This window comes from Maricaulis sp., assembly GCF_030149425.1.
Taxonomy (GTDB): domain Bacteria; phylum Pseudomonadota; class Alphaproteobacteria; order Caulobacterales; family Maricaulaceae; genus Maricaulis.
This window is the reverse complement of sequence record NZ_JASBRQ010000044.1, coordinates 1-57,671: the sequence shown is the minus strand read 5'-3', so window position 1 is coordinate 57,671 and position 57,671 is coordinate 1. Positions and strand designations below refer to the sequence as shown.

Sequence of the window (57,671 nt, the reverse complement as noted above, 5' to 3'; positions counted from 1 at the left end):
GCGCCCAGGCGCAGGCGCCGACCTTTATCTCCGTGTCAGCGCAGGAGTTTCCGAGCCCAAACCCCTTTGTGCTCGATATCCGGCCGGGTGAATCTGTTCGCCTCTCCTATCAGTTCTTCTCTACCGACCCGATGGATTTCGACAACGGTGAGTTCACGGTCTTCCTCGACTCTGCAATCCCCCTTGCAGCTGCGCAGGCCGGTACGTTCAGCGTGGGTTGTGATGATGACGGTGTCGCGGCTGCCAATGGCGGCGGGACGGTCGGATTTACCGGGCTTGCCGAGAGCTTGCCGGCCTTCCAGTCCTGCGTCATCAACTTCAATTTCCAGGTTCCCCTGTCGACGTCTGCCGGCACCTACACGATTACCCACTCTGACCTGACCGGTATTGCCGACCCGGACGGCGCGGCGACCCCGTTTTCGCTGGCCATTCCTGATGTGGATGTCATCGTGTCCGCTGACACCGGTGCGCCGACCCCGGAGATCACGGGTCCGGGCGGCCCGGTCAGTGCGCCCTTCAATGTCAGCATCGGCTTCACGGATGCTGTGTCGCTGACCCCCGAGCAGGTGAATGGCTTTGACGTCAGCGACCTGGATGTGACCAATGCTACAGTGGCCCTGGCCAGTGGCGGTGGCGGCGATGGCGGCGGCGCGATTTTCAGCGCCCAGGTCGAGGTGACCCCGACCGGCGGTACGCCGATCACGGTACAGCTCCCGGCGACGACCGTCACCGACAATGCCAGCAATGATAACGTCATCTCGAACCTGTATACGGTCGCCTATGACGCCTCGCCGCCCGTTGATCCGGCCGATCAGGTTCTGTTCACGTCAGATTTCATCGGTGACCCGGTCGCGCCCGGCGGCACGGCGACCCATCGTTTCACGATCAACAACACCTCGGCTGAAGATCTGACGATCACCTTCTTCACCGAGAACATCCAGGCCAGTCTGACAGGTCTGGCGGCCAGCGGTCCGGTGTCTTCGGACACCTGTGGCGGCACCCTCTCGGGGACGACTTTCCTGATCTATACTGGCGGCAGCGTTCTGGCCGGCCAAAGCTGTGTCATCGAGGTGCCGGTAACGGCCCCGATTGGCGCTGCCGGTGGCATTTATCCAGTTGCGACCAGTTCGCTGAGCGTCTCGCTGGCTACGACGGGCCCCGTTGTCATTGACCCGGCTGTTTCCAATTTCGAAGTGGCCGGTGCTGAAGGCACGGGCACGATCGATTTCTCCAAGGAGTTCACCAATGATCCGGCTGGCCCGGGCGATCAGGTGACGCTGGAGTTCACCATTACGGCGGCCGGTAGCTTCACCACCACGGGGCTGAGCTTCACCGATGATCTCGATGCGACCCTGAGCGGCCTGGTCTCGTCGAGCGGCACTCAGACGGATGTTTGCGGTACGGGCTCCAGCTTGAGCGGAACCAGCCTGCTGACCCTGACCGGCGGCAATCTGGGACAGGATGAGAGCTGTACCTTCACCGTGACCGTAGACGTGCCCGGTGGCGCGACCGCAGGCGATTACGTCAACACGACCTCGACCCTCGCCGCGACGCGCTCTGATGTGGGTGCTGTCACGATTGCAGCCGCCACCGACACGCTCGACATTGACGTGCCTGCTCCGACCTCGCGGATCGAAGGTCCGAACGGCCCGCTCTCTGTGGCGTCCAACTTCACCGTTGACCTGATCTTCAATGAAGACGTCACCGGTGTTGATGCCAGCGATTTCACCCTGACCGGCGTGACCCTTATTGGCATCACGCCTGTGGATGCGGCCAACTATACCGTTGAATTCACGCCGACCGGCGTTGGTACGGCCGAGATCCAGTACAATGCGGCGGGCGCCCAGAATGGCGGTGGTGCGGATAACACCGCGTCCAATAATTTCACCGTCGCGATTGCCACGGCTGCGCCGGAAGCGACAACGCTCGGTGTGGGTGTTGAGATCGTCAATGGCGATACCACGCCCGGCGCCGGCGACGGCACCTTCATCGGCACGGCTGATGTGGCCGGCGGTACGGCGACCCGGACCTTTACGATCCGCAATGACGGTACGACCGATCTGACGGTCGGTACGGTCTCTCTGGTGACGGGTACGGATTTCTCCATCACCAGCCAGCCGTCCAGCCCGGTTGCGGCCGGTAACTCGACCACGTTTGAGGTGACTTTCGACCCGGCGGCGCTGGGCAGCTCCTCCGACACGCTGTCCTTCGCGACCAATGATGCGGACGAGAACCCCTACACGTTTGCAGTATCCGGCTCTGGTGTGAGCAGCCCGGAGATCAACGTCGCCGACAGCGGCGCGACGATCAACATTCTCAACGGAGATGTCACGCCGGCCGTTGCTGACGGTACCGATTTCGGCACGGTCAATATCGACAGCGCCACGCCGACGGCGACCTTCACCATCCAGAATCTCGGCTCCGCCGATCTGACCCTGGGCTCCAATCCGGTCAGCATTACCGGTAGCAGCGATTTCACGGTAACGACCCAACCCGCCTCGACCATTGCGGCGGCCGGTTCGTCCACCTTTGTCGTCACGTTCGACCCGAGCGAGGTGGGCGAGATCAATGCCTCGGTCTCGATCGCCAATAATGATGGCGACGAGAATCCCTACACCTTCGGCTTGACCGGCTCTGGTTTCGATAATGCCGCGCCGTCCGGCTACACGGTGGCCTTCGACCAGACCGGTTATGGCCCGTCGAACAATACCAGCGCCTCCTTCACGGTCTCCGATCCGGAACTGCTGGCGGATTACAGCTATTCTGTCTCGTCTTCCGGTGGCGGCACGCCGCTCACAGGTTCCGGTACGGTTCCGACCCCGGGCGCGGGGTCTCCGAACGAGTTCCAGATCACCGGTCTCAATCTCTCCGGCCTCTCGGAAGGAACGGTCACCGTGTCTGTGACCCTGACCGACCCGTCCGGGAATGCCGGCACTGCGGCCACCGATACCGCGCCGCTGGATCTGACCCAGCCGACCGTGACCATTACCAATGGCAGTGTCGATCCGGTCTCCGGTGCCTTCACCGCGACCTTCACCTTCTCGGAAAGCGTCACGGGTTTCGTCGTCGGTGATATCACCCCTGGCAACGCGGCCCTGTCCGGTTTCTCCGGTTCCGGTGACACCTATACGGCCACTGTGACGCCGTCCTCGGACGGTGCTGTGACGCTCGATGTCGCAGCCGGTGTCGCCGCCGACCAAGTTGGTAATACCAATACCGCAGCGACCCAGTTCTCCGTCACCAATGACCAAACCCCGCCGACTGTGACCGTGTCCTCGACCACAACCGGCCCGACCAATGCGGCTTTCACCGTCGATATCGTCTTCTCGGAATCCGTGGCGGATTTCGTGGTTGGTGACATCAATGCCAGTGCCGAGCTGAGCCTGTCCGGCTTCAGCGGCTCCGGCACGACCTACTCGGTGACGGCGACGCCAATTGCAGACGGCTCGGCCACGGTCGACGTCAACGCCGGTGTCGCATCCGATGCGGCTGGTAATGGCAATACCGCGGCCACCCAGTTCGGCATTGATGTCGATATCACGGCTCCGACCGGCTTCACCGTCGGATTTGCGGGCTTTGATACCGGCTCCTTCAACGCCACCTCGGCGCCGAACGGTTTCTTCGATTTCACCGGTGCTGAAGTAGGGACCACCTATGACTACAGCTTCACCTCTGATGCGGGCGGCAGCCCGGTCACGGGGTCGGGAAGCATCACTTCGGCCGGCCAGAACATCTCGCCGATCGACCTGTCCGGCCTGCCGGACGGTACGCTGACCCTGTCGGTGACCCTGACCGACGCGGCCGGCAATGTCTCCACGCCGGATACGGCGACGGCGACGCTGGATCAGGACGGTCCGTCCGTGACCATTACCGGTCCGACCGCAACCCAGACCGGGGCCTTCACGATCGATGTCGTCTTCTCTGAAGCCGTCACCGGTTTTGATGTCTCCGATTTGAACGTGGGCAATGGTGCGGCGTCCGGCTTCACCGGTTCCGGCACGACCTACCAGGCGACCATCACCCCGGCGGCCGATGGCGCCGTGACAGTCGATATCGCTCTGGGCGCTGGCCAGGATGCGGTGTCCAACCCGAGCGAGGCGGCGACCCAGTTCTCCGTCGATGCGGACATCACCCCGCCGACCGTGGCCTTCACCGGCCCGACGGCGATCCAGTCCGGTCCGTTCAACCTCACCATTGACTTCTCTGAAGATGTGACCGGCTTTGCCGCTATCGATGTCGACGTCGTCAATGGTGTGCTCTCCGCTTTCTCCGGTTCCGGTGACAGCTGGACGGCTGAAGTGACGCCGACTGCGGAAGGCACGCTGACTGTCGACATTCCGGCCGGTCGCCTGACCGATATTGCCGGTAATGGCAATACGGCCGCTCCGCAGTTCAGCGTCGACACCGACCTGACCCCGCCGGACGTGATCATCGCGTCTGTGGCAACGGGGGTGCAGACCGGTCCGTTTGATGTGAGCTTCACCTTCTCGGAAGCCGTCACCGGCTTCGAGCTCTCTGACATCACTGTCGGGAATGGTGCGGCTTCGGCCTTCACCGGTTCGGGCACGACCTATGGTGCTACGATCACGCCGGCCGCTGACGGCGCTGTGACGGTGGATGTTGCCGCCGATGTGGCGACCGATGGCCCGGGTAATGGCAATACCGCCGCGACCCAGTTCTCGCTCGACGCCGATGTCTCAGCGCCGACGGTTGAAAGCGTCGTCGCGTCTGACGCCCTGCTGGGTGTCGCCGATGTCGGCACGCCCTTCACCCTGGCGGTGACCTTCTCCGAAGCGATGGACCCGACCACCGTTCCGGCGATTGATTTCGGTTCGGATGATCTGTCCGGCACGCTGACCTTCACTACTGGGGCCTTCTCCAGCGGCGACACGGTCTACACGGCGACCTATGCGGTGGCGGATAATGGCGACAATATCAGCGATATCGACGTCACCGTGACCGGTGGTGCGGATGCCAATGGCAATGCCCAGACGGATGGTACCGAGACCGATATCTTCTCCGTCGACATGCGTCGCGGCACGGTCACCATCGCCACCTCCATCACCGGTGCAGCGGACGGTACGTTCGATTACACCGGCGATCTTGGTGACTTCTCAATGACCACCGTGGCCCAGGCCGGCTCCTCGATCTTCAACGATCTGGCCGAGGGCAGCTATGCCGTCGTGCTCGATGATTTCGGTGACTTCACGCTTGATGCCATCATGTGTACCGGCGGTTCCACGACCGTTGATACCGGCACGGGAACGGCGAATATCACCCTGTCCCCGGCGGACAATGTCAGCTGTGACTTCGAGTTCACCGCGGATCCGAAAATCGATGAAGCCGCGATCCCGGATGTCGAGATCACCTTCGCGTCCCTGACCGATGATCCGACGACTGAGAGCACGACCTTCAGCCTGGACAATACCGGTGGTGCGGCCTTCTTCTTCACCGCTGCCACGGACCAGCCCTGGCTGACGATCGACCCGACCTCCGGTTCCATTCCGGCGGCAGGTTCGCTCGAGTTCACCGTCAGCTTCACGGCTGCGGTTCTGGATCTGGCTCCGGGGACCTATTCGGCGAATATCACCATCACCGAGGTCGTTCCGTCCGGTCAGGACGGCGGCTTGGCCAAGGCCAATACGCTCGACACCATCGTCATCCCGGTCACCATCACGCTGGAACCGCGTGAGGGTAGTCTGACCATCGTGGCAACGACGGCTCCGTCGATTGCCGGTGAGGGCAGCTTCTCCTATGCCTCCGATATCACGGCGGTGAATGGGCTGACGCTGAACACCTCCAACGGTACGGCCAGCTCGGCCGGCTTCACCGTCCTGCGCGGCACCTATGCCATCAGCCAGGCGGCGAATGCGGAATGGGACCTGTCGGCCATCACCTGTACCGGTGATACCGATGGTGGCAATGTCGTGGACCTGGCCAATGGCACCATCACGATCGACCTCGATCCTGAAGAGACGATGGTCTGTACCTTCGCCAATGTCCGTAACGAGGCCTACATCCAGGAAGTCACCCTGTCGGCGATCCGTTCCTTCATGGCGGCCCGTGCTGACCAGATCCTGACCAACTCGCCGCGCCTGGCGCAGCGCATGCGGTCCGGTGATGAAGCGACGACGCCGAACCATTTCTCGGCTGACTTCCGCGATGGTCGCTTCCAGGCCAACTTCTCGACCAGCCTGAATGCCATCCGTGCGGCAAACCAGAAGTCCTCGCCGACCAGCGACAGCTTCGCCGCGGCTAATCAGGGTGGTGTCGGCTCGACCGATATCTGGTTCCAGGCGACCTATAGCTCGGTTGACGACAACCGCGCCGGCCTCGATGCGGAAAGCGATTTCGGCATCTATTATCTCGGCGCCGACATGATGGTGTCCGAGAACGTCCTGGTCGGTGCCCTGGTCCAGTGGGATACGGCGGAAACCGTCACCGGTGCCCTGCGCTCGCGGGTCGAGGGTGACGGCTGGATGGCAGGCCCCTATGTCGTCGCACGCCTGTCGGAAAACATGTATTTCGACGCGCGTGGCGCTTACGGCCAGTCCGACAACCAGGTCAATCCGATCGGTACGTATTGGGATGATTTCGAGACGGACCGCTGGTTGCTCGAAGCCAATCTGACCGGTGATTACTTCGCTGGCGGCTGGCGTATCTCGCCGGAGATCGGCCTGGCCTACTTCACCGAGGAGCAGAGCGCCTATACCGACAGCCTCGGCTTCACCATCCCGTCGCAAGACATCACCATTGGCCGGTTGAACTTCGGTCCGGAATTCGCCTACCGGATGGACAATCCGAACGGCGGGTATTTCGAGCCCTTCATCCGTTTCAACGGTGTCTGGGACTATGACGATGCCGACGTCTACAACGCCAATGGCGTGCTCACGAGCCTCGGCGATTTCCGCGCCGATGCCCGCTTCGGCTTCAATGCGGAGCTGAGCAATGGCGGTATCCTGTCCGGCGAGGTGTCGGTGCAGGGTGTCGGTGAGAGCGATCTCGACGCCAATAGCGCCATGATCCGCGTCCGCCTGCCGCTGAGCATGCAGTAGGACGACCGGCCATACCGGTTGCAAAGCCGCGGCGTTTCCTCGCCGCGGCTTTCGCATTCCGGGCCGCAGCCGGCCGACAGGGTCCGGTGCTGGCCCCGGCGCCTTGCCTGCCGTAGACTTTGACCATGAGCACGATCCGCGACCGCCTCGATCAATTGCAGAGCCAGGGACGTCTTTCGACGGCCGATGCGGCCCATGCGCTCGAGCTGGCCGAGCGGACCGGGGAGCCGGTCGACCAGATCATCTCCCAGCTTGGTCTGATGTCGGAAGCGATGCTGGCGGAAAGCTTTGCGGCCGCTGCCGGATTGACCCTCGCTACCGATGCCGATCTGCAGGCCCAGACGGGCGACGCCGACTGGCAAGCTCAGCTCAATGCCGAATTCCTGCGCCGAGAGCGCATTTTGCCGCTTGGCGAGACTAACGGTCGCGTGACCGCAGCCATTGTCGACCCGGCCCACCAGACCGCTATCGACGGGCTGGGCTTTGCCCTGGGCAAGGAAATCCGGCCAATGGTCGTGACGATTTCCCAGTTCAATACCGCCTTTGAGGACCGCTTCGGCCAGGTCACCAACGAGGACGGGATGGATGCGGTCGATGTCAGCGCCGATGCCGAACGCCTGCGCGATCTTGCCGGAGCTGCGCCGACGGTCCGCCTGGTCAATGTACTGATCACGGCGGCAGTAAAAGCGCGGGCCAGTGATATCCATATCGAGCCGGGCGCGCGCGATGCCGGCGTGCGTTTCCGTGTCGATGGTGTGCTGCGCGATGAGCGTTCCTTGCCGGCCGCACAGGCCCTGGCTCTGATCTCCCGTATCAAGGTCTTGGCCGATCTTGACATCGCCGAACGCCGCCGAGCCCAGGATGGCCGTCTGTCTCTTCCGGTGGAGGGGCGTTCGATTGATCTGCGTGTGTCCGTGGTCCCGGGCCAGTTCGGCGAGGGCGTGGTTATTCGCCTGCTCGACCCCGATGCCAGCCTGCATGAGCTGGCCGAGCTCGGCTTTTCCGATCAGGTCACCAGCGTGGCTCGACGCGCCCTGTCCAAGCCGCATGGCCTGATCCTGGTCACCGGCCCGACCGGGAGCGGCAAGACGACCTCGCTCTACGCCTTTTTGCGCCGCCTGGCCGATGGTGAGCGCAAGATTCTCACGATTGAAGATCCGATCGAGTATCGCCTCGCCGGGATTGCCCAGTCGCAGACCAATCCGGCTATCGGTGTCACCTTTGCCAGCGCTTTGCGCTCCTTCCTGCGCCATGACCCGGACGTGGTCATGGTCGGCGAGATCCGCGATAGAGAAACCGCGCAGACCGCTGTGCAAGCGGCGATGACCGGGCACCTCGTTCTCTCCACCCTGCACACCAATGATGCACCCTCGGCGATCCTGCGTCTGATCGACATGGGGGTGGAGGACTACCTCCTGGCCTCGACCTTGGTCGGCGTGATCGGACAGCGCCTGGTGCGGCGGACCTGCCAGACCTGTCAGGGCACGGGCTGCGAAGCCTGTGAAGGCAGTGGCTATAAAGGCCGGCTCGCCCTGGCCGAGGCGTTCGAGGTCGATGATGAATTGCGCGCGGCCATTCGTGGCGCTCGCTTTGAGCATGAGTTCAAACCGGCGCTCGAGGCCCAGGGTTTTGTCTCCATGGCCGAGGACGCCGAGACCAAGTTGAAAGCCAGCCTGACCTCCTCGGAAGAGGTGCGCCGTGCCATTGGCCTGGGTGGCGCCTGATGAGTGAGCCGGCTCGCATCTGGCGCTATCTTGGCGAAACCCGTGACGGCGAGACCGTGCGCGGCGAGCTGGCCGGTCGCGATGAGGCTGATGCCCTGAACCAGGTGCGCCAGCTCGGCGTCACGCCGATCGATGTTTCTCCGGCGCGGGTCAGCCTGGCCGCGTTCAGTGGTGCCCGGGCCCGGCTCAGCTTTGCCGAGACCGAGGCCTTTGTCCGCGGTCTCGCCGATCTTCTGGAAGCCGGGATCGGCCTTGCCGAGGCGGTCAATAATCTGGCCCAGGGTGAGAAGCGCCGGGTGTTGCGCCGTTTCCTGGAAAGGATTTCGGCGCGTATCATGGCCGGTGAAAGCCTGACCGCTGCGCTGTCGAGCGATCCGGCCCAACCGCCCAACCTGCTCATCGGCCTGGCGCGCGCGGGCGAGGAGACTGGCGATCTCGGCGCCGTCCTGCGCCGTTATGCCGAGCAGATCGAGGCGGAAAACGAGATGCGCCAGAATCTGATCGGGCAATTGGTCTATCCAGGTGCACTGGTCGGGTTCATCTTCGCGACGCTGTTATTCCTCGCCTATTTCGTCCTGCCGCAATTCGAGACGGTGTTCACCAACGCCAATGCAATTCCGCCGGCCCAGACCGCTTTCGTCTTTGCCGCGGGCGGTTTCCTGCGCGATTTCGGTATCTGGCTTCCCGCCGTTCTGATCGCCATCGCGATCGCCGTGCAGGCACTGGCGCAGACCTATCCGCAAGTGCTCGACCGGGTCCGGCTCAACCTGCCGGTCCTCGGTTCGCTCACCCGCAATGGACTGTCGGCGCGCTATTGTGGTGCGCTTGGCTTCCTGCTCGCCTCCGGTGCGCCCATGGCGCGGGCGGAAAGTGTTGCCCGGGCAACGCTGGACAGTGCCCTTGCTCGCACACGCCTGGATGCGGCCGCGGCCCGATTGCGGGCCGGAACGGCTCTGTCGGTCGCCTTGGACGGGACGCAGTTGTTCGAGCCGGAAACCGTGCGCCTGATCGTCTTGGGCGAAAAGAGCGGTGAACTCGCCGCCATGCTCAGCCGGGCCGCTCAACTCAGCCAGTCGGCGCAGGAGCGTTTCGCCAGCCGTGCTCTCGATCTCATCGGTCCGGCGCTGACAGCGCTTCTCGGCCTGGCGGTCGGTGCCGTGATCCTGTCGGTTATGTCCGGTGTTCTCAGCCTCAATGAAGTGGTGTTCTGATGACCGAAAATTCTTCGATAACCCCGGCTGTCCGAGGTGATAAGGAAGCCGGGATCACCCTGCTGGAAATTCTCGTCGTTCTCCTGATCGTGGCCCTTCTGGCGGCTCTCGTCGCACCCAATGTGATCCGCTATCTCGGCCAATCACGCAGCCAGGTCGCCGAGGCACAAATGGCCTCTATCGCCACCGCGCTGGAGCTCTACTACATCGATATGGGCCGCTATCCGGGCGAAGAGGATGGTCTGATCGTCCTGGTCGAGGCGCCGGAAAATGACCCGGTGTGGCAGGGGCCGTACTTCCGCGAGGCCTCTGGTCTGACCGATCCGTGGGGCCGGCCCTATCTCTATGAACTGGGCGAGACCGGCGACCAGTTCACTATCCGTACGCTGGGCAGTGATGGCGAAGAAGGTGGCGAGGGCGATAATGCGGATCTCTCACGCAGCTAACGCTCCAACCGGGCTGGATGATCGCCGGGCAGGTTTCACCCTGTTCGAGTTGCTGATTGCGTTGACCATCATGGCAACAGCCCTGTCCCTGGTCGGCGTGTCATTGTCCGGCCGCTCCCAGGAGTGGGCTCTGCAGCGTCAATCCGATGTGCTGGCCGATGATCTTCGGCGTGTGCGCCTGGCGGTTCGAGGCCGAGGCGAAGCGGCGGTCATCGTCATCCATGACCGCGGTTACCGGATCGAGATACTTGAGGTGGAGCGCAGCTGGCCAAGCGGGCTGAGTGCACACTGGCAGCGCGATGATGGCGATGGTTTCAAGCCGGCCGAGGAGATATTCCTGCCGCCGGAGCGCCTGGCCTGGCCAGCGCTGGAGATTGAACTGCGCAATGCCGCCGGCAGCAGGCGCCTCGAAGTTGATGCCATTACAGGGCGGGTGCGGGATGGCTAGGCCGGGCGAGAGCGGATATGTGCTGACCGAGGTGCTGGTCGCCAGCGCCATCGCGGCTGCGGTGATTGCGACGGCGATGAGCGGCATGACCGGATCTCTGCGGGCCGGTCAGCGTGCGGCGGAGGTGCAAAGCGCGACCATTGAAGCCCAGAATATCGCGGCGCGCCTGCGCGCCGGACTGGCGCCTGATACGACGGCAGAACTTTACCCGGAATGGCAAATTGCCATTTCCCCTGTCGACCGTCCGGTCGACCCTCGTACGGGCGCGGTTCTGAGCCGGGCCAGTCTTACGCATACCGGCGTGTCCGGCCTCACCTTCGAGATCATTTATCTCGAGGCGGGACAGCTTGTTCCGGAGGGCGGGTGATGACCGCGCGTCAGGCCGGATTTACTCTGATTGAAGCGCTTGTGGGTCTGGCTCTGATGGCCTCGATCTCGGTCGGCCTGGTCCTGGTATTGCGCGGTATCGCTGACGCCCAGGCCGGGGTGGTGCGTCTTGCCGGCGGGCAGGAGAGCCGATTGCTGCTGAATGAGACGCTGCGCGATGCCCTGACTTATACTTATCGTGGGCCCGACCTGGCTGGCGACCAGTTCGAGGGAACGCCGGACGGGCTGCGCACCCTGGCGCAATTGCCGGGACGTATGACGCCGGCCCGGATTCAACTGCGTGCGGAGGGCGGTGTCGTGACAATGACGCTCACTCCTCTGGGGGCGATCAATGCCAATAGCGATGACGTCGTGCTGATTGACGGCCTATCGCGGGCCCGGCTGGCCTATTACGGTAAATTGGAGAACACGGATCGTGCGGCCTGGTATCCGAGCTGGACCGGCCCCGGCCTGCCGCGCCTGGTCAGGCTTGAGATGGAGGAGCCGGGGCGTGGCGTCTGGCGTATTGAAGCCTTGGTCGGCGGCGGCGCCAGTTTTGAGTGCGATTTCGACAGTGATGCGGGGGCTTGCCTGAATGGCTGAGCTGAGAATGTCCCAGACCGCCTTCCAGGAAGGGCTGACCGCGCTGGCCGGGTTTGTATCGGCCCGCCTCGCGGATCTGCGTGCTGTGCTGCCGGCCGGGCTGACCCGTTGGGGGCGCCGTGACCGAAGCGAGGTCGTCGAGATCAGCGGTGACTGCGTTGAACGTGCCCGCGGTTTGCTCGAACATTCCTGGCTCGGGGCGCCGGTTTATCGAGACGGCCTGCCTGCTGCCGATGCCCCTGCACGCCTCGTCCTGATCGCTCCCGGGCGGCAATTTCGGCGCCGGGACCGGATTTCTGCGGCAGCGTTACGTCGCGGTCGCCGAGCTGTGGCCTTGCGGCTGGCAGAGCTTTCCCCCCTGCCGCCGGCCGAAGTCGCATTTGCCTATGAGGTGGTGAGTGAGGCCGACGGCATGGCCGAGATCGAGTTGGCCCTGGTGCGGCGTGCCGATTACGACGCCGCGCTGGAGGCGCTGGATGGGTTTTCCAGCGGCCGGATTGCTGGGGAAACCGGCGCGGATGGCGCGCCGCGTTTCGTTTTCGGCGCCCACCGGCCCTGGGATGGTGCGCTCAAATTCCTGCGTCGGGCCGGACTTGTTTATGCCGCCTTGCTGGTTTGCCTGGTCAGCTGGAGCAGTCAGGTCGAAATCGCCAATAGCGAAGCGGACAGCGCCCGAGCCGCTGCCATCGCTGATATCCGCCAATTGCGCGCGCGCGCTGAAGCGCTTGAGGCCATCGCCAGCGCGCCGGCGCCGGTTCTGGCCCATGTATTGGACGTGGCTGCAATAGCAGCCCTCGACCCGGAGCGGCCCGATAGTGTGCACCGTCTGCGCTATGACGGTGGCGATCAGATCGTGCTCGACGGTCAGTTCCATGATGGTCCGGTGGATTTCCGCCAGACCCGGCTGGTGGTGCCGCTTTACCCGGAGGTCGATGATGCCGACTAGTCCGCAGCCGGGCATGATGCGTTTTGCCGGTGCGCTGCTTCTGCCAGTGTTCATGATACTGCTGGCCTTGCCGCTGGCGCTGGCGGCACGCGAGCTGGGTGAAGGCCTGGAAGCCCGGGCCAGCCTCAAAACGGAAATCGAGCGGCTTGGAGCGGCCGAGACACGCCTTGCCGAAGCGCTTGAAGCGACCCTCGCCGCGGCGCGGCTTGAACATAGCGCGCTGGATATGCGCCTGTCCCGGTCTGTCGCCGAGCGAGAGCTGGCATCCGGGTTGACCGTGTTCGCCGAGGCGCTCGCCGGCGCCCCGGCCAATGCCCTGGGGCAGAGCGAGATCTACGAGCTGCCATTGACCACCGAGGCGGCGAGCCTGGCGGCTGATATCGTCTTTATCGCCGATGCCGATACGGCTCTGGGCTTGCTGTCCGGGCCGGCGCTGATTGATCTTGATGTCATGGAGCTGGAATTGCTGGCCCTGGCCGATGGCCGGATCCGGGTCAGCCTGACCATTGCCTGCCGATATCAGCTGGAGGCCGGCAATGCTGCGTGAACGGGCTGATCTTGCCGCTATCGGCATCACACTCGTGCTCATGATCGGGGCGGTCGGAGCGTATTGGCCCGGCCTGTCCGGTCCAGGCCTGAGCACGGCCGACGATCATGGTGAGCATGGGCGGCATGCGTCCGAAACCGCATCACTGGAGCCCTTGGCGCAATGGCTACGGCCGGGGCGCACCCAGGCCCGGTCTCAAGCCATCATTCAGGCCTCGCCGCTGGCCGATTACCGGCTGATCGGATTGGTGGAGACAGACGATCAAACCGTGGTGTTGGTCTCGGGGTTTGACGGTGTGGTGTCCTTGCGTCTGGGTGAGCAGTTGGACGGCTTTGATCTGGTTGAGATAACCGCACGCGGAGCCCGTTTCGCGCGTGGTCCTGAAACGGTCTTGCTGCAGCTGGATCAGTAAGGTTAATTCGCTGGAGACGCTTACAGATTGCGTCTAAGCTGCACGCTGTGCAGGGGGAGCGTATGAAAATTTACCGCTATTACAGGGGGCTTGCCGCAGCCTTGTCGGCGCTCGCTCTTTCGGGCTGTGCGACGGGCCTGAGCCTGCCGGGAACCCAGCAGGCGGTTACCCCGATGCCAACGCGACCGGCGGCGTCGGCGCCTGCGCCCGAGCCTGCCAGCCCGGTGCCGGCAGCGGCCCAGCCGGAGGCGGAGCCTGTTGTCGATCCTGAGCGTCTGGTCTTCTACCAGGAGCGTAATGCGCGAAACGCACTGTCGCGCCGCGGCGGATCGGCCCTGGATGAGCGCACGATGCGCCTGGAATTCGTCGATGCCCCGGTCGTTGATGCCGTGCGCGCGATTATCGAAGAGGCCCTGGGGCAGCCGGTTATGGTGGCGACGGGCGTTGAAGGCCGTATCACGCTGACCGCCGCCGAGCCGACCTCTGTCCGCACGGCGCTGACAGCACTGGAAACGGTTTTGTCAGAGAGCGGTTATGCCCTGGTCGAGCGTGAATCCGGATTTCTCCTGACGCAATCGGGTGAGGTGCGGGCCAATCTGAGCGGTAGCGGTCAGATCGGCTATGGCGGTTTGGTTCTACCGATTGAGCATACAGATCCGAGCGCCATCCTGACCCTGATCGACCCTTTCCTGTCGACGCGCATCCAGGCGGTGCCGCGTGATGAAGAAGGCGTGCTGGTGCTTGCCGGGCCGGCGTCCGAAGTCCGCGCCGCGCAGGATGCCGTGCGCACTTTCGATCGGCCTTTCCTGACCGATCGCGTCTTCGGCATGTATGAGCTGCGTTTCGTCAACGCGTCGGCGGCCAAGACCGAGGTCGATGCCGTGCTGACCGGCATGGGCATGGCATCGGGCGCTGTGCGTACAATTGCACTGCCGCGCCCCAACCTCCTCTTTGTGGCCGCCCGTGACCGCAGCGCCTTTGAACAGGTGCGCGAGCTGGTTGAACGTTTTGACACACCGTCCGGCGGCGATGAACGCCGGCTGCGCTATTACACGGCCCGCAATGCGCCGGCTGCCACCCTGGCGTCTCAGATCACGGCGGCTTTTGCCGGCGGAGCGGCGGGCGATGGTGCGGTATTCCAGAGCACTCTGGCCTCCGAACGCAGCGCCAGTGCCGGCGAGGTCGAGGATGAGGGGCCGGAAGGCCGGCTCGCGATCATTCCCGATCAGCTCAACAATGCGCTGATCATCCGCGCGACGGATCAGGAGTACCGGGAAATCCTCGAACTGCTCGACCGCATGGACGTGATGCCGCCACAGGTTCTGATCGAGGCGACGATTGCCGAGGTCCGCCTGGTTGACGGCTTGAATTTCGGAGTGCGCTGGTTCTTCGAGAGCCAGAGCGGTGACGGCACGTCCAACATCTCCTTCACTGATAGCGCGACCGGTTCGACCAGTCCGACCTTCCCGGGTTTCAACTATGCCTTCACCGGCGCCGATCTCACGGCGACGCTGTCGGCGCTGAATTCACTGACCGATGTGACCGTTCTCTCTGCCCCCTCGATCATGGTGCAGAACAACCAGACCGCTAATCTTCGCGTTGGCGATGAAGTGCCGATCGTGACGCAGACGGCTTCGGCGGTGACCGACCCCAATGCGCCTTTGATCTCGACCATTGAGATGCGGGATACCGGCGTGATCCTCGAAGTAACCCCGCGGATCAATGCGTCCGGTGTTGTCGTGCTGGAAGTGGACCAGGAAGTCTCCAGCGTGCGCCCGACCACCACGTCCGGGATCGACAGTCCGACCATTCAGACCCTTGAGTTCACCTCGACGGTCGCGGTGCGCTCCGAGCGCACGATCGCTCTGGGCGGGCTGATCCGCGAAAGCCATTCCGACAATGAAAGCGGTATCCCGCTTCTGAGCCGGATCCCCGGCGTCGGTAATGCGTTCAAGGACCGCGCCTTGAGCAGTGAACGCAGCGAACTTGTGATCTTCCTCACGCCGAGGATTATCGAAAACGATCAAGATGCCGAAGACGCGCTGTCGCATATGCGGCGCGAACTTGAAGCCCTGGAAGCCCGCCAGCCCGACCTGTTCGATTAAGAGCCATGACCCGCGACCGGACCCGCAAAGACACAGGCAGCGCCTTACTCTTCGTGCTGTGGACCTCGCTGCTTGTCGCGGTGCTGCTGGCCGGCGCAACGGCGATGGTGCAGCAACAGGCCCGGTCGACCGCCGCCCAGCGCCTCGACAGCCGGCTGGACGCTCAATTGAGCTCGGCGCTCGACCTGGTGGCGTTCGATCTGGCCCTGGCCGGACGCGCAGCGGTACGCGATCTGCCGCGCAGCTTCCCGGTCGATGACGCGGTGGTCACCGTGGACCTGGCTCGGCAGCAGGGGCTGATGGATATCAATATGGCGGATGAGGCGCGCTGGACCGCACTCTTGCTGCGGGCCGGATTGGAGCCTGACAGGGCGCGCCAGCTGGCCCAACGCATTCTCGACTGGCGCGATAATGACACCCGGCCTCGTAGCGCAGGCGGAGAAGCGGAGATCTATCCGGAAACTTGGCCGCGCAAGCCGGCCAACCGTCCCTTTGTTTCGGTCGAGGAATTGCTGGCGGTGCGCGGTATGGGGCCCGGTCTGTGGTCCTGTCTGGCCCCGGCCCTGACCGTGTTTGGCGGCACGCCATTGCCACAGGACCAGACCGGCCTGAGTGGAGATCTCAACGATCTCACCGGTGTGCGGGTTGCCCTTACGGCACGCGTGGACAGCGAGGGTGGCCGGAGCCGTGAGCGCTTCGCCTTGGCGCATTTCGGTGCCAGCGAGACGCGGCCGTTCGAGTGGGTGGTTGCTGCACCGGAGACGTTTGCCGGTCTGGCCTGTAACTCGGAGGGGGCAGCATGACGACGCTGACACTGCGATCCGATCAGGGCCGGTATGTCCGCCTGGCATTGGCCGGCCTACTGGTCATCGTCTTGGCGGTCATGTTCTGGACTGGTTCGCGCTATCCGTCGCTGGATGAAAAGGCGATGATGTCCGGTGCGATCACGCTGGAGGACCCGCTCAGCTTCGAGGCGGTTATTCCGGTGACCCCGGACCAGCCCTTCCTGCAACGTTGGTCCTATTCCTCGGTCAACTGGATCGATACCAATAAGAAGGGCATGACGTTCGGCCTGCTCATGGGGGCCGCTTTCCTAACCTTGCTCGGCTATTTGCGGCGGCGGAGTTTCTCCGGTCCCTTTGCCAATTCGCTCTACGGCATGGTTTTAGGGGCCCCGCTCGGTGTCTGCGTCAACTGCGCCGCGCCGATCGCCAAGGGGCTGTACCAGGGCGGGTCCCGGGCCGAAACGACCCTGTCGGCCATGGTTGCATCACCGACCTTGAATTTCGTCGTCCTGACGATGGCCTTCTCGATCCTGCCCTTCTACATCGCGGCGACCAAGGTGGCGCTCAGCCTGCTGGTGATCCTGATCGGTGTACCTATCCTCTGCCGCTTCATCCCGCCGGAAAAACTCCTCAGGACAGTTGATGACGGGCGGGAGGCGCCGGCCGCACCGGCAGCGCAAGAAGACAACGAGGACGCACTCCTTCTTGAGGAAGATCTGACCTCGGCCCTGTCGGCTTTCGCCCGGGATTATGCGCGAAATCTCTGGTTCATCATCCGCACGGCCGTACCGCTGATGATCCTGGCCGGTGTGCTTGGTGCGCTGGTGGCCAATCTGTTACCGCCCGATGCTCTGGCCGGACGCGAGTCGAGCCCGCTACTGCTGATCATAGCCGCGCTGGCCGGGACTTTCTTCCCGGTGCCGATCGGTTTTGACGTGGTGGTCTCCGGAGCGCTGATGAATTCCGGCGTCGGCCATGGCTATGTCATGACCCTGGTCTTCACCCTGGGCACGTTCTCTGTCTACTCCTTCCTCATTGTCGGCGGCGTGATTGGCTGGCGTGCGGCCTGGTTGCTGGCCGCCATGGTGGCGGCGCTCGGCCTGATCGCGGGGTTCGGCGCGGATGCCTGGCACCGTTACCAGACGGCCCAGGCTCTCGATCTGTTGAGTGCGCCCATTGAGCAGGTCGAGACCGAAGCGTTGCAGCGCGTAACCATCAGCGAGCCAGTTGCGGCCTTGCCCGCGGCGGGTGCGCCGGCGGCCAGCCGGATCGAGCTGTCCAGCACACCCTTTAATCCGGCGTCGCCCGCAGCCGACACCGTATTCACCCGCCAGGAGGCCTGGCATATCGGCATTGATCACGGCGTCGAGTTTTCCTTTGGCGATATGTGGCCGCCCTATTGGGAGGGGCGTAGCGTCTCCTCGGGCGATATAGATGGCGACGGCGATGTCGATCTGGTCTTCGCTTCGACGCGTGGCGGGCTGTATCTCTACGCCAATGACGGTAGCGGCCAGTTTTCCCGCATGCCGCTCGAACTGGGCCAGGTTGCGGATATGCCGGTTTTCAACGCCGTGCTGGTCGATATCGACAATTCCGGCTTCCCCGACCTGTTCCTGACCACTTATCGAGAAGGCCTCTATATTCTGCCCAATGCAGGCGGCCGGTTTGACGCCTCGCAAATGCGCCGCGTGGCCAATCGCGAGAATGCGCCGCTGGTTCTGGCTGCAAGCTTCGGCGATGTTGATCGCGACGGCTATATCGATGCGGCTCTGGGGAATTGGGCGGCGGGCTGGTATCGCCGCGTACCAGGCGAGGAATCGCGCAATCGCATTGTCTTCAATGATGGCGGGCGCATGAGCGGCGAGGTGTATCGCGATCTGCCCGGCATTCCCGGTGAGACCCTGTCCATCCTGTTGAGCGATATCGACAATGACGCCGATCTCGACCTCATCGTCGGAAATGATTTCGAGGTGCCGGATTATTTCTACATTGGTGACGGGAGCGGCGGGTTTGACGCCATAACCTATCAGGACGGCGTCATCCCGATGACGACGACCACCACCATGTCGCTCAGCGCGGTGGATTTGACCAATGACGGTGAGATGGAGCTCTACGCGGCGCAGATTGCCGGGCGGGCATCAGGCATTTCCAGCCGCCTGCGCATGCAGCCGATCGAGAATTATTGCCTCGACATTGAACGCGCCGAGGATCGGGCCACCTGCCAGCAGAATATCGATATCAAGAGCTGGTACCGGGCCGGAAACAGCCTTGACCCGGCGAATGCACGGCGGTGTAGCGAACTCTCTGGAGTGATGCAGGCGGAATGTCGGGCGATGATGATCAAGGACCTGGCCATTCAGAGTAATGATCCCAGTCTGTGCCGCCTGATCGCGGCTGACCAATCGCGCATCCGCTCCTATTGCGACATCCATTTCTGGCCGACCCGGGCGATGACAGCGCGTGAACAGGATGAGGCCGTGCGTCAAATTCTGGCCCGCAATGTTCTCCTGGAGCGCGGTGATGACGGGCGTTACGAGGAAACCGCCGAGGCCCGCGGCCTCGAGATCGGCGGCTGGAGCTGGGATGTCTCGACCGGGGATTTCGATCTCGATGGCTGGCAGGACGTCTACATTGTCAACGGCACCTGGGTGCCCAACGAAGTCACCCCGTCCAATATTTTTCTACGCAATCGCGGGAATGGGGATTTCGAAGAGCTCACACCGCAATGGGGGTTGGAAGACTATTTGATGACGGCGGCGGCATCACTGGCAGACCTTGACGGCGATGGCGATCTCGACATTGTCACCGTGCCGGTCAACGGTCCGCCCGTGCATTTCCGCAATAACCTCCAGGATGCCAATGCTGTGGCGATCCGACTTGTCGATGAGACCGGTAATCGCGATGCAATCGGGGCACGCATCGAGCTGAGCACCGAGACCGGGGCTCAGATGCGCGAATTGCAGCTGGGCGGCGGTTTCATGTCTTTCGATGCGCCGGTAGCGCATTTCGGACTGGGCGATGCGAGCGCGGCCACGCGGCTGACCATTCGCTGGCCCGACGGCGCTTTGACCGAGCTGAACGAACCGCTCACCGCGGGCGCGACCTACACGATTACCCGGCGCCGGGACGCGCCGGACGGGGAGATAAACGAATGAAACGCGAATATATCTTCGCCGGCGCCGGCGGGTTTGCGGTGTTGCTGGTTCTCGTTGTGTGGCTTGTGATGCGTGGCGGCGGTTCAAGCGGGTACACCATGGCAGATGCCGAGGAGGCCTTTGCCAGCACCGATTATGTTCGGACAGCCGAAATCCTCTCCGAGCTCGCCGAAGAGAATAATCTCCTGGCCCAGTATCGTCTCGGCATGATGTATCTCGATGGCCGGGGTGTAGAGGCTGACGCTGACCGGGCGGCACAATACCTGGCCCGCGCTTACGCCTCTGAATATGCCCCCGCCGGCGAGGCGCTGGCAGGTATCTATGTCGACCGGGCCGAGAATGCGGACAGCGTCGAGGCTGGTGTGGAATGGTATCAGCGCGCGGCCGATGTCGGGAGCATGGAAGCTATGACCGTGCTGGGCTCCTACTACCTGTCCGGCACCGGGGTTGAGGCGGACCCGGAGCGCGCAATCGAGCTTTTGGCCGGTCCGGCAGAAGCCGGTGATGTGCGCGCCCAGTCCAATCTCGGTTATGCCTATCTGACTGGAACCGGCGTGCCGCAAAGCGATGCCGACGCCTTCCGCTGGTATCTGGCGGCCTCGCAGACCGGCCTCGTCCGCGCACAGCCGATCCTCGGCATGCTGTATGAGAGTGGCCGCGGTACGGAGCGCAACGTCCCGGAGGCCACGCGTTGGTATCTGAACGCGCTCAGCGCCGGTGCGCCCGGCGTTGATGCCCGGCTCGGTGCCCTGATCGCGAACGGTGAAGTGCCGGTCCAGGACGAGTTTGATGCTGTCGCCTGGGTTGGTGCCGCCGCTCGCGGTGGCCATGCGCCGGCCGCGGCCTGGCTGGAAGGGCAAGCCGAAGCCGGTAATGCGGACGCTCTGGCTATGCTGGGCGAATTCTACATAGCCGGACAGGTCCTGCCGCAAAATGCGAGCCGCGGGCTGGACTACCAAACCCGTGCCGCCGAGGCCGGATCGGCCGGCGCACAGCTTGCCATGGCGCAGCGCTACGCCACCGGAGACGGGGTCGAGCAGGACTATGTTCAAGCCCACATCTGGTCCAACCTTGCGGCTGCTGCCGGCGAGGCCGGGGCTGCCGAACAGCGTGATGCGGTGGCGCGCCTGCTAAGCCCCGAACAGTTAGAACAGGCGCAGCAAATGGCGACCGAATGGCTGGAGCAGGCCGGCAATGACTAGTTCTGTCTGGAGACCGTTGGCGGCGGCGCTGGCCGCAACGGCTTGTCTGACATTGACCGGTGCAAGCCTGGCCCAGCCGGAGCTGCAGGATCAGGTCTCCCTCGCGATTGAGCGCGGCGACGCCGCGTCCGCGATCGCCATGGTGCAACCGCGGGCCGCTGCAGGCGAGGCGGAGGCGCAGCTGATCTATGGTCGCTTGCTGCTCAATGGCGTCGGTGCGCCCCAGGACGACGCGGGCGCCATGGATCAATTCCTGGCCGCGGCTGAGCAGGGGCTGCCCGCGGCGATGAATGAATATGGCCGGGGCCTGATGATTGGACGGGGGCGTCCGGCAAATCCGGATGCCGGGCTGGACTGGCTTGGCCGGGCTGCCGCGTCCGGTACGGCCTCAATGGCGCATGACTATGCCGTCGCCCTGGAGAGCTTTGCCGGGGCCGAGCAGCTGGCTGAGGCGCTCGATTGGTACCGGCGAGCAGCGGAGCAGGATTTCCTGCCGTCTGTAACCAGCCTTGGCGTGCTCTATCTGGATGGCCGTGGAGTTGAGGCAGATCCCGCACGCGCGCTTAACCTGTTCCGGCGAGCAGCAGAGGCCGGTGACGGTCGGGCGCAGAACAATATTGGCCTGATGTACTCGCGGGGGACCGGTGTCGAGCGGGACTATGAGGCCGCCGCGCTATGGTTCGAGCGTGCCGCTGAGCAAGGTTTGCCGCAGGCGATGCGAAATCTTTCAGTGCTTTATGAAAATGGCTTCGGCGTGGAGGTCGATGAGGCCTTCTCCATCGAATTGTTGCGCCAGGCGCGGGCTCTCGAGGGCGAATCATTCAGGGATTTACTCGATCGAACGGGCTTTCCAGTCGATGCGCGTCTGGTCGAGCCAGATTGGAGTCAGCCGGCGACCCCGGCCGAATTACAGGCCGCACAGGCCGGCGACGTTGTTGCCTTGTATCTAACTGGGCTGCGATACTTGGGCGGTTATGGTGTCCGTCGTGACCCGCAGGAAGGGGCGCGCCGGCTTGAGCTGGCAGCACGTGGCGGGCTCGGCAGCGCCGCGCTCAATCTGGGTCTGCTTTACGCTCGCGGTCAGTTTGTTCCGCAAAACTACCGGACTTCATATTTATGGCTTTCTCGTGCAGCTCAACTAGGGGTGGTTGGAGCCTCCGGGTTGCGCGATGCTCTGGCGCTGGAAATGTCTCAAGAAAGCTTGGCGCAAGCCCAGCTTGATGTGCAGAATTTTGTGCAACAGCAGGGAAATTGAACGAGGGCACTCGTCTTGCATGCTGATTGTGTTTAAGTTCTTGGTGTTCGACCTAAGCGGGTGCCTTGCAGTAGAAAATTGCAAATTAAGACTGTAATACGCTCAGGAATTGTGTATTAATAATGATATCCGGTTCGCTTATGCATCGCGAATCCATGATCTCGGGGAGGGAGCAAATGGGGGCGAGACCTCGTCTTGCGGCTGTTTTGGCCGCGTCTGCATTTATCGTATTTTCAGGCCCCGTCTCAGCCCAAAGCTTCCGCTCTGGCCCTGTTGAGACGGCCCAACCGGCTTTCGAGCCTCAGCTGTCCGGCGGCCGGGTTGCGTTCGCGACCATGCCGGGCCTGTCCAATTACACCCTGCGTGTGACCGGGCCGGGCAATTATTCTGCCGAGCGTTTCTCGGAACGCCGCGCACCGTCACTGCGCCTGGCCGATTTCGGCGCGCTCGAGGATGGCCTTTATCACTGGTCAATCTCCGCTGCGACCTCGGAAGTCGAGCGCCGGGTCGGTGCGGAAGAATTGGCGCGTAATGGCCGTTCCGGCACCTCGGCCAATCTTTATGTCGGACGCCAAATGTCCGGCAGTTTCCAAGTTCGCAACGGGCAGATCGTTCAGTTCGACCCGAACGCGACCGAAAACTAAGCTCCAACATCATTCTGGGGGAATGACCATGAAAACACTTCTTTCCACGGCCAGCGCCGTTGCGATTGCGGGCTCCATGATGCTGGGGCTCTCCACGGCGGCGACGGCTGACCAGGTTTTCAACGATGATGTGATCATCACCTTCTCGCTCTGCGTCGGTAATGACTGCGTCAATGGCGAAAGCTTCGGCTTCGACACCATCCGACTCAAGGAAAACAATCTGCGTATCGGTTTCAACGATACGTCCGTTTCGGCCAGCTTCCCGACCAATGACTGGGAGATCGAGGTGAACTCGTCCCAGAATGGCGGCGCTAACTATTTCGCTATCGATGATGTCAGCGGTGGCCGCACGCCTTTCCGTGTTGAAGCCGGCGCACCCACTGGCGCGCTCTGGGTCGACTCGGCCGGTGATGTCGGTATCGGCCAGCAAACCCCGGTTGTTGATCTTCACGTCACCTCGGGCAATACGCCGACCCTGCGCCTGGAGCAGAACGGCACGTCCGGCTTTGCCTCCCAGACCTTCGACGTCGCGGCCAACGAAGCGAACTTCTTCATCCGGGACGTGACCAATTCGAGCCGGCTGTCCTTCCGCATCCGCCCGGGTGCTCCGGAAAGCTCGGTCGATATCGCCGCGGACGGTGACGTCGGTTTGGGCACGAGTTCGCCGTCTGCCGGTCTGGACGTGGTCGACAATACGAACCTGACCGTGGCCCAGTTCTCGGGTACCAGCACCAAAGTGGTGGACCTGCAGTCGACGGATAACGGTGCGGTCCAGTATCGCATGCAGACGGACAGCGCTAACCGCCGCATCGTTGCTTTGAATACGGCCGGTACGCCGCAAAGCCAGATCGTTTTCGGAAACAGCGAAGTCCAGATCCTCGGCCCGACGGCAGGCGATGTCTATGGCACCTTCACGTCCGCCGGTCTGGTTACCGCGGGTCCGACCTGTAATCCGGGTCCGTGCGATGGCACATTTGATCCCTCAATCTTCGAAGTGCCGTCGATTGAAGAGCACGCCCAGTACATGTGGGACAACCAGCACCTCTGGGGCGTTGGTCCGACCCGTCCGGGTGAGCCGATCAACCTCACCGAGAAAACGGCGGGCATTCTGCACGAGCTGGAAGTTGCTCACATCTATATCGAGCAACTGAATGAACGCATCACCGCTCTGGAGAATGAGACGCGCTAGTCGACGTTTCGCGCTTCAAGCGAGAGAAATAGAGGGCGCCGCTGATTGATCAGCGGCGCCCTTTTCTTGGCGGTCACGACAATGCGATTGCTGATCCACATCACGGAGGCCATTTTCCGGCCCCACTCAGCGATAAGATTAGGCTGAACCGATCCGATCCCGGTGACCAACATCTCCCGCGCTTTAACGAGGCCCGATACCGCCCATGTCTACTCTCCCCGGTGCCAGTCTTCTCGTCCTTACTCTTCTCGCTTCATCGCCGCTGGAGGGCGGGGCTGATTACGCTACTTATGCGGCACCGGATTCCGAAGTGGCGCCGGTAGAGGAGCAAACGGTGATCTCCGCCCGCTATGATGGCTGGGTGCTGGTTTTCAAGGTTGGTGAGATCGAGCTGAATGCCCGCTTTGACGCAAATGCGTACGCTGCAGACAGCTTCGTACGGGCGGCCGGGCTTGCCGCCCTGTTCACCGACTTCGATATCCGTTCGGAGGTGGAGGGCCATATCGAGGGGGATAGTGCAACGCCGTTGCGCTATGCACATGTCGAGCGCACCGGCGACAAGATCAGGGCCGTCGATGTCAGTTTCCGTGACGCGGTGGCTGTATCGGATGTCGAACCGCCATTCGGCTCCTGGGGTGTGCCGCCCGCCTCTGCAACAGACCGGAGCGGTGTGATCGACCCTATGTCGGCCTTCTTCACCCTGTCTGAGACGCTGACTGGCCGGGGCGCGGGTGCCGGCTGTCACGGTCAGATTCCGGTGTTCGACGGCAAGGCGCGGTATAATCTCAACCTGGAACCCGCGGGCCGTGAACAGGTCCGGACCCGGGCCTGGAGCGGTGAAGCTCTGGTCTGCCACGCTTATTATGAGCCGATTTCCGGATATGATCCGGAGGACTACCCGTCTGAGCGGGATACGCGATTACCGCTGGAAATCTGGCTTGCATCCTTCGACGATGGTGCCTTCCACCTTCCTGTCAGGCTGCATACCCGCGCCGGTTTTGGCGGGGTGACGATTGAAGCGCGGGAAATCCGGCTCGGGCCCGCGACAAATTAGGGCTGCGTGATCGCGATCACGCGCGCTCCGGCTTAGCTGAGCTAATATCCTATTACCGCATCCGGGGTGGCCCCAAGACATCCAACTGGACTGCGGGGTCAGGCGGGATACGAGCTTGCCCAAGGCGGAGCCCCAACTCCGTGTCGTGTCCCGCCGCTCCCGCTTCTGTTGCCTGGTGTGCCTCCGGCCAACCTGTCGGTGCTAGCTGAGATGGCATGCGGTTTCTTTCGACCCGCAGCTTGCGCGCGCTCTGCGTGTGCCCGAATATGAATGTCCTTGGGCAAGAGGGGCATGTCATGGCTGGGGCCAAACACTATCGCGCATTCATTTCCTATAGTCATAGCGATGAGCGCTGGGCGCGCTGGATTCACAACCGGCTTGAGACCTACCGGGTTCCCCGTCACTTGGTCGGCCAGGGCAGTCGCCGGGGCCCAGTACCACGCAAGGTCGGCCGGATATTCCGCGATCGCGACGAATTGTCGGCGGGCGGTGATTTGTCGGCCTCCGTGCGCGATGCCCTGCAGGCGAGCGAGACCCTTATCGTGTTGTGCTCTCCGGCCGCTGCCGCTTCGCAGTGGGTCAATCGCGAGATCGAGGTGTTTCGTGACCTCAACCCCGAGGGCGAAATCATCACCGCTATTCTCGAGGGCGAACCGGATGCCGAGCGCAACGGGTTTCCTGCGACCCGGGAATGCTACCCTGCCGCCATCCTCGAGCCGATGCGCGACGGGCGCGAGACAGAGCCTGCTGGTGCCGATTTCCGCCGTAAAGGCGATGGCCGCCGGGTGGCGCTCGTCAAACTCGTCGGTGGTTTGCTCGATCTGCGTCTCGACCAAATTATCCAGCGTGACCTGCAAAGACGTCAGCAGCGCGTGACGGCCGTCACAGTCATTTCGGTTTCTCTGGCCCTAATAATGGGCGGCTTGACGTTTCTAGCGACGACCGCGCGGTCCGAAGCCGAACGTCGCAAAGCCGAGGCAGAGGATTTGATTGAATTCATGCTGGAAGATCTGACAGACAGGCTGGCGCCCGTGGGACGGCTCGAAGTTCTCGACGCTGTTGGGGCAAAGGTTATCGACTATTACGCGGCTCAACCGCCTAATGAAATGTCTCCGGATTCGCTTGGGCGCAGGGCGCAAGCCTTCCATTTGCTCGGGCGAATAGACGAAGCCCAGGGCAATCTTGAAAGTGCATACCAGCACTTCCAGACGGCCTATGCGGCAACGCAGCGAATACTCGCGGTCGATCCCGATGAGCCAGCGCGTATCTATGAGCACTCCCAAAGCGCATATTGGGTCGGCTTTTTTGCTTGGCGGCAGCGCGAGCTCGATGTCGCAGAGGCCCGTTTCCTGGAATACCGCGACCTGACCGGGGCCCTGGTTGAGAGCGATCAGGACAATCTCGAATACCAGGCCGAGGCTGCTTACGCCTATTCCAATCTCGGCACGCTGTACCTGCAGCAGCGCCGCTACGAGGAGGCGCATCGATCCGTCCGGTCCTCCCTGCAATTGTTTCAGGCTCTGCTCGATGCCCAGCCCGATTCAAGCCAGGCGCTCTATGAGCTCGCTGACGCTTGGGGCTGGCTCGCCAGCGTGTCTGAGTTCGTCGATGGACGCGAGGCGGCAATGGCCGCCCTGCGCCAGCAGATCGCCGTTTATGAAAGTGCCGAAGCGCTCGACAGCGACTGGCGTATGCGGCGTGATGCAATGCTGGCGGACTATGCCGTGGCGCGGCTATTGATCCTGGATGAGACAAGTTCTTCGCCCGAGGATATCGCCCAGGCGGTGCAGATTCTGGAAGCGGGAGCAATGGAGGCCGATGCTCTCGTCGGCCATGACCCGGACAATCAGCTCTGGCGCTTGATTTCGGTGCGGCAGCGACTACGCCTGACCCGGGCGCTGTTGCTTGCAGAGCGGCCGGAGGATGCGCGCGCAGCCTATCTCGATGCAACGCGCTTCATGGCGCATCCGTCCTGGTTGGCGGCCGAGGGGGCCAGTTTTGAGTCGACGCGTCTCTATGCGACGCTGGTCGAGGCAAAGCTTTTCCGCGCGCTGGGCGATGTCGAATCCGCGCGGGAAGCGGTGGAGAATCTGCTCTCCGCCCTACGCCTCGCTGATGATTGGCCAACCCAGATCGAGCGCGGGCCCTATATGTTCGCGGTGGCATCCAACATTCTGGCCGAATTGTTGGAGAGCAATGGGGAAGCCGCCGACGCGCAACAGGTTCGGCGTGTCCTGATCGATACACTCGATGCCTCGCAGGACCAGCTCCGCCTCGATACGGCAGCGGAGCTGGAGCGCGCCCGTGCCCTGACCGAAACCGGCTACCTCACGGCCGAGTAATCCTTCCTTCCGGCTGCCATGGCTCCATGGCAGCCGTCTTCGCAGGGCCGGCCCGCCGGGCCGGCTCTATCACTTGGGCAAGCAAGAGGGGTTTTGCCATGTCTTCCATTCGTGATGCATTTGACGGTTCCAAGGTGCAAGAGGGGCTGGCGGATGCCTGTTCTTTCACTCCGGACCACACCCATATCAGCCTTGTGGCTCGCGGCGTTGATGGTTTTGTTGTCATCAATGGCAGCGATATGAATCGCGATCCGTTCGACGATGCCCAGATCTCGCAGATATTTATGATATTTGCCGAAACCGTTGACGAATACCGCGCCGTCGATGCCGCCACGCTCCGCCTCGCGGTTGGCGCGGCCCTCGCCGGGATGTGGACGCCCTGTGGCGCAGTCGACCCCTGTCCCTTCGACCAGCATGTTCGCGGCGCCACGCGCATGATTTTCAACATGCACGTGCCGGGCTGGGGGTTTGAAGAGGCGCGCATCAAGTTCAAGTCGGACAATGCGGGTGAAATCTTCTGTGGGCTCTCCTGGCTGACGCTGAATGGCGAGAGCCGCCAGCCCTACAGCTTCCAGATCAATGCGGCCGCCGCCACAGCACCGGCCGAGTACGAGTTCGCGCTCTTCGTCCAGGCATCTCAGGATGCGGGCAACCAGGTGACGCGTTTGATCATCGATCCGAAAATCCATGTCATCCCGCCGATGTAAATCGGGCTAGACTGTCTTCCGGGAGCGCGCCAGCTCCCGGAAGAAGGACTCGACCAGTTTGCGGCAATTTATTGAAGACAGTTTCAAGCGGGGTGATCTCGCCGCCGCCTTTGACCAGTGTCTCGATCAGCTGGACAGGGCGCCGGACGATCTTTGGCTACGCCACAGAGCCGTGCTGTGTCTCGTGAAATCCGGTGCCCTGGAGCGTGCGCGAAGCCTGTACAGCCGATACCAGCTGGATCGCGCTGATTTTGACGAAGACTGCCTCGCTCTGGGCGCGCGGCTTGAAAAGGCCTCAGCGTTCGAGACGGAGGCGAGCGCCTTTCCCGCCCAGGCCCGCCGGGCGGCCAAACGCTATGAAGACGTTTTTGAGATCACCGGTGGTCACTATCCGGGAATAAACGCGGCCAGCATGTATCTGCTCGCCGGTGACAAGCCTCGCTCCGAGAGGTTGGCTCGCCGGGTCCTGCATGAAAGCCTGGGCGGTACCGCGACGGATCCTGAGGAGGCCTATTATCGCGGTGCAACCCAAGCCGAAGCGCATCTCCTGCTGGGTGATACGCGGGCCATGCGACTGGCCCTAAGTGCGGCGCGCGATTGCGATCCCTCGAATACCATCGCTCTGGCAACAAGCCTTCAGCAATTGCGCCTGATCGCCGACGCGCTGGGCGTCAAGCAGGAGATTTTTTCGGGTGTGCAGCCGGGTCGGCCGGTGCATTTTGCCGGGAATATCTTCCCTTTGGGTTCGGCCCCGGGGGAGGTATCCCAAGCGGCCGAGACCCGGCTTGTGCGGCAGATCGATTTGGCCCTGGAAGCGGTTTCGGCCGGTCCCGCGTTCGGCGCGGTTGCGGCCGGCGCAGATATCTTGATTGCCGAAGCCATCCTGCGCCGCGGCGGCTCGCTCAATGTGGTTCTTCCCGTCCCGGTTGGTGTCTTTATCGAGAGCTCGGTCAGGCCCTTTGGCAGCCCCTGGATCAAGCGCTGCGAAGCCTGTCTGAATGCCGCCTCCCAGATTATTGAAGTCACCTCGGACCGGCGTATCATTTCCGGTGAAACGCTCAATTTCTCAAGCCGGGTGGCCATGGGGCTGGCGCGAATGCGGGCTGAAGTGTTGGCGACGGAACCGCACCAAATCCTGGTCAGCGACCCTGGGGCCAATCCGGCGCGCGGGTTTGGGACGGTGCATGATGCTGGCCAATGGCACCGCGCCGGCCTGGACCAGACCGTCATCCCCTTTAAGCGACAGAAGTCCTCATCAAACCTGCCAAAGCGCTCTGATGCCGATATAGGGCACGGGTTTCGTCCGGTGATGCGGGCTATGCTCTTCATCGATATCAGTGGCTCCTCCCGCGTGGCCGAGGACCGGGTGCCTGCATTTGTCGACACAGTTCTTCGGCGTCTGGTGGACGAGGTGGACCAGCTTGAGGACAGCCCGGTCTATACTGATAGTTGGGGTGATGGTCTGTTTCTCGCCTTCGAGCAGACGGCGCCTGCGGCGAGGGCAGCGACACGGTTGAGGGAGGCCTTTGCTGCGATTGATCTGGCCGCAGCCGAACTTCCGGACAGCCTCGATATTCGTATCGGTGGGCATTATGGACCGGTTCATGAAGGCGAGGATCCGTTGCAGAAACGGCCCACCCTGTTCGGGGCCCAGGTCGCAATTGCCGCGAGGATTGAACCCTGCGCAGTACCGGGGTCGATCTGTGTCAGCGAGGCGTTCGCCGCGGTCCTGGCTATGGAGCAGGCTGGCGAGTTCCGCTGTGAGTATATCGGCCGCACCGAGGTCGACACGGCTTTACCCAAACTGCCGCTCTTCGCATTGCGGGCGGTGGCGCCAGATTCTTTGATCGCCCAGATGTATCGCTGCTCAGTTGGTCGAGCTGAGTCGGCTGAGCTGATCCGGATCGACGAGTTCAAATCCGTCATCGAGGCGCCGTAGCAAGCCGCGCTTTTCCAGGTCGCTGATCGTGCGGGAGGCCGTCTCGCGGCTGGTATTGACCTTTTGTGCCAGCACGGTCCAGGTCGGTTTGGGGCGGATATAGCGCGTTTCGCCGCTCTCTGATGGCTCCGAGATCCGCAGCAATTCGGCATAGACCCGACCGGTCGCAGACAGTGCCGAGAGTTCAAACATGCGCTGGGTGGTATGATGAACCCGCTGGGCGAGCACCCGCGCCAGCGCAAGCCCGAGGGCGCCGTGGTCTGCTGAGAGGGCGAGAAAGTCCCGGGCTGGAAAACAGGCAAGCATGCAGTCTTGCTCGGCGATGATCTCAGAGGTGCGGCGTTGTTCGGTCAGGACCGCCAATTCGCCGATCACGGCGCCCGCTTGCAGGGCATCAATCCAGATTTCCTGACCGCTGGCGGACAGCAGGACCACCCGGGCTTCGCCGTCAAGAATGATGAAGACCATGTCGTCATCATCATCCTGCGCAATGATCACCGACCCGCTGGCGACGCTGCGGATTTCGGCGGCGGCGATCAACGCGGCCTCGGCTTGTGCGTCATGTATGCCCAGCCGTTCAAAAGCGGTGGGCCAGAAGGGGCGGGAATCCAAGTCGGACCTCCAGGATGTCGAGCGGGGCTGCGGGATTCGATCTTTGATAGTCATAGCATGGGTGTTCCCTGGCGAGGCCAGTCAGTCGAGCAGGTCTTGCGCTTTGCCTATCCCGCCGCCAGCATGGCGCGCGGTCGATATATAACAGGAAATCCTCTCAATGCTGTCTCATTGCTTCCGGTGCATTGTAGTGCCGTGTTCCGCTTTGGCGCTGCTTGCCGCCTGCGGCCAGCCCGCTCCGGCGCCCGATGCTGTTCAATATGACCTGGGCGTTGAGGTTGATACGGCGGGCTTCCGTGCGGCTGAGCCGGCGACCATTGCTGCCCAGCAGGCCGTGGCGTCGTCGGACTTCATGACGGATGAACGGGATTTCGACCTTGCGCGGCGCGGTCTTTTGGCGACTGAGACAGAGCTCGACATTCGGGGGCCTAACGGCGAGGTGGTCTGGCGACCCGCCGATTATGCCTTTCTTGATGTCGAGCCGCCGGCAACCGCTAATCCAAGCCTGTGGCGGCAGGCGCGGCTCAACAATATCCATGGCCTGTTCGAGGTCGTGCCCGGGATTTACCAGGTGCGCGGTTATGACCTGTCCAATATGTCAATCATCGAGACCGAGAGCGGGCGGATCATTATCGATCCGCTGACCTCGGTGGAGACAGCCCGTGCCGCACTGGATCTTGTTGAGCGCGAGCTCGGCGCGCGTGAGATCGTCGCCATCGTCCTGACGCATAGCCATATCGATCATTTTGGCGGCATTGCCGCCATTGCATCGCGTGAAGAACTCGATAGCGGTGAGATCGAAATTATCGCGCCGGATCACTTTCTTGAGGAAGCGGTTAGCGAGAATGTCCTCGCCGGCGCGGTGATGAGTCGCCGGGCCGGTTTCATGTATGGCATGCCGCTGCCGCGATCTCCACGTGGCCATATTGGCAGTGGTTTGGGCAAACACCCGGCCATCGGAACCCATTCAATCGCTGCGCCGACCCGCACGATTACCCGGACGGGAGAGCGCATGACAATCGATGGGGTGGAGCTGGTCTTCCAATACGCCCCCCATACCGAGGCGCCGGCCGAGCTGACGATTTTCCTGCCCCAGTTCAACGCCTGGTGCGGCGCCGAGATTGTCTCGCGCAGTATGCATAATCTCTACACGCTGCGAGGCGCCCAGGTGCGCGATGCCGTGGCCTGGTCTGCGGCGATCGATGATGCGCTGCACCTGTTCGGTGATCAGACTGATGTGATCTTCAACAGCCATCATTGGCCGGTCTGGGGGCGGGAGGAGTCCCGCACCTATCTGGAGGCTCAGCGCGATATCTATAAATACATCCACGACCAGACCCTGCGTCTTGCCAGCCAGGGTCTGACGCCGGACGAGATTGCCGAGACAATTGCGTTGCCACCCGAGCTCGAGAATGTCTTCTCCATCCGCGGCTATTACGGCACGCTCAGGCATAATGCCCGGGCTGTATATCAGCGCTATTTCGGCTGGTATGACGGTGTTCCGGCCCATCTCAATCCGGTGCCCCGTAGCGAAGCAGCCGCGCGGTATGTCGACGGATTTGGCGGTCTCGAGGCGACATTGGCGCTGGCTCAGACGGCTTTTGATGCAGGCGATTTTCGCTGGGCCGCGGAATTGCAGCAACATGCCGTGTTTGCCGAACCGGGCAGCGCTGTCGCGCGCGAGGCCCTGGCACGCAGTTATGAGCAGATGGGGTATCAGGCCGAGTCCGGACCCTGGCGCGATAATTATCTCAGCGGGGCGCACGAATTGCGCCATGGGGTCGAGGCGGTCGACGCGGAAAGTGCGGCCGATGACATTCTCAACTCCATTCCGCTCGACATGTTCTTCTCCGCCATGGCGACCCGGCTAGACGGTGTAGCCGCGGGTGATCGTGAGCTGGCCTTCAATTTCCGCTTCACGGATGTGGATGAGACCTATCTGATTGAAATCTCAAATGGCGTGATGCGTCACTACGAGGATAGGCAGGCCGAGCAGCCGGATGCCACCGTGACACTGACCCGCGCTTTCTGGATGCGCTTGATCAGCGATGATGCGGGCCTAGTTGACATGATTGCATCGCAGGAATTTGCCGTTGAAGGCGACCGGGCAGCGCTGCTTGGGTTCTTTACATTATTGCAGGACCCGCAGACTGATTTCCCGATTGTCACGCCCTGATATCCGTTTTGGCGTTAGCGAAAAAACCTGCTTAACTGGTTGGAATTCTCAACCCCTGGGGGGCTCCCATGATCCGTACCGCACTCTTCGCTCTGGCGAGCAGTTTGACGTTAGCCGCAGCCGCTCCGGCGCAAACCTCACCTTTCGAGGTGAGCTATGACGAGAGCATTCCGTCACTGCTGGAAGTTCAGGGCTATGATTTCGGCGCCGAAATCACCACCCCGGAAAATGCGGTCGACTATATCCGCACTCTCGCGGCGGCAGCGCCGGACCGGATGCGTGTGGTGACCTATGCTCAGAGCTGGCAGGGCCGTGATCTGGTCTATGGCATTATCGCATCACGCGAAAACATGGCGCGGCTTGATGCCATCCAGGCGGATATCCAGCAGCTGGCTGATCCCGACGCGCTCGACGCAGCCACGCGTGAAACCCTGCTCGACCGTGTACCGGCGATCGTATGGCTTGGATATGGTGTGCATGGCGACGAGGTGACGCCGCCGGATAGCGGTCTGATGACGGCCTACCATCTGCTGGCAGCCGAGAATGACGCGGTGGTCGAGACCATCCTGGCGAACACCATCGTCATTATCGACCCAACCCAGAACCCTGATGGCCGGGCCCGTTTCATCGCCAGCTTCTCCTCGGCCCGGGGCCTGGAAGCGGATGAAGATCGTTTCTCCGCCGAGCACGACCAACCCTGGCCGCGCGGACGTTTCAACCACTATCTTTTCGACCTCAACCGCGACTGGTTCACCATGAGCCAGCCGGAGACCCAGGGGCGCGTTGCTGCGATGCAGGAATGGTATCCCCAGGTCGTGGTCGACTCCCATGAGATGAGCGGCGACAGCACGTATTTCTTCGCGCCGTCGGCTGAACCCTTCAATCCCTATATCTCCCAGGCCCAGCGCCAGGGGCAGGTCACGATCGGCCGCAATAATGGCGATTATTTCGACCTGCTCGGCTATGAGTATTTCACCCGTGAAGTCTATGACGCCTTCTATCCCGGCTATGGCGATATGTGGCCGACTATGCAGGGTGGCGTCGCCATGACCTATGAGCAGGCGTCTCCGCGCGGCCTGTTATGGCGTCAACGCGACGGCGATTTGCTGACCTATGAAGACGGCGTGCATCATAATTTCGTGGCCAGCCTGTCCACCGCGGAAGCGACCGCACGTAACCGTCGCGCCTTTCTCGACAGCTGGGTTGAGGCCCGCAGCGGGGCTGCCGGCGACGGTGCCGACGGCACGATCTTCGATGCTTCGACCAATCGCTGGAATGCGGAGAACCTGGCGCGTCAGCTCGCCGCTCAGGGGATCGAGGTCGAGCGGGTGAGCGGCCGTGTCAGCGCCTGTGGTTCCACCTTCTCTGATGGTGCGTTCCTGGTGCGGTATGACCAGCCGTCGGGCCATCTCGCCCGGACGCTGCTTGAGCCGACGACGGAATTGCCAGCTGACTTCATGGCAGAGCAGGAGCGCCGCCGTGAAGCCGGTCTGAGCGCACAGCTCTATGACGTGACTGCCTGGTCGCTGCCATTGATGCACAATGTGGAGGCGGCCTCCTGCCGCCGTCTGCCATCCCTGGCCGGGGAGCAGGTCAATGCTGACGACGAGATGCCGAGCGGCTCGCTCGGGGGGGAAGCGCGCTGGGGTTATGTCATCCCCTGGGATGACGCCGGGCAGGCACGCCTGGTGGCGCAGCTGGCGCGAGAAGGTATCCCGATGCGCAGTGCCGACAGCGCCTTCCGTATTGGCTCGACGACCTATCCGCGCGGCTCGGTGGTGATCCCTCGGACTGATGCTCCGGCGGAGCTGGATTTTACCCTGGCCCGTCTCGCGGCTGACAGCGGCGCGCGTTATGCCGGCCTGTCCTCCAGCTGGGTCGATGATGGTCCCAATCCGGGTTCCGATGAGTTCCAGCCGATCCGCGCGCCGCGCATTGCGCTGGCCTGGGGTGAGGGCACCAGCGCGACCTCGACCGGTGCGACGCGTTATGTTCTTGAGCGCCGTTTCGGATTGCCCGTTACGGTGATCCGTCCGTCCACCCTGACCCGTGCGGACCTGTCGCGCTATGACGTCATCATCCTGCCGGATCAGGGTTTCCCGGGATATTCCAGCACGCTGCGCGCTGCGCCGCTGCAGGAGTTTGCCCGCGAAGGTGGAACCCTGATTGGTCTCGGTTCGGCGACGCGTTGGCTGGCCGATCCGGACAATGGCTTCATTCCCGCCCAGCGTGAGCGAGCCGCCGATACGCCGCGGGATGCCGCGGCAACGCCGTCGGCGACGACTGATGGCGTCGTTCTGACGACAGAAGCGGAACGCGAAGCGGCAGAGGCGGAATCCGGCGCGATGCCGGACAGCTCCCCCGGTGCTCTGGTTAATATCGTGGCCAATCCCAATAGCTGGCTCTCGGCCGGTTATGATGGTGGCGCTGCCGCTCTGGTCACCGGGTCGGATATCTATGCTCCGGTGGCGATGGATAATGCGGATACGGTAATGCGCTACGCGGCCGCAGATGAACTGCTCGCGGGCGGGTATCTGTGGGATGACTACGCTGAGCAGCTGGCCCAGAAGCCTTTCCTGATCGCACGCGATATGGGGGCTGGCCAGGTCATTGCCTTTACCCAGTCTCCGACGACACGGGCCTATCTCAATGGTCTGGATCTACTGCTGCTTAATGCTGTGATCTTGGGACCGGCTAGATCCGACCGTCTGCGCTAGGGACGCAAACGGCCGGATTAGGAACCGCAGCGGTCCACCTTGTGCGGAAGGTGGAGCCGCTGCGGCCTGATAGCCCGGCATCTATCGCACAGAATAAAAACCCGGCGCGCACGGATCGAAACCCGTTGATACGCATCTTGTTGCGAGAAACTTGCAACGCGATGATCTGACGGTATCCTAGCGAGACCGGGTGGGGCATGTCAGAAACTGCGCAAATATCGATGCAAGAGGCGTCTACGGAATTGGATCAGGGAATTTTCCAGCGCATCGCAACGGATGGTGAAGATTATCAACCGCCATCCACCAGCCGCTATCTGCAGTTGCGCCTGAGCGACATTGAAACGGAAAACGTCTCTCACTCGATCAGTCTCAAGACCATTAAGAGCGGTGTTGAGCACTTTCGAATTCACGGCCGCGATTTCGTCCTTACCCCCGATACGGTGCTTCTTGTAGGCATCGACACGCCGTTCCGCCTGTCCGTACGCGAGGGCGATACTGTGGAAGGTGTCTGCCTCCAATTCGCGCCGCAAACACTCATGGAGCAGTTCAAGATCGAGCGCCATGCGTTGCCGCGCGATGTGGTCTTCCGCATGCCGCGCGCGGCTATTCTTGGTGGTCTGCCAGACGCGCTGCTCGATGGCACCGTGACCATGACCGACGAGCTATTCCTGAAGCTCCAAGCGCGGACCTACCGCACATTGCGGCGCTTGAGCATGTGCGCCAAACGGCTCAGCGTGGCCGGCCAGGCCAAGCGCGAGGATATTATTTCGCGCCTCGAAGCGGCTCGGTATTTTCTCAGCAGCAAGGCGTCGGAGGCTGTCTCCGTTGATGAGGCCGCCCGCCATTGCGGTTTGTCCTCGGCCCAGTTCGCACGCTATTTCCGCGATGCCTATCAGTGCACTCCGGCGGTCTATCACCGCGCGATCCGGCTCGGCTGGCTGCGCTCGGTCCTGACCGTGACGGAGCTGACACCGCGTGAGGCGGCCGAGCGGGGCGGGTTCACCGACTACCCGACCTTTTCCAAAGCGTTCAAACGCGCCTTTGGCTGTTCACCCAGCGATGTGGTGAAGCAACGCAGCTAGCCTTCGAGCTCTTCGCGCAACGCCTCCAGTTCCAGCCAGCGATCTTCCTTTTGCGCGAGAGCCTCAACGGCTGCGCCGAGCTCGGCACTGGCCTTGGCAAACGCGGCCGGATCAGCGGCCAGCTTCGGGTCAGCTAGGCGGGCTTCGAGGGTGGCAATAGTTTCGCCCAGCCTGTCGATCTCGTCCGGCAGAAGCTTGAGCTCGTATTTGTCCTTATTGGCCATGCGGCGGCGCTGCGGTGCAGCGGCAGGCCTGGCCGTAGCAGGCTTTGCCGGTGCAGCCGCAGACTTGGAGGTCGCTTGCTCGGGTTTGCGCACGCCATAGCCGCGCAGATTGACCATGTCGCTATAGCCGCCCGCATATTCGGTCCACCGCCCATCGCCATCGGTGATCAGAACGCTGGTGCAGGTGCGGTCGATGAAATCGCGGTCGTGGGACACGAGGAAAACCGTGCCCTGATAGTGACTGACCATGTCCTGCAACAGGTCGAGCGTTTCCAGGTCGAGATCATTGGTCGGTTCGTCGAGGATCAGCACATTGGAGGGCAGGGCCAGTGCCCGCGCCAGCATCAGCCGCGCCTTTTCACCGCCTGACAGGACCTCGACAGGTGTGTTTGCCTGCTCCGGCGCGAACAGGAAATCCTTCATGTAGGCGATGACATGTTTGCGGGAATTATTGACCTCGACCATGTCTCCGCCGCCCTGGGTCAGGGCTTCTGATACAGTCCAGTCAGGCTTCAAGACAGTGCGCTTTTGATCCAGCGTCGCCATTTCCAGTCGTAGGCCGAGCTTGATCCGGCCGCTATCGGGTTCGAACGCGCCGGTGAGCATGTTGAGCAAGGTCGTTTTGCCGGCACCATTGGGACCGATCAGGCCGATCCGGGCGCCGCGGGCGATCTTGATCGAGAAGTCGTCCGCGATGACTTTGTCGCCAAAGCGCTTGGAGATGCCCTCCGCTTCACAGATCAGCTTGCCGGTCTCCGACGCTGACGTCGCCTCCAGCTTCACATTGCCCTGTGGTCCGCGATGATCAGCGCGCTGCTTGCGCAGGTCCTGCAGCTCAGAGAGCCGCCGTACATTGCGTTTGCGCCGGGCTGTCACACCATAGCGAAGCCAGTGTTCTTCGCGCACAATCTTGCGGTCGAGCTTATGCAGGTCGAGCTGTTCCTGCTCCAGCAATTCGTCGCACCAGCTCTCGAAATGGGCAAAGCTCTTGTTCAGCAGCCGGGTACGGCCACGATCAAGCCATAGCGTCGAGCGCGACAAATGGCTCAGGAAGCGGCGGTCGTGAGAGATCAGCACGAGGGCTGAACGGATCGAGCGCAACTCCTCTTCGAGCCATTCGATGACAGGCAGGTCGAGATGGTTTGTGGGCTCATCCAGAAGCAGGATGTCAGGGTCCGGCGCCAAGGCCCGGGCCAGGGCCGCGCGGCGGATTTCACCGCCCGACATCCGGGCCGGATCCTCCTCGCCCGTCAGGCCGAGATGTTCCAGCAGATAGGGTGCGCGATAGTCTTCATCACCGGGCGCCAGGCCGGAGCGGACATAGTCCATGATGGTCTTGTAGGCGCTGACATCGGGGTCCTGTTCCAGATAGCGCATCGTGGTGCCGGGTTGGACGAAGTGATCGCCGCTATCAGCCTCCATCAGTCCGGCCGCCACCTTCATCAAAGTGGACTTCCCTGAACCGTTGCGTCCGACCAGACACAGGCGCTCACCCTCGGACACGGTGAGGTCTGCCCCGTCGAGCAATGGGGTGACGCCAAATGTGAGATGGACGTTCTGGAGCGTGAGGAGCGGCGGAGACATGGGTCTGACATACGCCGTGCAGCGCCGGGGGTCACCCTTGCGCGACAGAGCGGTCAGCTCGCCATGCGCTCTTCCTCATCATCATGTTTGTCGCGGATCAGGCTGCGCAGGAAGCCCGGGAAGATCTCCATCGCATCACGGGCAGAAAGCTTGCCTGGCTCGCGATCACGCCACCAATAGGCCCAGTAGGAGGTGATATGACTGACTGCGGCGAGGTCGTAGCCGAGTTGAGCGAAATACCCCGGAGCCTTGAGCAGGAAACGGCGAACGGCGCCGGCATCACCGCGCTGGGTGAAGGCGGCGAACTCGCTTTCATAATCTGCCATTATGCCCATGAGCGAGGTCCAGCGCTTGCGGGTTTCAGCGAGAATATGACGCCGGATATCATCAATCGCGATGCGCTCGTGCTGGGCGACGCCGAGAACGATGACGTCGTTGATCTCGATAATGAAGCGCTTCAGGGAATCGCGGACCTGATCGATCCGCCAGCGATAATACAAGAGACCTTTCCAGCCGAAGATCGCTTCATGGTATTGCTCCGCCGTCATGGACAGGGCGTGGCGCAGGCGCTCGAATTTCTCCGCTTCCTCGCCGGCCAGGATATGACGGGCAAAGGTCTGCGCTCGTTCCGCATCTCCAATGCCGCCGGTTTGGCCAAAGGCCAGTGTCACCATGTCAGTGATCTGTTCGGCGACATATTTCTCCATGCGCTGGAGTTCATCTTCGGAAATGTCGAAATAGCATTCGGCGACCGGGCGCTCGTGCTGGCGGAAGCGGTGGGACAGCAGGAACGGGTCGAAGGAGGGCATGTCAGCCAGCTCACGCACCCGGGCCAGGTCCTCGGAGTAAACCGAGGTGTCATTATCGACGCCGAAGAATTCCCGGAAGCGGGGTTCGAAGCCGCGCTCTTCCACGAAGAAGGCATGCCCGCCCATATTCAGGTTGGATACGGTGACAGGCACAATGATCTTGGTCGCCACCGGGTTGTCCGAGATCAGATAGGGCCGTTCGTGCGGTCTGACGGTATGCTTGACCAGAAAGCCGGTATTGAGACGGCTATCGTTGAACAGCGGCCGGTCGCCGTGCGCATCATAACGGCTGAACCGCCGGGCGATCGAATACAGATCCAGGATGCGCGGGGTTGCCCCGCCCTGGACCATTCGCCTTAGATTGCCTGCATCTTGTGCTCGAGCCACGCCCACCCCGCTGGTTCTGGCTTGGCAGTATCCTCGGGTGGCGCAACAAACCGGTTAATACGGCACAGGACCGGCCGGGCTTTCTGTCTCATTGGTTAACCAATGCATAGCGCCGAAGGGGTCAGGCGGCGGGCGGCACGAAGACCTCCGGGCGCGGGATAACGGAGGTGGAACGGTGCGTGCGCGGTGCGTCCTGGCCGCTTTCCGTGATGCGTTCCCGCGTCACGCTGGCGACGAAGCTGGCAAAAAGCGGCATGGCCTCCCGGGCCTGGAAATAGCCTTTGGTGTTCTGATCATCCCAGTAACGCCAATAGCCCGGGATGTGGCTGACCACTGAGAGATCGCTGCCAATATCGTAGAACAGGTTGGGCGCTTTCAGGAGGAAGTCCTGGAAGCCGCGAGCATCCTCGCCAGCACAGAAGCGGGCAAAGACGGTCTCGTACTCCTGCATGATCATCGTCAGATTGGACCAGCGTGCTCTGGTCTCTGCGATAATGGTGCGGCGCATATGCTCCAGTTCGACCATTTCGGTCTGGTTGGCATTGACGATGGTCAGATCAGATATCTGGCGCAGGAAGTCCTTCACCGCATTCAGCGTCTCGGTCATGCACCAGCGATAGTAGAGAATACCCTTCCAGCCGAAGATGCCGGACTTGAATTCGGATGGACTCATATCCAGCGACAGACGCAGGAATTCCAGCTTGCCATTGTCCTCGCTCGACAAGAGTTGGCGGGCAAAATTCATCGCCCTTGCATCATCCTTGGCGCTTTTTTTCTCGTCGCCGAAGGCGAGGGCGACGACACCGAGTATTTGTCCGGCGACGCTGTCGATCATGCGCCGGGACTCATCCTCGGTGATGTCGAAATAGCATTCGGCGACCGGGCGAGGATGATTGCGGAAACGCTCGGATAGCAAGAACGGGTCAAAGGACGGGATCGATGCCAGCTCGCGCAGGCGCAGGAGATCCAGGTCGGTCAGGTGCGGATCGTCGGCAATCTCGAAATGGCTGCGGATCTTGTTGGCAAATCCGATCTCTTCAACGAAGACCGCATGCCCGCCGAGGGCCAGATCTTCTTCCGCCAGAGGTATGAGTATCTTCGTGACCACCGGCTGGTTCGACATCACATAGGAACGCTCATGCGCCCGCACGGTATGCTTGATGATGAAGCAGCGATTGAGCCGGGAATTGTGAAAGAACGGCTCCTCGCCATGCTCGTCGGTTTGGCCGTATTTGCGAGCGATGGAGTGGAGGTCGAGAATTCGGGTCGTCGCCCCGCCCTTGACCACGCGGCGTAAATCCGCGCGAGCCGTCTGCCTCAATTGATGCATGCCGCCGCTCCTTCCATCCGGGAAAGAAGGATAGGAGTGGGCTTTTAAGGAGACGTCCGTATTTCGACGTGGATTTGAGACAGATTATGTCGCCCGTGTTGACCTTAATCAGTCTGGGCCGGGGGTTTGAGCAGGGCGAAGAGTAGTCCCGCGGCTGCACCGCCAAGGGAAAGTACCAGCAATCCCGGCCAGTTGCGGCCTGACGCCACGGGCGTGATCGTCGAATCCAACATCTGATTATAGTAAAGCGTGATGCCGCTGATGATGGTGAAAACGGCGACAGCACCGGCCAGCGTGTATCCGATATTACGCCAGCCCGGCCCGAGCAGGCGCGCAATAAAGCCGGCGACCGGGAAAGCGATCAGAAATCCGATCAGCAGAAGGATGGCCAGCACCGGGCCGAAGCCGGCGAGGTCGTCAAAGATGGCTCCGGCACGGACTGTGGTGGGAATTTCTGCGCCGACACCGGTCAGCCCTTCCAGCACGACGTGGGTGTTGGCGATTGAGACCAGCACCGTGCCCGTGATCAGGGCCAGCAGAAAAACCGCGATCGTGCGAAGCATGTATCTTCTCCCTCTCTCGCCGCTAGCGAGCCATGCTGCGCAGTTCGCGTCAAGCGCATCGCGGCTTTAGGCGTCGACGCCGGCGTCTTCGGTGCTAGATTGGCAGAAATGGAGCGAAGGGGCTGACCGTGCGTGTTTTGACGAGCTTGATCCTGGCCGCAGGACTGACCGGTGCCGCAGCGGCGCAGGATAATTACTCCCATGAAGTTCTCTATGGCGCGCTTGATACGCCTTGGGCGCTGGCTGTGCTTCCGGACGGAGATATCCTGATCACCGAGAAAACCGGCGCCTTGCGCTGGATGGATGACGGGGAGATGCGCTCCGAACCGGTCTCCGGCGTGCCCGCTTCGCTCTATTCGGGCCAGGGCGGGTTGATGGACATCGCTCTTCATCCCGAATTTGAAAGCAATGGCTGGGTCTATCTGACCTGGTCGGAAGGCACACCTCGCGATAACGCCCTCAAGCTCGGCCGCGGACGGTTCGAGAATGGGGCGCTGGTCGGGTTTGAGGAGATCTTCGCCGACCAGCCGCGCCGGCGTACGGATGTGCATTACGGCGCGCGCCTCGTTTTCCTTGAGGACAACTCCATTCTGCTCGGTTCTGGCGACGGGTTTGATTTCCGCGAACAAGCCCAGGTGCCGGAAAACCATCTCGGCACCTATATCCGCCTCGCCGATGACGGCACGCCTTTCCCGGCCGAGGTCGAGAATGGCGCACCGGGGGTCTATTCCTACGGGCACCGCAATCCGCAGGCCGTGGTGCGCGATCCGGAAACCGGCATCATCTATTCCCACGAACATGGTCCGCGTGGCGGCGACGAGATCAACATCCTCGTGCCGGGCGCCAATTATGGCTGGCCGATTGCCAGCTTTGGCCTGGACTATACTGGCGCCATTGTCACACCGTTTGAGACCTATCCGGGCATGACTGACCCGCTCCATCACTGGACGCCGTCCATCGCGCCGGCGGGGATGGCTTTCTATGATGGTGCGATGTTCCCGGAATGGCAGGGCGACCTGATCGTCTCAGCGCTGATTGCCGGGGATGCCGGAACGCCCGGCGGGCATTTGCGGATCGTTGATCTGCAAGATGGTGCCGTCGTCGGCGAGACCATTATCCTCGGTGAGCTGGAAGCGCGGCTGCGCGATGTCCGTGTGGCACCGGACGGTTCGCTTCTGGTGCTGGAAGACGCGCCGGACGGACGCTTGATCCGTGTCTATCGCGACTAGCCGAACTGATCGCCGCCGCCGAGCGGCTGGTGCCGGATCAGGCGGCTGTCGAGCACGGCGGCCTGGCGGTGTGGTACGGCTTCGCTCTGATAGGTCTTGTTGGTGACCATTTCCAGGAATGCGCCCGCGGTCGGATAGGCGGCGATGAAGGCGATATCCCAGGTTTCTTCGGCCGGTCCGATCAGCATGCATTGCGGCTGACCGCGCCAGATGATCTTGCCACCGACACTCTGGAAGATGGGCCCTGAGAACTTGCCGTAATTGGCGTAGGCCTCGGCCCCGGTTGACGGCCGGCCATCGGCATAGGCGGCGCGCTCGCGCAAGCGGATCAGATTGAGCATTTCGATCGGCTGGGACCGGTCGAGATCCTTGAAGATTTGAAAGGCGTCACGCGTCGGATCGATATGGCTCATCTTTGATATCCTTTATTCAGCCGGTTCGGGCTGAGCGTCCGGGCGGCCCAGCACGCGGCCGATCATCTTGCGCCGCCAATTGCCCATCCGGCTTGGTGCAGCGAGCAGGACCGGGGTGAGCAGCAATGTGAGCAGGGTGGAAAAGCCCAGCCCCCAGACGACCGCCGAGGAGAGTTGCACCCACCATTCACTTGCCGGCCCGCCAATGGAGAGCTGGGCGCTGGCGAAATTGGCGTTGATCTGGAACACCATCGGCAACAGGCCGAAAATCGTCGTGATCGTCGTCAGCATGACCGGGCGCAGGCGCTGGGAGGCGGTGCGGACCACGGCCTCGTCGACACTCATGCCGAGCCCGCGCAGGCGGTGGAAGGTGTCGATCAGGACGATGTTATTGTTCACGACAATCCCGGCCAGGGTGACGATGCCGGTGCCCAGGAAAAGCACAGAGATATAGGGGAAGGTCAGGATCACACCGAGCAGCACGCCGACCACAGACAGGATCACTGCCTGCAGGGTCAGGATGACGTGCCAGAAATTGTTGAACTGCCAGAGCAGGATCACGCCCATCATAAAGAGCGAGGCCAACATGGCACCGGCGAAGAACTGGCCCGCCTCGGCGTTTTCCTCGTCAGCCCCGAGATAGCTGACATCGACCTGGGGCGGGATAACGCCGGAAGCGACCTGGCTTTCCACCCAGGCCTGGACTTCGGTCAGCAGGACATTGCCGGCATAGCCGTCTTCGGCATTGGCGCGGACCATGAAATAGCGCTTGCCGTCGCGGCGGTTGATCGTATCGACGCGCGGCCGGGCCTCGCGGGTGACGAAATTGGAAATCGGCACAGCCCCGTTGGGCGTGTTCACCCGCAGATCGTCAAGCCGGCTGATATCGCGATCCCCTTCCGGGAAGCGTACGCGGATATCGACTTCCTCATCGGCATCATCGGGACGGTAGCGCCCGACCAGCGAACCCGCAGTGACCAGCTGTACCGCGGCGCCGACCTGGCTGACATCGGCACCGAAGCGGCCGGCCTCCTCGCGGTCGACCTGCAGCCGCCATTCCACCCCCGGCAGGGGCAAGGTGTCTTCAATGTCGGTCAGGCCTTCGACCTGGTCGATATAGCCACGCACCAACCGGGTCGCGGCGACCAGGGCGGTCATATCATCCGAGCGCAGCTGGACCTGAACATCCTTGCCCACAGGCGGTCCCTGCTCAAAGGGGCGAACCTCGATGATAACCCCGGGGATACCGACCAGAGCGTCGCGGATCTGGCGCTCGATAAGGCGGCCATTGGGCCGTTCGCCATAGGGGTAGAACTCGATAAAGATACGCGCCACGCTGTCCGCCGGCGGCGACCGCGTGCCGTCAAAAGGCGTTTGACCCGGCGGCTGGCCGGCGACGGTGTAATAGCCCTTGATGCCTTCAATCCCGGCGATACGGCGTTCGGCTTCCAAGGAGAGCTCGTACTGCTCGGTCGGAGAGAGATTGCCGCGCGCGCGGACAAAGACGTAGAGCTGTTCCGGCTCGCTATCGAGGAAGAATTCGGAGCGTTTCGGCTCCAGGCCGAACATGGAATTGGCCTGGGCAATGAAGCTGAACAGCACCACGACGACGACCGTGAGTGCTGTGGCAGAGACCGCCAGCGGGCGCTGCACCAGGGCTGCGATCATCTTGGCGTACCAGCCGGTAAAGCCCGGCAATTGCCGCGGGTCGCCGCCTTCCTGGGCGTTGAGGTGAGCAACGGCGCTATTCTCATCCACCACGCCGCCCTTGCGTCCCAATACCGAGCCGAGCGTGGGCAGGAAGATCAGCGCCATCACCAGGGCAGCCGAGAGAACGAAAATCAGGGTCAGCGGTAGATAGGCCATGTACTGGCCGGGAATGGAATCCCAGAACAGGAAGGGCAGGAAGGCCGCCAGCGTCGTCGCCGTGGAGGAGACGATGGGCCAGAACATGCGCTTGCCAGCGGCCAGATAGGCCTCGCGCCTTGTGTCGCCTTCGGCCAGTTTGCGGTCAGCATATTCGACCACGACGATGGCGCCATCGACCAGCAGGCCGACGGCCAGCACCATGGCGAACATCACCATCATATTGATGGTCAGTCCGTAGACATCGAGCAGCAGGAAGGAAAACAGGAAGCTGGAGGGGATGGCGAGACCGACCAGCAGGGCTGAGCGCACGCCCAGGGCGGCGATGACCAGGATCAGGACCAGCAGAATGGCCAGCATGATTGACGAGGTCAGGCTCTGCAGGCTGTCGCGCACATAGGTGGACAGGTCGAGGCTGAAATCATGCCGGACCGTGGCCGGCCAGCTTTGCGCCATCTCGGCCGTTGTGGCGCGAACCGCAGCGGAGGTGTCCATGATGTTCTCGCCGGAGCGGCGGACCACCTGCAGGGTGAAGGCGGTCTCGCCATTATAGCGCGAGAAGCTGTCCGGGTCCTTGAAGGTGCGGCGCACATTGGCGACATCGGCGAGGGTCACAACCGCATCGCCGGAGGAGGCGAGCGGCAGGTTGAGCGCATCATCGGCGCTTTCAAACAGGCCGGGAACCTTGACCTGGAAGCGCGCCTCGCCGCTATCGAGCGCTCCGGCCGCGATCAGCTGATTATTGGACTGCACCGCTTGGAAGAGCTGGCCGTAGGTCACGCCATAGGTTTCGAGCAGGGCCGGGTCGACAACGATCTCAAGCAATTCCTCGCGAATGCCCTGGATGTTGACCTCAAGTATTTGCGGCAGCGCCTCGAGCTCGTCCTGCAGGTCGCGGGCGATACGATAGAGCGTACGTTCCGGAGCCTCGCCAAAGACCTGGACTGCAATGGTCGGGGCCAGGGCGGAGTTGAACTCCTGAATCACCGGTTCGCGGACATCGTCGGGATATTCGCGCCGCGCCATGTCGACCGCTTCACGCACGTCGAGCACAGCTTGCTCGCTGTCGAAGGGCACGTCGAACTCGGCGACCAGCACTCCGGCGCCGAGCGCACCGACACTGTCGAGCTCCTCGATATTGTCCAGCGCCCGCAACTCGGTCTCGGTCGGGCGCACGATCAGGCGTTCCGCGTCTTCCGGAGAAATACCCGCCAACGGCACCGTGACGATGACGAAGGGGAAGGGAATATCCGGATCCGCTTCGCGCGGCAGGGTGATAAAGGAAATCATCCCGGCGACGAGGGCGCACAGGAAGATGGCCAGGATCATGCGCGACCGGTTGATCGCGAAGTCGACGATACCCGTCACTGGCCGGCCTCCTCGGGAGCGACCTCCACGATGGTGCCGTCAGAGACGAATTCCTGGCCCAGCACGATAACTTCGGAAATCGCCGGCAGGCCGGAGACCCAGACTTCCTCGCCATCGTCAGACAAGAGTTCGACCGGCAGGAAGCGCACCGTATCGCCGCCCGTGACAATGCGTACGCCAAGATCGCCCGAAGCATTCAGCGTCAGGACCGATGTCGGCACGCGATGGGCGGCGGCTGCAGCGAGCGGGATCGCAATGTCGGCCGTGACGCCGGAGCGATAGCGCCCTTCAGGATTAGGGGCTTCCAGCTCGACGCGGAAGGTGCGCGTCGCCGGATCGGCCCGGCGCTCGACGAAGCGAACCTGGCCGTCAACGATATCGCCGGTGACGAGCTCGGCCCGGCCTGCCATCCCTGCTGTCAGGGCGCTGACATCGCGTTCGGCCACTTCTGCAACGATGAGGATAGGGTCGAGCTGGACCACGGTGCCGCAGGGGTCGCCGGGACGCAGATAGTCACCGATCTCGGCAATGCGGCCGTCGAAAATCCCGTCAAAGGGCGCTTTGAGCTCGATATTGGCGATCTCTTCCCGGGCTGCCTGCAACTGGGCCCGGGCGGCATCGCGTGCGGCTTCTAGGGCGGCGACTTGATTGGCTGAGCGGTGGCCGCGAGCGGAGAGTTCGACGGCCGCGTCATACTCAAGCTGACGGGCACGCAAATCGGCCTCGGCCTGATCCAGCGCGGCCGCGCGGGCATCAACATCGAGGCGGCACATCACATCACCCGCAGCGATCATTCCGCCTTCAAGAGCCGGGGTTTCGACCACCCGGCCGCCGGTCTCAGCCCGGACGACAACCTCGCGGAAGGCCTCGGTGCGACCGCGCAGGGCGAGAATGGCCGGCCGTGGCTGCGCCTCGACCCGGCGCGTTACGACCTGAAATAGCGGCGCGGTTTCTTCTACAGCCGTACGCGTTGATGCATTGCCGCCCCCCATCAGCGTGCCGGCTGCAAACAGAAGCACAATGGCGGCGAAGATGATGAGCGCTGTCAGATAGGACTTATTCATCGGCATACGAAGGTGTCCGGACTGGAGACGTGTATTTCTTGGCTTTTGGCAAACGGTGTTTACCTAACACTTGATACCTGCACCCGCCCAATATTGCTAAGGTTTTTTGTGAAACCAGCTGTACTCAAACGCTTTGCCCGCAGCGCGGGATCAGACGTGCTGGCCGGCACACCAGCCTGAGGACCAAGCCCACTGGAAGTTGTATCCGCCAAGCCACCCGGTGACGTCAACAACCTCCCCAATAAAATAAAGGCCTTTTATGGTCTTGGTTTCCATTGTCTTGGAGTTCAACCCGGCGGTATCGACCCCGCCCAGCGTGACTTCGGCGGTGCGATAGCCTTCCGATCCGACCGGACGCAAAGTCCAGTGTTCCAGCTCATGGACGAGGCCGTTGAGCCGTTTCTCCGACCATTCCGCCAGCTTGCCCTTGGCCTCCATTTTTTCGGCCAGGAAGCTGCCGAGACGCTTGGGCAGAACCTGGCTGATCACGGTCTCTGGCGACTGGCCGCCCTGGCTTTTGCGCCGTTCGCGCAGGGTTTCCAGCCAATTGGTTTCCGGTGCCAGACGGATTTCGATGTCCTCCCCTTCACGCCAATAGGAGGAGAGCTGCAAGATGGCCGGGCCGGACAGGCCTCGGTGGGTGAACAGCATGGCCTCGTCGAAACTGGCCTTGGCGTTGAAAGCACGAACCTCGGCCGCGACACCCGCGAGGGCGGAGAATTCTTCCAGCGCTGCCGCATCGAACGTCATCGGCACCAGGGCTGGGCGCGTTTCGGTCACGGCGAGGCCGAGGTGCGCGGCGATCTCATAGCCAAACCCGGTGGCGCCCATTTTCGGGATCGACTTGCCGCCGCAGGCAACCACCAGCGACTGCACCTCCATACGCTCCCCCGAACCCAGTGTAAGAGCGAAGCCATCGGCGGTTCGCTCATAATCCTCAACGGTTTCGCGCAAGCGCAGATCGACACCGGCTTCCGCCATGTCTTCGCGCAGGGCGCCGATGATATCCTTGGCCGAATTGTCGCAGAAGAGCTGGCCCAGCGTCTTTTCGTGCCAGGCAATGCCATGGCGGTCGACCCAGTCAATAAAGTCATACTGGGTGTATTGCTTCAGCGCCGATTTGACGAAGTGCCGGTTGGCGCTGATGAAATTCTCTGGCGCCGCATGGATGTTGGTGAAGTTGCAGCGCCCGCCGCCGGAGATCCGGATTTTCTCGCCCGGTGCTTTGGCGTGATCAATGACCACGACCTTGCGGCCGCGGCGTCCAGCCTCGATGGCGCAGAACATGCCCGCTGCACCGGCGCCGATAATGGCGACATCGGCGCTGCTCATGCGTGGCCGGTGACCCGGTCCAGCCAATCAGCGAAGGCGGCCATCTGTTCTTCACGGCCGATTTCCATCAGCGTTTCATGCCGGAAGTCGGTCAGGATTTCTGCCCTGACGTCCTTGAACTGGGCGCGCTTCAAACGCTTGGCCAAATGCGTGACTGATTTGCCGTTATCGGTTGCCGGATCCATGGAGCCGCCGATCAGGTGGAAGGGCAGGGCACGCGGGATGTTGGCCAGGTTCTGGTCCTTCTCCGCATAGGAGACACCACTCAGGAAATCACGCCAGAGCGAGACCGAAGAGGGCCAGCCGCAGATTTCGTCTTCGGCGTATTTGTCCACTTCTGCGGTGTCACGCGAGAGCCAGTCCGCATCGGTGCGGCCTTCCGGGAAACGCTTGTTCCAGCCTTTGAAAGTCAGGTTTTCCAGGGTCAGGCTCGGCGTGTAGGGGCCGCCAAACAGCGCTTCGAAGAACAGGACAATCCGCATGGCGACCTTGTTGGCGCCAAGGGCCATATTGCCGTTCCAAAGCGCTGCGCCCTGGACCGCATCCGGGTGGCGCATGACGAAATTCATCGAGATCACCGAGCCCATGGAATGGCCGAAAATGATCAGCGGCAAGTCGGGCCAGCGCCGGCGCGCCTCGACCTGAACTGCCGCAACATCATCCATCACCTTGATCCAGCCATCCTTGTCGGCAAAGCGACGCGGCGCGCCGTCCTCGGCCTCGGTGCGGCCATGGCCTCGATGGTCGTGTCCAATGGTGTGGTACCCGCGCGAGGCCAGATAGGCGGCAAACGGTGCGTAGCGTCCGGCATATTCCGCCAGGCCGTGATTGATCTGCACGATGCCGCGCGGCGTGGTTTCCGCGTCATAGGTGTAAAGCGCAAGATCGGCGCCGGTCGGGCTTTTCAGGCGCGACAGCTGGAATTCTGGATCAGTCATAAAAGTCTTTCCCTGCCCGCGCTGAACCTAGCGTGTTTCGTCTGCCGCCGTCACGGCTATAGTTCGGCTATAAATCATTCGGGGGAGAGGATGTTCAAAAAGCGCAAGGCCTTGCTGGCGATTGATCAGGGCACAACGAGCTCTCGGGCCATTGTGTTCAGTCCCAAGGGTGAGACGATTGCCGTGGCGCAATCGGAATTCCCGCAGATCTACCCCCAGCCCGGCTGGGTCGAACATGATCCCGAAGTGATCTGGGCGACGGTGCTTTCAACGGCGCGAGAGGCCTTGGGCGCGGCGGAGAAAAAGGGCTGGCGCGTTGAAGCTATCGGCATCACCAACCAGCGCGAGACCACCCTGGTCTGGGATCGCGAGACCGGCAGGCCGCTGCATAATGCGATTGTCTGGCAGGACCGGCGCACAGCGGAAACCTGCGCCGGACTGGAGGCGGGCGGAAATGGCGCTGCTGTGCAGGCGGCGACGGGCCTGCTGCTCGATCCCTATTTCTCCGCCACCAAGATCGCCTGGATCCTCGACCGTGTCGACGGTGCCCGTGACCGGGCCGGCCGGGGCGAGCTGGCGTTCGGTACGGTGGACAGCTGGCTGATCTGGCGGCTGACCGGCGGCAAGATGCATGCGACCGACGCTACCAATGCCAGCCGCACCTCGCTGTACAATATCGGCACCAATACCTGGGACCCGGCCATGCTGGACCTGTTCCAGGTTCCCGCATCCCTGCTGCCTACGGTCAAGGATTGTGCCGATGATTTCGGGGCGGCCGATGCTTCCCATTTTGGCCGGGAAATTCCGATCCTGGGTGTCGCCGGTGACCAGCAATCGGCCACGATCGGCCAAGCCTGTTTTGCGCCGGGCGAGATGAAATCCACCTATGGCACCGGCGCGTTCATGTTGCTCAATACCGGGGCGGATGCAGTCACATCCAAGGCCAAGCTGTTAACCACGATCGCCTATCGTATCGCCGGCGAAACGAGTTATGCCCTTGAAGGTTCGGTGCTTTCCGCAGGCGCCACGATCCAGTGGTTAAGGGATGGGTTGGGCCTGATCGCCCAGGCGAGCGAGATCGAGGCGCTGGCAGCGGCGGCCAAGCCGGACCATACCGTGCATCTCGTGCCGGCCTTTACGGGACTGGGCGCGCCCTATTGGGATCCCGATGCGCGCGGTGCCATTACCGGGCTGACCCGCGGCGATGGCCGCGCCGAGATCGCTGCCGCGGCGATCGACAGCACGGTGCAGCAGACCTGTGACCTGCTCGATGCCATGGCGGCAGACGGGATGCAGACCAAGGCGCTCAAAGTCGATGGCGGCATGGCGCGCAATAACGCTTTCCTGCAGCGCATGGCCGACATGTCCGGCGCCGAGGTGGTGCGGCCGGTCAATACCGAGACCACCGCCTGGGGAGCGGCTTTCCTCGCCGGTCTGCAGGCAGGAATGTTCAAATCGCTCGAGGATGGCCGCGCGCTGTGGAAAGCCGATCGCAGTTTCAGGGCCGACTATGCTGCTGAAGCACGCCGGACTGCGCGGTCCGGCTGGGCCAAGGCGGTCGCCAGCGTGCGCTCGGCCTAGCGGAACGGGTCGTCCGTCGCGAGGAAGTCGCGGACATACTGGCCGACACCGTCTTCCAGCGCTGTCCCGTTGACCGGGCAGCCGGCCGCAACCAGGCGGCTCATCCGAGCTTGGGTGAAATACTGATACTGGCCCTTGAGCTTGTCCGGCATGTCGATGAACTCGATCTGCGGCTCGCGCTCCATGGCGGCGAAGACGGCAAGGGCAAGGTCCTTGAAACTGCGCGCCTTGCCGGAGCCGACATTGTAGATGCCGTTCTCCTCCAGACCGGTCGCGCACCAGATCGCGGTGCGGGCGCAATCCTCGACCCAGACGAAATCACGCATCTGACCGCCATCCTCGTAATCAGGATGGTCGGAGGCAAACAGCTTCATCTTGCCGGTCTCTTGGACCTGTTCGAAGACCTGGATGGCGACCGAGCGCATCGAGCCCTTGTGCTGCTCATTGGGGCCATAAACATTGAAGAATTTCAGTCCTGCCCAGCGCGGCGGCGCGGCCCGGTTCTCATTGACCTGGCGCCGGGCCCAGCAATCAAACAGCCATTTCGACCAGCCATAGGCGTTGAGCGGGCGCAGTTTTGACATCGAAGCCAGGTCGTCATCATCGTCGAAACCTTGCTCGCCATCGCCATAGGTGGCGGCGGAGGAGGCGTAAACGAAGGGCACATCCTGCGCCGAGCACCAATCCCAGAGATCGCGAGACAAGGTGAAATTGGTGCGGGCAATCAGGTCGGCATCGCGCTCGGTCGTGGCAGAGATGGCGCCCATATGGATGATGCCTTCGACCCGGCCGCCGTGGTATTCCAACGCTTCGAAGGTCTGATCGGGGTGGATCACGTCCTCCAGCGTATGCTTGGCGATATTCTTCCATTTCGCATCCGTGCCCAGCTCGTCGATGATGGCGACGGCTTTGCCCTGGGCTGCCAGGTCCGCGACTATATTCGATCCGATGAAGCCGGCGCCGCCGGTGACGATGAACATGGGTGTCAGCTCGCTTTTCTGGAAAGAATGTGGGTTGCTGCAGCCTGAAGATCGGGAACCGTTACTGCCTGACCATGATCGGGTGCATTGGCCGGGCCGATCAAGAGGCTGCGGCCGCCGATATTGAGGCCCAGTTGGACGTCGCTGGCCTTGTCCCCGATGACCCAGGCCTGGGTCAGGTCGAGACCGGTCTCGCGCGCGATCTGATCGGCCATGCCTGTTTTCGGTTTACGGCAGTCGCAGTCCTCGTCCGGTGCATGCGGGCACATGGCGATATGGCGGATGGTGATGTCATGCGGCTTCAGCAGCTCGACCAGGCGGTCATTGATGGCATGGGCCGTGGCCAGATCGAAATAGCCGCGGCCAACCCCGGACTGGTTGGTGACGATGGTCAGCACCGCACCTGCATCCTGCATGGCCTTGAGCCCCGCAACGGCGCGCGGCAGCAGCTCGAGCCCGTCCGGATCGGCGAGGTAATGCTTGTCGACATTGATGGTACCGTCACGGTCGAGCAGGACGAGAAAGGGCTCGGCCATCGGCTTCAGGTCTTGGCCCGGGCGATGGCAGCCGTGGTCGACTGCCCCGGCACCAGCGGGGCCAGCACCACCTCGCCGCCGCGCGCCCTGACGACATCGCCGCCTACGACAGCGTCGGCGGTATAGTCCGCACCTTTGACCAAAACGTCCGGACCGATCTCGGTGATCGCCTCCAGCGGTGTGTCTTCGTCGAACAGGACCACCAGATCGACATCGCGCAGCGCCGCCATGACGGTGGCGCGCGAGGCTTCATCTTGGACCGGGCGGGTCGGGCCCTTCAGGCGCTGGACCGAGGCGTCGGTATTGAGCGCGACGATGAGCTTGTCGCCTTGGGACTTGGCGAAGTTCAGGATGGAGATGTGACCGGGGTGGATGAGGTCGAAACAGCCATTAGTGAAAACGACTTTGAGCCCTTGGGCCTGCCATGCGGCCGTCGCGCGCCTGGCGCCGTCCCGGTCAACGATGGTGGAGCCTTCCGGGCCACCGCCATGCAGGGCGACATGCAGCTCTGCAGCCGAGACCGTGGCCGTACCCACCTTGCCGACAACCACGCCCGCGGCGCGATTGGCGAGCTCGGCGGCCGCCTCGATCGGCGCGCCACAAGCGAGGCCGAGAGCCAGCGCGGCGACAACCGTATCGCCTGCCCCGGATACATCGAAGACTTCCTGGGCCGCGGTCGGCAGGTGACGCACCGCGCCGTCCTTGTTGAGCACGGTCATGCCATTGGGGCCGCGCGTAATGACCACGAACGGACAGCCGACCGCAGCGCTGATCGCGGCGGCGGCGCGCTCGGCGCCGGCATCATCGGCGCAGGAAATACCGGTCGCTTCTTCCGCTTCCTTGGCATTGGGCGTGACGACGGTGGCGCCGCGATAGCGTGTCAGGTCACGGGCTTTGGGGTCGACGATGACCGGGATCGAACGGTCGGCGGCGAGAGCAGCGGCGCGCTCGATGGCGTCATCGCTGAGTACGCCCTTGGCATAGTCGGAAAGCACGAGCGCACTGGCGCCTTCAAGGGCGCTAGCGAGCTCGGCCATCATGTCGTCGAGACCAGCGCTCGAGGGCGGGCCGACATCTTCCTCATCGACCCGCAGCATTTGCTGGCTCTTGGCGACGAACCGGGTCTTCACCGAGGTGCGGGCATCCGGGGTCCGGGCGAGCTTTGCCTCCAAGCGCTCGGTTGCAGCCGCAGCTTCGAGCAGGGCATCGCCCACCTTGTCCGTCCCGATCAGGCCGACCAGAACAGCCTCACCGCCCAGCGAGGCGATATTGCGGGCCACATTTCCGGCCCCGCCGACCATTTGCTCATAGCGGTCGACGCGGAAGACCGGGGTCGGGGCTTCCGGGGAAATCCGGGTCGTGTCGCCGAAGGTGAAACGGTCGAGCATGACATCGCCGAAAACGGCCAGCCGGCGGCCGGAAAAGGCGTCGATCCAATCACTCGTACGCGACATGCCAAAGCCCCCTTCCGGCGCCGCGCGGCCCTGAAGCCGCAAGTCTGAACCCTGTATAAGCTGCTGTGGGGACGAGCGAAAGCGCGCGATGAAGCGGGGCTGTACGGCCAGCCGCGTAGATGCGCGGGCCTTATCGTTTTGGCTCAAACCGGATTTGATAAGGCTCGCGATGGACCGCCAAGCGCGCTAGTCTGGTCAGATGTGCGGACGGTATGCGTTGGGAAAGCTGGAATGGTGGATCCTGCAGGAGATGTTCAAGCTCCAGCAGGCGGCGCTGAATATGCAGCCCCGCTGGAATATCGCCCCGACCCAGGACGCACCGATCATCCGCCATGTCGAAGATCACCGTGAAGCCGTCATGGCGCGCTGGGGGCTGGTGCCGCATTTCTGGTCCAAACCGCTGTCGGAGATGAAGTATTCGACTTTCAATGCGAAGTCGGAAACCGCCGCCTCGACTGCCAGCTTCCGCGAGCCTTTCCGCAAGCGACGCTGTATTGTTCCGGCAATCGGGTTTTACGAATGGACGGGTGAGAAAGGGGCCAAACAGCCCTGGTGGATCACCGTCGCCGGCCAGGAGTGGTTCGGCTTTGCCGGGCTGTGGGATCGGGCCGAGATCGAAGGCCAAATGGTGGAGAGTTTCACCATTCTGACAACGCCGCCGAACCGGGAAATGTCGCAATTGCATTCGCGCATGCCGGTCATCCTGCGACCGGATCATTATGATCTCTGGCTCGACCCGGCCAATGATCGCGAGGCGATCGACCCGCTTCTGGCCGGATTGCCCGATGACAGTCTTCGCTTTAGCGAGGCCAATACGGCCGTCGGCAATGTGCGCAAAGAGGGCGAGTGGCTGACCGTGCCGGGTGATGGCGTCCAGGCCAGGTTGGTCTAGAGGGGGCAGGATGAGCCATTCCGAGATCGCGATCCTGGCCGATTGGTGCTGCACACACGCGATGGACATCGAGCTCGATACCGCACCGCCACCCATGCCGGGATCAGATTTCCTCCGCCTCGCCGTACGCTCGCCCGGCGCGGAGACGATCAGCGTTCCCGTCAGTGATGAATACAAGGATGCGCCGGCGGGCTCGGTGCTCCTGCGTCTGGTCCTGGTTCAGCGCGCCTTTGACGGGCTGGCCTACGAGGTGGATTTCACCAGCTGGGCTCGCTCGGAGGGGCTCGACCCTGCAGTGCCAGCCGTGCTGGCGCTCTATCATGAGAGCCGCGCAGCGCGCACGCGTTTCCTCGCAACCTACGGCAAGATCCCCGATGTCATCACCCAGCTCGACTGGGAGCTCAATGCCGGTGCCGCGCAGGCCCTGCGAGAGGGCCGGTCATGATCATTATCCGGTGCATGGCTGTGTAGCCTGTGGATGGCGCGGCTTCCTCGCAGGGACGCCTGTACACAGCGATATTGCGCCGCCGCGACCGCTGAGCCCCGGGGGCCGGGCCGAACGCCCTGATCTGTCCGTCGCATGACCAAACCGCAATCAATGCGCAAGGCGTCGGCAAACCCTGTTCATCAAGTTTGGCCGCAAAAACAGGTCATTGCCATGTCTTCCATTTTCGACGACCCGGAACTCGGGCGCGTCCTTTTCATCGCCCGGCTTCACCGGGTCCTGCGTCAGCTCGACGGACAGATAGAGACCATTGCGGCCGATGTCGGGATTGAAAGCCCGCCGGAGTGCAGCACCTTGATCCTGTCGCTGTGGAAGTATGGTCCGATGCCGCTCAATGCGCTGGCCGAAAGTGTCGGCGAGCGCCCGGCGGTGGTGGGCCGCCGTATCCGGGTGCTGATCGACCAGCGCTTTGCCCGGCGCAGTGTGCGGCAGGAAGACAAGCGCGTCGACTTTGTCCTGACCCAGTCCGGCTATCGCCAGGCGGAAACTCTGGTCCGTCTCTCGCCCCTGATGGAAGAGGTGTATCGCACGCTGAACGAGGAGCTCGGCGTTGATCTGGCCGATGTGATCGAACGGCTGGCCATCAATATCAAGGCGCGATCCCTCAAGGAGCGTTTCGCTGAACTGGCCGACTAGCCGCCCGCATTGCTCAGTGCTTCCAGCACCGTGTTGGCCGTTTCCAGCCGGCCCGTATTCCAGCTCAGATTAAATCGGCTGATACTGCCCATGAGCTGGGCGCTGGCCAGCAATTCAGCCGAATTACGAATGCGTTCGATATCGTCCGCATAGGCCCCGGCATCGCCCTCGATCGCCGCCAGCAGCGACTGATACTCGAGCAGGATGGCATTATTATCGATCACCAGCTGGGCCAGTGTGTCATAGGCCAGCTCGTGCCGGCGCACCTGTTCGTCGAATTCCACCAGAGCCCGGCGCAGGGGTTCTGATCGCACCAGGCGCATCTCACCACTGGCCACGAGTTCGATATAGGTCGCCGAGCGCCCGGCCGGCACGGGGGTTCCGATGGCCACCGCCAGGGCCGACTGGAATTCCGGCGAGGCTGGTGCGATGGAGCCATCCTTGATCACGCTGACCAGGGTCGCGGCGTGACCGGCGCGTTGTTCGAGATCTTCCAGGGTCGTTTCAGTATTGGCCCGGATCACCTCGAAGTCCGCCTGCAGCCGGGCCAGGACCAGCGCTTCGCGGACCTCGTCCTGGCGGGCTTCATTCCAGGCCGTGATCTGAAAACCAATGGCGACGCCGGAAATAACGATGACGAATTCCAGCGCGACGGCGAACCAGTTCTGGTCGCGGAAAGCCTGTGTCAGCCTGCTCAGGATCATGTGCGTCCCCGGTTTTCCCCAAATGCTCCACCTCCATGATCTGTCAGAATACTGGCTCGGGGAATAGGGGCCGCAAAAAAAGAAAACGCCCCGGCGAGATGGCCGGGGCGTTTGTCGTCTCAGGATCCCGAATCCCTCGCCTGCGCGAGGGCAGGCAGGTCCGGGACTGCGGCGTGGCCGCCGCTAGTCCTGCTCGTGCAGCCAGGCCGCGTGGCGCGGGGCGCGCTTGGTTTGGCTCCACTCCTCGATCATCATCGGCGCGACGCGGTTGAGCTCCTTCATCTGCTCATCCGTACCGGTATTGGCCGCCAGTTCGAGGCGGTGGCCGTTCGGGTCGAAGAAGTAGATCGACTTGAAGACGCCGTGATTGACCGGACCGAGCACGTCGAGGCCTTCGCCTTCGATATGGCTCTTGGCCTTGTTCAGCGCATCGAGATCTTCAACCTCGAAGGCGATGTGCTGCACCCATTGCGGGGTCTGCTCGTCGCGGCCCATCTCCGGGGAGTTGGGCAGTTCGAAAAAGGCCAGCACATTGCCCATCCCCGCATCGAGGA

Annotated in this window: 44 protein-coding genes (1 of these 44 running past the window's edge); 29 read left to right on the top strand and 15 right to left on the bottom strand. The window is 62.6% G+C overall.

What is annotated here, in order from left to right; all coding sequences use genetic code 11:
* The 21 genes from Q1V57_RS06820 to Q1V57_RS06720 all read left to right on the top strand — a co-directional run.
* Positions 1–7,055, top strand: partial view of an Ig-like domain-containing protein gene (locus Q1V57_RS06820; protein WP_300528965.1) — the 3' portion only. 100 nt of this gene lie to the left of the window's left edge; the window shows 7,055 of its 7,155 coding nt (coding positions 101–7,155); its start codon lies off the left edge, out of view; the stop codon is at positions 7,053–7,055.
* A gap of 125 nt (positions 7,056–7,180) precedes the next feature.
* Positions 7,181–8,779, top strand: a complete 1,599-nt coding sequence (locus tag Q1V57_RS06815; RefSeq protein ID WP_300528962.1) for a GspE/PulE family protein — start codon at positions 7,181–7,183, stop codon at positions 8,777–8,779.
* Positions 8,779–9,990: a type II secretion system F family protein gene (locus Q1V57_RS06810; RefSeq protein ID WP_300528959.1), complete on the top strand. Its 1,212-nt coding sequence runs from the start codon at positions 8,779–8,781 to the stop codon at positions 9,988–9,990. Before Q1V57_RS06815 ends, Q1V57_RS06810 begins: the two co-directional genes overlap by 1 nt.
* The gene (gene gspG, locus Q1V57_RS06805; protein ID WP_300528956.1) at positions 9,990–10,436 is read left to right on the top strand and encodes a type II secretion system major pseudopilin GspG; all 447 of its coding nucleotides are present in this window, start codon (positions 9,990–9,992) and stop codon (positions 10,434–10,436) included. The genes Q1V57_RS06810 and gspG overlap by 1 nt, the downstream gene beginning before the upstream one ends.
* Complete coding sequence (locus Q1V57_RS06800; RefSeq protein ID WP_300528954.1) at positions 10,414–10,884, top strand: type II secretion system protein; 471 nt, start codon at positions 10,414–10,416, stop codon at positions 10,882–10,884. Before gspG ends, Q1V57_RS06800 begins: the two co-directional genes overlap by 23 nt.
* Complete coding sequence (locus tag Q1V57_RS06795) at positions 10,877–11,251, top strand: hypothetical protein (protein ID WP_300528952.1); 375 nt, start codon at positions 10,877–10,879, stop codon at positions 11,249–11,251. Before Q1V57_RS06800 ends, Q1V57_RS06795 begins: the two co-directional genes overlap by 8 nt.
* Positions 11,251–11,853, top strand: a complete 603-nt coding sequence (locus Q1V57_RS06790; RefSeq protein WP_300528950.1) for a prepilin-type N-terminal cleavage/methylation domain-containing protein — start codon at positions 11,251–11,253, stop codon at positions 11,851–11,853. Before Q1V57_RS06795 ends, Q1V57_RS06790 begins: the two co-directional genes overlap by 1 nt.
* On the top strand, positions 11,846–12,799 hold the full coding sequence (locus tag Q1V57_RS06785) for a hypothetical protein (protein ID WP_300528947.1): 954 nt from the start codon (positions 11,846–11,848) through the stop codon (positions 12,797–12,799). Before Q1V57_RS06790 ends, Q1V57_RS06785 begins: the two co-directional genes overlap by 8 nt.
* Positions 12,789–13,346, top strand: coding sequence for a hypothetical protein (locus Q1V57_RS06780; protein ID WP_300528944.1), 558 nt, complete (start codon positions 12,789–12,791; stop codon positions 13,344–13,346). The genes Q1V57_RS06785 and Q1V57_RS06780 overlap by 11 nt, the downstream gene beginning before the upstream one ends.
* Positions 13,336–13,758, top strand: a complete 423-nt coding sequence (locus Q1V57_RS06775; protein WP_300528941.1) for a hypothetical protein — start codon at positions 13,336–13,338, stop codon at positions 13,756–13,758. The genes Q1V57_RS06780 and Q1V57_RS06775 overlap by 11 nt, the downstream gene beginning before the upstream one ends.
* Before the next feature lie 62 nt (positions 13,759–13,820).
* On the top strand, positions 13,821–15,863 hold the full coding sequence (gspD, locus tag Q1V57_RS06770) for a type II secretion system secretin GspD (protein WP_300528939.1): 2,043 nt from the start codon (positions 13,821–13,823) through the stop codon (positions 15,861–15,863).
* 5 nt (positions 15,864–15,868) lie between these two features.
* Complete coding sequence (locus Q1V57_RS06765) at positions 15,869–16,666, top strand: type II secretion system protein GspK (protein WP_300528936.1); 798 nt, start codon at positions 15,869–15,871, stop codon at positions 16,664–16,666.
* Positions 16,663–19,803, top strand: coding sequence for an FG-GAP-like repeat-containing protein (locus Q1V57_RS06760; RefSeq protein WP_300528934.1), 3,141 nt, complete (start codon positions 16,663–16,665; stop codon positions 19,801–19,803). Before Q1V57_RS06765 ends, Q1V57_RS06760 begins: the two co-directional genes overlap by 4 nt.
* Positions 19,800–21,005, top strand: coding sequence for a tetratricopeptide repeat protein (locus Q1V57_RS06755; protein WP_300528932.1), 1,206 nt, complete (start codon positions 19,800–19,802; stop codon positions 21,003–21,005). Before Q1V57_RS06760 ends, Q1V57_RS06755 begins: the two co-directional genes overlap by 4 nt.
* Positions 20,998–22,260 (top strand): tetratricopeptide repeat protein, encoded by a 1,263-nt coding sequence (locus tag Q1V57_RS06750; RefSeq protein ID WP_300528930.1) that lies wholly within the window; start codon positions 20,998–21,000, stop codon positions 22,258–22,260. The genes Q1V57_RS06755 and Q1V57_RS06750 overlap by 8 nt, the downstream gene beginning before the upstream one ends.
* A 176-nt stretch (positions 22,261–22,436) precedes the next feature.
* Entirely contained in the window at positions 22,437–22,904 is a 468-nt protein-coding gene (locus Q1V57_RS06745; protein ID WP_300528927.1) for a hypothetical protein, read from the top strand.
* 28 nt (positions 22,905–22,932) lie between these two features.
* A complete protein-coding gene (locus tag Q1V57_RS06740; protein ID WP_300528925.1) occupies positions 22,933–24,093 on the top strand; it encodes a hypothetical protein in 1,161 nt (386 codons plus the stop codon).
* A gap of 205 nt (positions 24,094–24,298) precedes the next feature.
* The gene (locus Q1V57_RS06735; RefSeq protein WP_300528923.1) at positions 24,299–25,147 is read left to right on the top strand and encodes a DUF3108 domain-containing protein; all 849 of its coding nucleotides are present in this window, start codon (positions 24,299–24,301) and stop codon (positions 25,145–25,147) included.
* 296 nt (positions 25,148–25,443) lie between these two features.
* Positions 25,444–27,489 carry a toll/interleukin-1 receptor domain-containing protein gene (locus tag Q1V57_RS06730; RefSeq protein WP_300528921.1) on the top strand — a complete coding sequence of 682 codons (2,046 nt, stop codon included), beginning with the start codon at positions 25,444–25,446 and terminating at the stop codon, positions 27,487–27,489.
* A 98-nt stretch (positions 27,490–27,587) separates the two neighbouring features.
* Entirely contained in the window at positions 27,588–28,196 is a 609-nt protein-coding gene (locus Q1V57_RS06725) for a hypothetical protein (RefSeq protein WP_300528918.1), read from the top strand.
* Positions 28,197–28,254: 58 nt separating this feature from the next.
* On the top strand, positions 28,255–30,135 hold the full coding sequence (locus Q1V57_RS06720; RefSeq protein ID WP_300528916.1) for an adenylate/guanylate cyclase domain-containing protein: 1,881 nt from the start codon (positions 28,255–28,257) through the stop codon (positions 30,133–30,135).
* On the opposite strand, the gene Q1V57_RS06715 is transcribed toward Q1V57_RS06720, so the two are convergent.
* Complete coding sequence (locus Q1V57_RS06715; protein WP_300528914.1) at positions 30,064–30,747, bottom strand: Crp/Fnr family transcriptional regulator; 684 nt, start codon at positions 30,745–30,747, stop codon at positions 30,064–30,066. The two genes, Q1V57_RS06720 and Q1V57_RS06715, sit on opposite strands and share 72 nt — an antisense overlap.
* Before the next feature lie 205 nt (positions 30,748–30,952).
* Here Q1V57_RS06715 and Q1V57_RS06710 point away from each other — a divergent pair, with 205 nt between their 5' ends.
* The 3 genes from Q1V57_RS06710 (at position 30,953) to Q1V57_RS06700 (ending at position 36,722) form a co-directional block, all read left to right on the top strand.
* A complete protein-coding gene (locus tag Q1V57_RS06710; RefSeq protein ID WP_300528911.1) occupies positions 30,953–32,923 on the top strand; it encodes an alkyl sulfatase dimerization domain-containing protein in 1,971 nt (656 codons plus the stop codon).
* A 68-nt stretch (positions 32,924–32,991) separates the two neighbouring features.
* Positions 32,992–35,640 carry a M14 family metallopeptidase gene (locus Q1V57_RS06705; protein WP_300528909.1) on the top strand — a complete coding sequence of 883 codons (2,649 nt, stop codon included), beginning with the start codon at positions 32,992–32,994 and terminating at the stop codon, positions 35,638–35,640.
* A gap of 242 nt (positions 35,641–35,882) precedes the next feature.
* Positions 35,883–36,722, top strand: coding sequence for an AraC family transcriptional regulator (locus Q1V57_RS06700; RefSeq protein ID WP_300528907.1), 840 nt, complete (start codon positions 35,883–35,885; stop codon positions 36,720–36,722).
* Here the strand turns inward: Q1V57_RS06700 and Q1V57_RS06695 are convergent.
* The 4 genes from Q1V57_RS06695 to Q1V57_RS06680 all read right to left on the bottom strand — a co-directional run bounded on the left by Q1V57_RS06695 (position 36,719) and on the right by Q1V57_RS06680 (position 41,619).
* Positions 36,719–38,530 (bottom strand): ATP-binding cassette domain-containing protein, encoded by a 1,812-nt coding sequence (locus tag Q1V57_RS06695; protein ID WP_300528904.1) that lies wholly within the window; start codon positions 38,528–38,530, stop codon positions 36,719–36,721. The genes Q1V57_RS06700 and Q1V57_RS06695 overlap by 4 nt on opposite strands.
* A 53-nt stretch (positions 38,531–38,583) precedes the next feature.
* Entirely contained in the window at positions 38,584–39,726 is a 1,143-nt protein-coding gene (locus tag Q1V57_RS06690) for a hypothetical protein (protein WP_300528902.1), read from the bottom strand.
* Positions 39,727–39,847: 121 nt separating this feature from the next.
* Positions 39,848–41,056 carry a hypothetical protein gene (locus tag Q1V57_RS06685; protein WP_300528900.1) on the bottom strand — a complete coding sequence of 403 codons (1,209 nt, stop codon included), beginning with the start codon at positions 41,054–41,056 and terminating at the stop codon, positions 39,848–39,850.
* Between the two features lie 104 nt (positions 41,057–41,160).
* Positions 41,161–41,619 (bottom strand): hypothetical protein, encoded by a 459-nt coding sequence (locus Q1V57_RS06680; protein ID WP_300528898.1) that lies wholly within the window; start codon positions 41,617–41,619, stop codon positions 41,161–41,163.
* 128 nt (positions 41,620–41,747) lie between these two features.
* On the opposite strand from Q1V57_RS06680, the gene Q1V57_RS06675 reads away from it, so the two are divergent.
* A complete protein-coding gene (locus Q1V57_RS06675; protein ID WP_300528896.1) occupies positions 41,748–42,848 on the top strand; it encodes a PQQ-dependent sugar dehydrogenase in 1,101 nt (366 codons plus the stop codon).
* Here Q1V57_RS06675 and Q1V57_RS06670 read toward each other — a convergent pair.
* The 5 genes from Q1V57_RS06670 to Q1V57_RS06650 form a co-directional block, all read right to left on the bottom strand.
* Complete coding sequence (locus tag Q1V57_RS06670; protein WP_300528893.1) at positions 42,845–43,261, bottom strand: DUF1330 domain-containing protein; 417 nt, start codon at positions 43,259–43,261, stop codon at positions 42,845–42,847. The two genes, Q1V57_RS06675 and Q1V57_RS06670, sit on opposite strands and share 4 nt — an antisense overlap.
* A gap of 12 nt (positions 43,262–43,273) precedes the next feature.
* Entirely contained in the window at positions 43,274–46,495 is a 3,222-nt protein-coding gene (locus Q1V57_RS06665) for an efflux RND transporter permease subunit (RefSeq protein ID WP_300528890.1), read from the bottom strand.
* Positions 46,492–47,565: an efflux RND transporter periplasmic adaptor subunit gene (locus Q1V57_RS06660; protein ID WP_300528887.1), complete on the bottom strand. Its 1,074-nt coding sequence runs from the start codon at positions 47,563–47,565 to the stop codon at positions 46,492–46,494. The genes Q1V57_RS06665 and Q1V57_RS06660 overlap by 4 nt, the downstream gene beginning before the upstream one ends.
* 144 nt (positions 47,566–47,709) lie before the next feature.
* Positions 47,710–48,891: an NAD(P)/FAD-dependent oxidoreductase gene (locus Q1V57_RS06655; protein WP_300528885.1), complete on the bottom strand. Its 1,182-nt coding sequence runs from the start codon at positions 48,889–48,891 to the stop codon at positions 47,710–47,712.
* The gene (locus tag Q1V57_RS06650) at positions 48,888–49,829 is read right to left on the bottom strand and encodes an alpha/beta hydrolase (protein WP_300528882.1); all 942 of its coding nucleotides are present in this window, start codon (positions 49,827–49,829) and stop codon (positions 48,888–48,890) included. The genes Q1V57_RS06655 and Q1V57_RS06650 overlap by 4 nt, the downstream gene beginning before the upstream one ends.
* A gap of 90 nt (positions 49,830–49,919) precedes the next feature.
* Here Q1V57_RS06650 and glpK point away from each other — a divergent pair, with 90 nt between their 5' ends.
* Positions 49,920–51,410 (top strand): glycerol kinase GlpK, encoded by a 1,491-nt coding sequence (glpK, locus tag Q1V57_RS06645; RefSeq protein WP_300528880.1) that lies wholly within the window; start codon positions 49,920–49,922, stop codon positions 51,408–51,410.
* Here glpK and rfaD read toward each other — a convergent pair.
* Genes rfaD through rfaE1 form a run of 3 tightly spaced genes read right to left on the bottom strand, consistent with a single transcriptional unit; the run spans position 51,407 to position 54,380 of the window.
* Positions 51,407–52,390 (bottom strand): ADP-glyceromanno-heptose 6-epimerase, encoded by a 984-nt coding sequence (gene rfaD, locus Q1V57_RS06640; protein WP_300528879.1) that lies wholly within the window; start codon positions 52,388–52,390, stop codon positions 51,407–51,409. The genes glpK and rfaD overlap by 4 nt on opposite strands.
* 5 nt (positions 52,391–52,395) lie before the next feature.
* Entirely contained in the window at positions 52,396–52,926 is a 531-nt protein-coding gene (locus Q1V57_RS06635) for an HAD family hydrolase (protein WP_300528878.1), read from the bottom strand.
* 5 nt (positions 52,927–52,931) lie between these two features.
* Complete coding sequence (gene rfaE1, locus Q1V57_RS06630; protein WP_300528876.1) at positions 52,932–54,380, bottom strand: D-glycero-beta-D-manno-heptose-7-phosphate kinase; 1,449 nt, start codon at positions 54,378–54,380, stop codon at positions 52,932–52,934.
* A 199-nt stretch (positions 54,381–54,579) separates the two neighbouring features.
* Between rfaE1 and Q1V57_RS06625 the strand changes: the two genes are divergently transcribed.
* The 3 genes from Q1V57_RS06625 (at position 54,580) to Q1V57_RS06615 (ending at position 56,413) form a co-directional block, all read left to right on the top strand.
* Positions 54,580–55,272, top strand: coding sequence for an SOS response-associated peptidase (locus Q1V57_RS06625; RefSeq protein ID WP_300528873.1), 693 nt, complete (start codon positions 54,580–54,582; stop codon positions 55,270–55,272).
* Positions 55,273–55,282: 10 nt separating this feature from the next.
* The gene (locus tag Q1V57_RS06620; RefSeq protein ID WP_300528871.1) at positions 55,283–55,717 is read left to right on the top strand and encodes a hypothetical protein; all 435 of its coding nucleotides are present in this window, start codon (positions 55,283–55,285) and stop codon (positions 55,715–55,717) included.
* Between the two features lie 213 nt (positions 55,718–55,930).
* Complete coding sequence (locus tag Q1V57_RS06615) at positions 55,931–56,413, top strand: hypothetical protein (protein WP_300528868.1); 483 nt, start codon at positions 55,931–55,933, stop codon at positions 56,411–56,413.
* Here the strand turns inward: Q1V57_RS06615 and Q1V57_RS06610 are convergent.
* Both Q1V57_RS06610 and Q1V57_RS06605 read right to left on the bottom strand, forming a co-directional pair.
* On the bottom strand, positions 56,410–57,117 hold the full coding sequence (locus Q1V57_RS06610) for a hypothetical protein (protein ID WP_300528866.1): 708 nt from the start codon (positions 57,115–57,117) through the stop codon (positions 56,410–56,412). The genes Q1V57_RS06615 and Q1V57_RS06610 overlap by 4 nt on opposite strands.
* Before the next feature lie 183 nt (positions 57,118–57,300).
* Positions 57,301–57,671 (bottom strand): VOC family protein (locus Q1V57_RS06605; RefSeq protein WP_300528864.1); only part of this gene is annotated, 371 nt, incomplete at its 5' end.

Excerpts from the sequence above, each read along its gene's own strand:
- Q1V57_RS06815 (WP_300528962.1), top strand. The coding sequence starts at position 7,181 with ATGAGCACGATCCGCGACCGCCTCGATCAATTGCAGAGCCAGGGACGT.
- Q1V57_RS06810 (WP_300528959.1), top strand. The coding sequence starts at position 8,779 with ATGAGTGAGCCGGCTCGCATCTGGCGCTATCTTGGCGAAACCCGTGAC.
- gspG (WP_300528956.1), top strand. The coding sequence starts at position 9,990 with ATGACCGAAAATTCTTCGATAACCCCGGCTGTCCGAGGTGATAAGGAA.
- Q1V57_RS06800 (WP_300528954.1), top strand. The coding sequence starts at position 10,414 with ATGCGGATCTCTCACGCAGCTAACGCTCCAACCGGGCTGGATGATCGC.
- Q1V57_RS06795 (WP_300528952.1), top strand. The coding sequence starts at position 10,877 with ATGGCTAGGCCGGGCGAGAGCGGATATGTGCTGACCGAGGTGCTGGTC.
- Q1V57_RS06790 (WP_300528950.1), top strand. The coding sequence starts at position 11,251 with ATGACCGCGCGTCAGGCCGGATTTACTCTGATTGAAGCGCTTGTGGGT.
- Q1V57_RS06785 (WP_300528947.1), top strand. The coding sequence starts at position 11,846 with ATGGCTGAGCTGAGAATGTCCCAGACCGCCTTCCAGGAAGGGCTGACC.
- Q1V57_RS06780 (WP_300528944.1), top strand. The coding sequence starts at position 12,789 with ATGCCGACTAGTCCGCAGCCGGGCATGATGCGTTTTGCCGGTGCGCTG.
- Q1V57_RS06775 (WP_300528941.1), top strand. The coding sequence starts at position 13,336 with ATGCTGCGTGAACGGGCTGATCTTGCCGCTATCGGCATCACACTCGTG.
- gspD (WP_300528939.1), top strand. The coding sequence starts at position 13,821 with ATGAAAATTTACCGCTATTACAGGGGGCTTGCCGCAGCCTTGTCGGCG.
- Q1V57_RS06765 (WP_300528936.1), top strand. The coding sequence starts at position 15,869 with ATGACCCGCGACCGGACCCGCAAAGACACAGGCAGCGCCTTACTCTTC.
- Q1V57_RS06760 (WP_300528934.1), top strand. The coding sequence starts at position 16,663 with ATGACGACGCTGACACTGCGATCCGATCAGGGCCGGTATGTCCGCCTG.
- Q1V57_RS06755 (WP_300528932.1), top strand. The coding sequence starts at position 19,800 with ATGAAACGCGAATATATCTTCGCCGGCGCCGGCGGGTTTGCGGTGTTG.
- Q1V57_RS06750 (WP_300528930.1), top strand. The coding sequence starts at position 20,998 with ATGACTAGTTCTGTCTGGAGACCGTTGGCGGCGGCGCTGGCCGCAACG.
- Q1V57_RS06745 (WP_300528927.1), top strand. The coding sequence starts at position 22,437 with ATGGGGGCGAGACCTCGTCTTGCGGCTGTTTTGGCCGCGTCTGCATTT.
- Q1V57_RS06740 (WP_300528925.1), top strand. The coding sequence starts at position 22,933 with ATGAAAACACTTCTTTCCACGGCCAGCGCCGTTGCGATTGCGGGCTCC.
- Q1V57_RS06735 (WP_300528923.1), top strand. The coding sequence starts at position 24,299 with ATGTCTACTCTCCCCGGTGCCAGTCTTCTCGTCCTTACTCTTCTCGCT.
- Q1V57_RS06730 (WP_300528921.1), top strand. The coding sequence starts at position 25,444 with ATGGCTGGGGCCAAACACTATCGCGCATTCATTTCCTATAGTCATAGC.
- Q1V57_RS06725 (WP_300528918.1), top strand. The coding sequence starts at position 27,588 with ATGTCTTCCATTCGTGATGCATTTGACGGTTCCAAGGTGCAAGAGGGG.
- Q1V57_RS06705 (WP_300528909.1), top strand. The coding sequence starts at position 32,992 with ATGATCCGTACCGCACTCTTCGCTCTGGCGAGCAGTTTGACGTTAGCC.
- Q1V57_RS06695 (WP_300528904.1), bottom strand. The coding sequence starts at position 38,530 with ATGTCTCCGCCGCTCCTCACGCTCCAGAACGTCCATCTCACATTTGGC.
- Q1V57_RS06685 (WP_300528900.1), bottom strand. The coding sequence starts at position 41,056 with ATGCATCAATTGAGGCAGACGGCTCGCGCGGATTTACGCCGCGTGGTC.
- Q1V57_RS06680 (WP_300528898.1), bottom strand. The coding sequence starts at position 41,619 with ATGCTTCGCACGATCGCGGTTTTTCTGCTGGCCCTGATCACGGGCACG.
- Q1V57_RS06670 (WP_300528893.1), bottom strand. The coding sequence starts at position 43,261 with ATGAGCCATATCGATCCGACGCGTGACGCCTTTCAAATCTTCAAGGAT.
- Q1V57_RS06660 (WP_300528887.1), bottom strand. The coding sequence starts at position 47,565 with ATGCCGATGAATAAGTCCTATCTGACAGCGCTCATCATCTTCGCCGCC.
- Q1V57_RS06655 (WP_300528885.1), bottom strand. The coding sequence starts at position 48,891 with ATGAGCAGCGCCGATGTCGCCATTATCGGCGCCGGTGCAGCGGGCATG.
- Q1V57_RS06650 (WP_300528882.1), bottom strand. The coding sequence starts at position 49,829 with ATGACTGATCCAGAATTCCAGCTGTCGCGCCTGAAAAGCCCGACCGGC.
- glpK (WP_300528880.1), top strand. The coding sequence starts at position 49,920 with ATGTTCAAAAAGCGCAAGGCCTTGCTGGCGATTGATCAGGGCACAACG.
- rfaD (WP_300528879.1), bottom strand. The coding sequence starts at position 52,390 with ATGTTCATCGTCACCGGCGGCGCCGGCTTCATCGGATCGAATATAGTC.
- Q1V57_RS06635 (WP_300528878.1), bottom strand. The coding sequence starts at position 52,926 with ATGGCCGAGCCCTTTCTCGTCCTGCTCGACCGTGACGGTACCATCAAT.
- rfaE1 (WP_300528876.1), bottom strand. The coding sequence starts at position 54,380 with ATGTCGCGTACGAGTGATTGGATCGACGCCTTTTCCGGCCGCCGGCTG.
- Q1V57_RS06625 (WP_300528873.1), top strand. The coding sequence starts at position 54,580 with ATGTGCGGACGGTATGCGTTGGGAAAGCTGGAATGGTGGATCCTGCAG.
- Q1V57_RS06620 (WP_300528871.1), top strand. The coding sequence starts at position 55,283 with ATGAGCCATTCCGAGATCGCGATCCTGGCCGATTGGTGCTGCACACAC.
- Q1V57_RS06615 (WP_300528868.1), top strand. The coding sequence starts at position 55,931 with ATGTCTTCCATTTTCGACGACCCGGAACTCGGGCGCGTCCTTTTCATC.
- Q1V57_RS06610 (WP_300528866.1), bottom strand. The coding sequence starts at position 57,117 with ATGATCCTGAGCAGGCTGACACAGGCTTTCCGCGACCAGAACTGGTTC.